The 57,671-nt window shown below is 53.7% G+C and carries 48 protein-coding genes; 42 read left to right on the top strand and 6 right to left on the bottom strand.

The genetic code is table 11. The features are described from left to right. The first annotated feature begins 826 nt into the window (after window positions 1–826). The 26 genes from OB87_RS20615 (at window position 827) to OB87_RS10035 (ending at window position 30,815) form a co-directional block, all read left to right on the top strand. Window positions 827–1,144: a hypothetical protein gene (locus OB87_RS20615; RefSeq protein WP_148042907.1), complete on the top strand. Its 318-nt coding sequence runs from the start codon at window positions 827–829 to the stop codon at window positions 1,142–1,144. A gap of 180 nt (window positions 1,145–1,324) precedes the next feature. Continuing rightward, window positions 1,325–2,461: a polysaccharide export protein gene (locus tag OB87_RS10155; RefSeq protein WP_033569334.1), complete on the top strand. Its 1,137-nt coding sequence runs from the start codon at window positions 1,325–1,327 to the stop codon at window positions 2,459–2,461. A gap of 18 nt (window positions 2,462–2,479) precedes the next feature. Then, window positions 2,480–2,914 carry an arsenate reductase/protein-tyrosine-phosphatase family protein gene (locus tag OB87_RS10150; protein WP_033569333.1) on the top strand — a complete coding sequence of 145 codons (435 nt, stop codon included), beginning with the start codon at window positions 2,480–2,482 and terminating at the stop codon, window positions 2,912–2,914. Window positions 2,915–2,930: 16 nt separating this feature from the next. After that, window positions 2,931–5,102 (top strand): tyrosine-protein kinase Wzc, encoded by a 2,172-nt coding sequence (gene wzc / locus OB87_RS10145; RefSeq protein ID WP_033569332.1) that lies wholly within the window; start codon window positions 2,931–2,933, stop codon window positions 5,100–5,102. A gap of 271 nt (window positions 5,103–5,373) precedes the next feature. Beyond that, window positions 5,374–6,525: a glycosyltransferase family 4 protein gene (locus tag OB87_RS10140; protein ID WP_033569331.1), complete on the top strand. Its 1,152-nt coding sequence runs from the start codon at window positions 5,374–5,376 to the stop codon at window positions 6,523–6,525. A 281-nt stretch (window positions 6,526–6,806) separates the two neighbouring features. Next, the gene (locus tag OB87_RS10135) at window positions 6,807–8,021 is read left to right on the top strand and encodes a glycosyltransferase family 4 protein (RefSeq protein ID WP_033569330.1); all 1,215 of its coding nucleotides are present in this window, start codon (window positions 6,807–6,809) and stop codon (window positions 8,019–8,021) included. A gap of 110 nt (window positions 8,022–8,131) precedes the next feature. Continuing rightward, a complete protein-coding gene (locus OB87_RS10130) occupies window positions 8,132–9,175 on the top strand; it encodes a glycosyltransferase family 4 protein (RefSeq protein WP_033569329.1) in 1,044 nt (347 codons plus the stop codon). 51 nt (window positions 9,176–9,226) lie between these two features. After that, window positions 9,227–10,144 carry a glycosyltransferase family 2 protein gene (locus OB87_RS10125; protein ID WP_033569328.1) on the top strand — a complete coding sequence of 306 codons (918 nt, stop codon included), beginning with the start codon at window positions 9,227–9,229 and terminating at the stop codon, window positions 10,142–10,144. A 25-nt stretch (window positions 10,145–10,169) separates the two neighbouring features. After that, window positions 10,170–11,576, top strand: a complete 1,407-nt coding sequence (gene wcaJ, locus OB87_RS10120) for an undecaprenyl-phosphate glucose phosphotransferase (RefSeq protein WP_033569327.1) — start codon at window positions 10,170–10,172, stop codon at window positions 11,574–11,576. A gap of 24 nt (window positions 11,577–11,600) precedes the next feature. Continuing rightward, window positions 11,601–12,665, top strand: coding sequence for a dTDP-glucose 4,6-dehydratase (gene rffG, locus OB87_RS10115; protein ID WP_033569326.1), 1,065 nt, complete (start codon window positions 11,601–11,603; stop codon window positions 12,663–12,665). Window positions 12,666–12,690: 25 nt separating this feature from the next. Further along, a complete protein-coding gene (rfbA, locus tag OB87_RS10110) occupies window positions 12,691–13,560 on the top strand; it encodes a glucose-1-phosphate thymidylyltransferase RfbA (protein WP_033569325.1) in 870 nt (289 codons plus the stop codon). 1 nt (window position 13,561) lies between these two features. Beyond that, the gene (rfbC, locus tag OB87_RS10105; protein WP_033569324.1) at window positions 13,562–14,098 is read left to right on the top strand and encodes a dTDP-4-dehydrorhamnose 3,5-epimerase; all 537 of its coding nucleotides are present in this window, start codon (window positions 13,562–13,564) and stop codon (window positions 14,096–14,098) included. Continuing rightward, complete coding sequence (gene rfbD, locus OB87_RS10100) at window positions 14,095–14,952, top strand: dTDP-4-dehydrorhamnose reductase (RefSeq protein ID WP_033569323.1); 858 nt, start codon at window positions 14,095–14,097, stop codon at window positions 14,950–14,952. Before rfbC ends, rfbD begins: the two co-directional genes overlap by 4 nt. 168 nt (window positions 14,953–15,120) lie before the next feature. Further along, entirely contained in the window at window positions 15,121–16,041 is a 921-nt protein-coding gene (locus OB87_RS10095) for a glycosyltransferase family 2 protein (RefSeq protein WP_033569322.1), read from the top strand. After that, window positions 16,038–17,309: an oligosaccharide flippase family protein gene (locus OB87_RS10090; protein WP_033569321.1), complete on the top strand. Its 1,272-nt coding sequence runs from the start codon at window positions 16,038–16,040 to the stop codon at window positions 17,307–17,309. Before OB87_RS10095 ends, OB87_RS10090 begins: the two co-directional genes overlap by 4 nt. 166 nt (window positions 17,310–17,475) lie before the next feature. Continuing rightward, a complete protein-coding gene (locus OB87_RS10085; RefSeq protein ID WP_033569320.1) occupies window positions 17,476–18,312 on the top strand; it encodes a glycosyltransferase family 2 protein in 837 nt (278 codons plus the stop codon). A 166-nt stretch (window positions 18,313–18,478) separates the two neighbouring features. Beyond that, window positions 18,479–19,906, top strand: a complete 1,428-nt coding sequence (locus OB87_RS10080) for a mannose-1-phosphate guanylyltransferase/mannose-6-phosphate isomerase (protein ID WP_033569319.1) — start codon at window positions 18,479–18,481, stop codon at window positions 19,904–19,906. A gap of 13 nt (window positions 19,907–19,919) precedes the next feature. Further along, window positions 19,920–21,293, top strand: a complete 1,374-nt coding sequence (gene cpsG, locus OB87_RS10075; protein ID WP_033569318.1) for a phosphomannomutase CpsG — start codon at window positions 19,920–19,922, stop codon at window positions 21,291–21,293. 105 nt (window positions 21,294–21,398) lie between these two features. Beyond that, window positions 21,399–22,406 carry an NAD-dependent epimerase gene (locus OB87_RS10070; protein ID WP_033569317.1) on the top strand — a complete coding sequence of 336 codons (1,008 nt, stop codon included), beginning with the start codon at window positions 21,399–21,401 and terminating at the stop codon, window positions 22,404–22,406. A 174-nt stretch (window positions 22,407–22,580) separates the two neighbouring features. Beyond that, on the top strand, window positions 22,581–23,747 hold the full coding sequence (locus OB87_RS10065) for a nucleotide sugar dehydrogenase (protein WP_033569366.1): 1,167 nt from the start codon (window positions 22,581–22,583) through the stop codon (window positions 23,745–23,747). 83 nt (window positions 23,748–23,830) lie between these two features. After that, the gene (locus OB87_RS10060) at window positions 23,831–24,730 is read left to right on the top strand and encodes a sugar phosphate nucleotidyltransferase (protein ID WP_033569316.1); all 900 of its coding nucleotides are present in this window, start codon (window positions 23,831–23,833) and stop codon (window positions 24,728–24,730) included. Between the two features lie 294 nt (window positions 24,731–25,024). Continuing rightward, window positions 25,025–26,431, top strand: a complete 1,407-nt coding sequence (gene gndA, locus OB87_RS10055; protein ID WP_033569315.1) for an NADP-dependent phosphogluconate dehydrogenase — start codon at window positions 25,025–25,027, stop codon at window positions 26,429–26,431. A gap of 379 nt (window positions 26,432–26,810) precedes the next feature. Next, a complete protein-coding gene (locus OB87_RS10050; RefSeq protein WP_033569314.1) occupies window positions 26,811–27,101 on the top strand; it encodes a hypothetical protein in 291 nt (96 codons plus the stop codon). 73 nt (window positions 27,102–27,174) lie between these two features. Next, window positions 27,175–27,849 (top strand): YjbF family lipoprotein, encoded by a 675-nt coding sequence (locus tag OB87_RS10045; protein ID WP_033569313.1) that lies wholly within the window; start codon window positions 27,175–27,177, stop codon window positions 27,847–27,849. 9 nt (window positions 27,850–27,858) lie between these two features. Beyond that, window positions 27,859–28,638, top strand: coding sequence for a capsule biosynthesis GfcC D2 domain-containing protein (locus OB87_RS10040; protein ID WP_033569312.1), 780 nt, complete (start codon window positions 27,859–27,861; stop codon window positions 28,636–28,638). Then, window positions 28,638–30,815, top strand: coding sequence for a YjbH domain-containing protein (locus OB87_RS10035; protein WP_033569311.1), 2,178 nt, complete (start codon window positions 28,638–28,640; stop codon window positions 30,813–30,815). The genes OB87_RS10040 and OB87_RS10035 overlap by 1 nt, the downstream gene beginning before the upstream one ends. Window positions 30,816–30,909: 94 nt before the next feature. Here OB87_RS10035 and OB87_RS10030 read toward each other — a convergent pair whose 3' ends face one another. Further along, entirely contained in the window at window positions 30,910–32,106 is a 1,197-nt protein-coding gene (locus tag OB87_RS10030; RefSeq protein ID WP_235425259.1) for a hypothetical protein, read from the bottom strand. 267 nt (window positions 32,107–32,373) lie between these two features. Here OB87_RS10030 and OB87_RS10025 point away from each other — a divergent pair, with 267 nt between their 5' ends. The 3 genes from OB87_RS10025 (at window position 32,374) to OB87_RS10020 (ending at window position 35,482) form a co-directional block, all read left to right on the top strand. Then, window positions 32,374–33,876, top strand: a complete 1,503-nt coding sequence (locus tag OB87_RS10025; RefSeq protein WP_033569309.1) for a hypothetical protein — start codon at window positions 32,374–32,376, stop codon at window positions 33,874–33,876. Between the two features lie 151 nt (window positions 33,877–34,027). Continuing rightward, window positions 34,028–34,195 carry a hypothetical protein gene (locus OB87_RS20890; RefSeq protein WP_167334390.1) on the top strand — a complete coding sequence of 56 codons (168 nt, stop codon included), beginning with the start codon at window positions 34,028–34,030 and terminating at the stop codon, window positions 34,193–34,195. 222 nt (window positions 34,196–34,417) lie between these two features. Continuing rightward, the gene (locus tag OB87_RS10020; protein WP_033569308.1) at window positions 34,418–35,482 is read left to right on the top strand and encodes a diguanylate cyclase; all 1,065 of its coding nucleotides are present in this window, start codon (window positions 34,418–34,420) and stop codon (window positions 35,480–35,482) included. Window positions 35,483–35,497: 15 nt separating this feature from the next. Here OB87_RS10020 and OB87_RS10015 read toward each other — a convergent pair whose 3' ends face one another. Continuing rightward, window positions 35,498–36,394, bottom strand: a complete 897-nt coding sequence (locus OB87_RS10015; protein ID WP_033569307.1) for a GntR family transcriptional regulator — start codon at window positions 36,392–36,394, stop codon at window positions 35,498–35,500. A 229-nt stretch (window positions 36,395–36,623) separates the two neighbouring features. Here OB87_RS10015 and OB87_RS10010 point away from each other — a divergent pair, with 229 nt between their 5' ends. Further along, window positions 36,624–37,088, top strand: coding sequence for a hypothetical protein (locus OB87_RS10010; protein WP_033569306.1), 465 nt, complete (start codon window positions 36,624–36,626; stop codon window positions 37,086–37,088). A gap of 179 nt (window positions 37,089–37,267) precedes the next feature. Beyond that, entirely contained in the window at window positions 37,268–38,026 is a 759-nt protein-coding gene (locus tag OB87_RS10005; protein WP_050515687.1) for an SDR family oxidoreductase, read from the top strand. A 47-nt stretch (window positions 38,027–38,073) separates the two neighbouring features. On the opposite strand, the gene OB87_RS10000 is transcribed toward OB87_RS10005, so the two are convergent. Beyond that, window positions 38,074–39,024: a VirK/YbjX family protein gene (locus tag OB87_RS10000; protein WP_033569305.1), complete on the bottom strand. Its 951-nt coding sequence runs from the start codon at window positions 39,022–39,024 to the stop codon at window positions 38,074–38,076. 531 nt (window positions 39,025–39,555) lie between these two features. Continuing rightward, the gene (locus OB87_RS09995; RefSeq protein WP_033569304.1) at window positions 39,556–39,816 is read right to left on the bottom strand and encodes a YdgH/BhsA/McbA-like domain containing protein; all 261 of its coding nucleotides are present in this window, start codon (window positions 39,814–39,816) and stop codon (window positions 39,556–39,558) included. A gap of 925 nt (window positions 39,817–40,741) precedes the next feature. Here OB87_RS09995 and OB87_RS09990 point away from each other — a divergent pair. Further along, window positions 40,742–41,884: a lactonase family protein gene (locus OB87_RS09990; protein ID WP_050515686.1), complete on the top strand. Its 1,143-nt coding sequence runs from the start codon at window positions 40,742–40,744 to the stop codon at window positions 41,882–41,884. 97 nt (window positions 41,885–41,981) lie between these two features. Here the strand turns inward: OB87_RS09990 and OB87_RS09985 are convergent, their stop codons facing one another. Then, on the bottom strand, window positions 41,982–42,467 hold the full coding sequence (locus tag OB87_RS09985) for a Dps family protein (RefSeq protein ID WP_033569302.1): 486 nt from the start codon (window positions 42,465–42,467) through the stop codon (window positions 41,982–41,984). A gap of 526 nt (window positions 42,468–42,993) precedes the next feature. Here OB87_RS09985 and OB87_RS09980 point away from each other — a divergent pair. Next, a complete protein-coding gene (locus OB87_RS09980) occupies window positions 42,994–43,329 on the top strand; it encodes a hypothetical protein (RefSeq protein ID WP_033569301.1) in 336 nt (111 codons plus the stop codon). Window positions 43,330–43,429: 100 nt separating this feature from the next. On the opposite strand, the gene OB87_RS09975 is transcribed toward OB87_RS09980, so the two are convergent. After that, complete coding sequence (locus OB87_RS09975; protein ID WP_033569300.1) at window positions 43,430–44,887, bottom strand: AMP nucleosidase; 1,458 nt, start codon at window positions 44,885–44,887, stop codon at window positions 43,430–43,432. 447 nt (window positions 44,888–45,334) lie between these two features. Here OB87_RS09975 and OB87_RS09970 point away from each other — a divergent pair, with 447 nt between their 5' ends. The 9 genes from OB87_RS09970 to OB87_RS09925 all read left to right on the top strand — a co-directional run. Then, entirely contained in the window at window positions 45,335–45,853 is a 519-nt protein-coding gene (locus OB87_RS09970; RefSeq protein ID WP_012768188.1) for an Hcp family type VI secretion system effector, read from the top strand. A gap of 643 nt (window positions 45,854–46,496) precedes the next feature. After that, window positions 46,497–48,533 (top strand): type VI secretion system Vgr family protein, encoded by a 2,037-nt coding sequence (gene tssI / locus OB87_RS09960; RefSeq protein WP_033569298.1) that lies wholly within the window; start codon window positions 46,497–46,499, stop codon window positions 48,531–48,533. A gap of 9 nt (window positions 48,534–48,542) precedes the next feature. Further along, window positions 48,543–49,913 carry a PAAR domain-containing protein gene (locus OB87_RS09955; RefSeq protein WP_033569297.1) on the top strand — a complete coding sequence of 457 codons (1,371 nt, stop codon included), beginning with the start codon at window positions 48,543–48,545 and terminating at the stop codon, window positions 49,911–49,913. Continuing rightward, on the top strand, window positions 49,913–50,692 hold the full coding sequence (locus OB87_RS09950; protein ID WP_033569296.1) for an ankyrin repeat domain-containing protein: 780 nt from the start codon (window positions 49,913–49,915) through the stop codon (window positions 50,690–50,692). The genes OB87_RS09955 and OB87_RS09950 overlap by 1 nt, the downstream gene beginning before the upstream one ends. Continuing rightward, window positions 50,689–51,447 (top strand): ankyrin repeat domain-containing protein, encoded by a 759-nt coding sequence (locus OB87_RS09945; RefSeq protein WP_072025454.1) that lies wholly within the window; start codon window positions 50,689–50,691, stop codon window positions 51,445–51,447. Before OB87_RS09950 ends, OB87_RS09945 begins: the two co-directional genes overlap by 4 nt. A gap of 84 nt (window positions 51,448–51,531) precedes the next feature. After that, window positions 51,532–52,044: a GrpB family protein gene (locus tag OB87_RS09940; protein WP_033569294.1), complete on the top strand. Its 513-nt coding sequence runs from the start codon at window positions 51,532–51,534 to the stop codon at window positions 52,042–52,044. 223 nt (window positions 52,045–52,267) lie between these two features. Next, entirely contained in the window at window positions 52,268–53,236 is a 969-nt protein-coding gene (locus OB87_RS09935) for a DUF4123 domain-containing protein (protein WP_033569293.1), read from the top strand. Further along, the gene (locus OB87_RS09930; RefSeq protein WP_033569292.1) at window positions 53,233–54,150 is read left to right on the top strand and encodes a DUF4123 domain-containing protein; all 918 of its coding nucleotides are present in this window, start codon (window positions 53,233–53,235) and stop codon (window positions 54,148–54,150) included. The genes OB87_RS09935 and OB87_RS09930 overlap by 4 nt, the downstream gene beginning before the upstream one ends. Window positions 54,151–54,167: 17 nt before the next feature. Beyond that, window positions 54,168–57,671 (top strand): DUF6531 domain-containing protein (locus OB87_RS09925; RefSeq protein WP_033569291.1); only part of this gene is annotated, 3,504 nt, incomplete at its 3' end.

The raw sequence follows: 57,671 nt of genomic DNA, 5'->3' as shown, positions 1-57,671 counted from the left end.
GTTGCGTCGCGCAACCATAACGCCACCGACCGTGCTTGATTGATATCAAATTGCTGAGCGTCGGTAGACGTTTTTTTATGTGAGTAAGATCACAAGGTTTTCAGCAAGATGGAAAGTATTGCAGTACGTTTTGAGAAATCAAAGAATCACCGGGAAGGTTAAAAAATAACCCGTTTCATTAAGGTGATGCATTATATGCTTGGGCGGAGAAATGAACGAAAAAATAGCCTTCACCCTGACGGTTTCATGTCCTCATTTATGTGTTAACAAAATTATTATATGAAAATGAAGTATTTATTAAGATGTCTCTGATATACATAACTTTTTGTTTATTAATGATAAAAAAAACTTTGCTCATAAGAAAAACTGCATGGAATGTTAGTATTTTTCCGAAAACAAACACCAGGAAGATATTTGTCTTGTTATAAGCAAATATTTTTTACTACTCTCCGGTGTGGCGATATTGACACATCTTTAAAAATATTTAATTCGAAACTTTAGTGTCATTAATGTTTTTGCAAGCCATTTTTACGAGTCAGTTATGACGAGTCACAGCAATAGCTGGGTAGTCTGAAACGAAAACGGAACAGCGAGTTGGTAGCTATGAGCCAAGGGCGGTAGCGTACCTGATGCGATTGACCGGACAGCCATGAGCTGCGTTTCAGATGATGCCCTCCAGGACGTTGAAACCGTTCAGCCGTCTGCATTCAGGCTTTACTGCCTGTGTGTTGATGAGCAATGCGGTAACGATGCCAACGGATCCACCGTGAATGCTTAACGTGTGGGCTGTCTGTTACTCACTTGACTGAAAGGCGATGGCAAAAAGATGTTAAACCTGACACTGATGCGTAGACCGCAGGTACAACCCGCGGCACTCCTCCTGACCAGCGCTTCGCCTGCGGCTGAGTCGCCTTTTTTTGCCCACAGCAACGATTTTTCCCACAGCAACGATGATGTAACCGTGCAGCCTGACCAAACGGGTCGCCACTGTGCGGCTCACGCTGACGTTATTCCCCTTTCTCAAACCAAAACTCATAGCTATAGCTCGTGGCAGTCTGCCGCTGTTTCCCTTTCCAGATCGACGTTCCAGCCGGAGGCTTATCACCTGAAACAACGCTTTACTTATTTCCGTTTGAATATTTAAACGATGATGAGAGTAATTTTGGTTATAAGTCTTTAGATTCTTGGGCGGGGTGAAAAACATCTTTCAACAAATCATTAAGGATCAACGCGTTGTGGAACACACCGGCGCGTCCAATGCGTTATTGATTCGGGCAGTACCGCTCTTTGTTTCTCACTTGACTGAAAAGCGATGGCATAAAGGATGTTAAAACCAACACTGAAAGTTATACCGCTGATGTTGTCGGCGACATTCCTGGCTGGCTGTACGCTGGTCCCAGGCACACACCTTTCTACCAGTGGAAAAGAGGTCGTAGAACAACCGGATGATGATTTCAACATCAATAAAATGGTCAATATTTACCCTGTTACGCCGTTGCTGATAGAGAAAATGCGCCTGCGACCGGCGATTGCCCAGACAAATCCGTCGTTGGATGCGGAGTTGAAGCGCTACGAATACCGAATTGGTATCGGCGATGTGTTGATGGTTACCGTCTGGGATCACCCGGAATTGACCACGCCAGCGGGGACCTACCGCACCGCTGCGGATACCGGCAACTGGGTTCACTCGGATGGCACCATTTTTTACCCCTACATCGGCAAATTGCGCGTGGTAGATAAAACCCTGACCGAGGTGCGTGAGGAAATCATGCGTCGGTTGGCGCAATACATCGAATCGCCGCAGGTGGAAGTCAGCATTGCCGCGTTCCGCTCGCAGAAAGCCTATGTAACCGGGGAAGTGGTGCGCTCGGGCCAGCAGCCTATCACCAACGTACCGTTGACGATTATGGATGCTATCAATAATGCGGGCGGGCTAAGCGAATTTGCCGACTGGCGTAATCTGGTGCTGACGCATAACGGCAAAGATGAGCACATTTCTTTGCAGGCGCTGATGCAGAACGGCGATTTGTCCCAAAACCGCCTGCTGTACCCCGGCGATATCCTGTTTGTACCGCGCAATGATGACCTGAAAGTGTTCGTGATGGGGGAAGTGAACAAGCAATCGACCCTCAAGATGGACCGCAGTGGCATGACGCTGACCGAAGCGTTGGGCAGCGCGGAAGGGATGAACCAGATGGTGGCCGACGCCACGGGGGTGTTTGTTATCCGACCGCTGCGTGGTACGCAAGGGCCGAAGCTGGCCAACATTTATCAGCTCAACACCAAAGACGCGACCGCGCTGGTGATGGGCTCCGAATTTCCGCTGCAACCGTATGACGTGGTGTATGTCACCTCGGCACCGGTAGCGCGCTGGAACCGCCTGATTTCGCAACTGGTGCCGACCATCAGCGGGTTTAACGACCTGAGCGAAGGCAGCTTGCGCGTGCGTACCTGGCCGTAGCCGTAGGGGGGCGTCTCAATGTTCAACAGTATTCTTGTTATTTGCGAGGGCAATATCTGTCGCTCACCGACGGGTGAGCGCCTGCTACAGCAGGCATTGCCGGGCAAAAAGGTATCGTCTGCTGGCTGGCGGGCGATGGACGGAAAACCTGCCGATGAAACGGCCAGCCTGGTGGCTGCTGAACACGGTCTGTCGCTGGATGGGCATGTGGCTCGCCAGTTGACTGGTTCGTTGTGTCGGCATTACGACCTGATTCTGGTGATGGAAAAGGTGCACATTGATGCCGTGTGTCATTTCTCTCCGGAAGTACGTGGGAAAACGTTGCTGTTCGGGCACTGGTTTAACCAGCAGGAGATTACCGACCCGTACCGCAAAAGCCGGGAAGCCTTTGAGTTTGTGTATACCCAACTTGAACAATCTGCCCGCAAGTGGGCGCAGGCGCTGAGCCGTTAACCAGTCAGGGATTACGATGTCAGAGAGAATTGGCGTGAAAACATCTGAAGCGGACAAGGCGGATGAAATTGACCTGGGACGCTTGCTGGGAACCGTGCTGGATCACCGCTGGCTGATTATCAGCATCACCACCATCTTTACCATGCTGGGCATCTTGTATGCGCTGCTGGCGACGCCGGTTTATCAGGCGGATGCGATGGTGCAAGTGGAACAGAACGTCAGCGATTCGCTAATGAACGATATTTCCAAGGTCTTGCCGGATAGCAAACCGCAATCGGCACCTGAAGTCGAACTGCTTCGCTCCCGCATGGTAGTGGGGAAGACCGTACAGGATCTGGGGTTGGATACCGAGGTTGAACAGAAGTATTTCCCGCTGGTGGGTAAAGGTATCGCCCGGCTAAAAGATGAGGAGCCAGCGCGAATCTCTGTCTCCCGGTTGTCGGTGCCGGACAGTTGGCTGGATGAAAAGATGACCGTGACGATTGAGGATGAGGGGAAATACCGCTTTGCCGCTGGTAAGGACGCCTCGTTCATCGGCAGTATCGGGCAACTGGAGTCTCACGGCGGTTTTAATCTGCTGATCAGCGACACCAACGCCGCGCCGGGTACGGTATTTACCGTCAGGAAAAAGAACATGCTGACCGCGATCAACGACATTCTGAGCGAGCTGTCGGTGGCGGATAAAGGGAAAGACACCGGCGTATTGCAACTGACGTTGGAAGGCAGCGATCCGGCACTGGTGAGAAAAACGCTGGCAAGTATCAGCGATAACTACCTGCAACAGAATGTGGATCGCAAATCGGAAGAGGCGGCCAGAAGTCTGGTGTTCCTCAAAGAACAACTGCCGCTGGTGCGTGCTTCACTGGAGACAGCGGAAGACAAACTGAATAAGTACCGTCAACAGAAAGATTCGGTGGATCTGTCACTGGAAGCTAAATCGGTGCTGGACACGATAGTGGATGTCGAATCTCAGCTTAACCAGTTGACCTTTCGTGAAGCGGAGATCTCCAAGCTGTATACCCGTGAGCATCCTGCCTACCGGTCGTTGCTGGAGAAACGCGCCACGCTGGAAAAAGAGCGCGATAACCTGAATAAGCGTGTCAGTAGTATGCCGAAAACCCAACAGGAAATTGTGCGGCTGACGCGGGATGTCAATGTCGGGCAGGAAGTGTATGTCCAGTTGATGAATAAGCAGCAGGAACTGAGCATCAACAAAGCCAGTACCGTCGGTAATGTGCGCATTATCGACCCGGCGGTGGTTCAGCTTAAACCGGTGAAACCGAAGAAAACGCTGGTGATTCTGCTGGCTGCGATGTTAGGCGGGGTGGCTTCTGTCGGGTTCGTATTACTGAAAACGCTGCTGCATCGCGGTATCGAAAGCCCGGAACAGCTGGAAGAGCTGGGTATTAATGTGTACGCCAGCGTGCCTTTGTCGGAATGGCAACAGAAGAAGGATAGAGAGTTCGCTAACAAGAACCGCAAACGCAATACCCGTTCTGATTCCCTGTTGGCGGTGGGCAACCCGGCTGACCTGGCGATCGAAGCGATCCGCAGCCTGCGCACCAGCCTGCATTTCGCGATGATGGAAGCGAAAAATAATGTCCTGATGATCTCCGGTGCCAGTCCGGGTATCGGTAAGTCTTTCGTCAGCGCCAACCTGGGCGCGGTGATCGCCCAGGCTGGGCAGCGGGTGCTGATCGTCGACTGCGATATGCGTAAGGGGTATGCCCACCATCTGATGGGGGCGACGCCTGAGAAAGGGTTGTCGGATATCCTCTCAGGGCAGATCGACGCGCAGCAGGCGCTGCGCCCTACCGCGGTGGAGAATCTGTTTTTTATCCCGCGCGGTCAGATCCCACCCAATCCGTCGGAGCTGTTGATGCACAGCAACTTTACCGCGTTTGTCGATTGGGCCGTCCGTCAGTTCGATATCGTACTGCTGGATACGCCGCCGATTCTGGCGGTGACCGACGCGGCGATCATCAGCCGACAAGCTGGGACATCGCTGCTGGTAGCGCGGTTTGAGATGAACACACCGAAAGAGGTGGAGATCAGTATCCGACGCTTTGAACAGAATGGCGCGTCGATCAAAGGGGTGATCCTGAATGCGGTGATTCGCCGGGCGCTGAGTTACTACAGCTATGGATATGACTCCTATCAGTACTCTTACGGCGCGGATAAAAACTAGCTTCTGTTAATCCATAAAGGAAGCGGGATGTTTACAAGGCCGGATTTACAAGGATGAGTATGAAAAATAGAAGGTTAATGATGGTGATCGACCCGCGATAGCGACTAAGAGAAGCGCGGTAAAGGCAGTGGAAATAGCTGTAGAGAGGGCTGGTGTTATGCCGGAGTGCACGCCAGCCGCTTCTCTGCCCTCGGGGAGGGCGTGCCGGTCCATTTCGCACAAGCGGAAATGGGTCCCTGAACATAAAGAATTAAAAGCAAGGATAGATAATATGAAGATCATGATTATCAATACCTTATATCACCCTTATAAAGTGGGTGGGGCCGAAGTCTCGGTCCAGCTTTTGGCTGAAACGCTGGTACAGCGCGGGCATCAGGTACAGGTGCTGTGTCTGACGCCTGATCCGTATCGCAGCGAACAAGTTATTAACGGTGTGTCGGTGTGTTATTTGCCGCTGGCGAACAGCTACTGGCCGTTTGATGGTCAGAAGCGTTCTTCCGGGCAAAAGATACGCTGGCACCTGAAGGACTACTACAACCGTGACATGCGCAGTGCGGTGATGCAGGAAATTAGGGCGTTTTCGCCCGATATCGTTCACACCAATAACATTGCCGGGTTCTCGGTGTCGGTCTGGTCGGCGGCGAAAGCCTGTGGGGTGAAAATTCTGCATACCAGCCGGGATTACTACCTGTTTCACCACAACGCGACCCTGTTCTCCGATGGTCAGAATCAGAATCCCGATGCAACAGGCATTCGTCTGATGTCGGCGGTGAAAAAACGGTTTAGTCGTCTGGTGGACGGTTATGTCGGCATCAGTCAGTTTATCTGCGAGATGCACCGGGAGGCCGGGTTTTTCCCTAATGCGCAACATGCCTTTATTTACAACACGGTGCCCGCGGTGGATGACACTGGGGCGAATGAACCGGTCGAAGAAAATGTCAGGCGGATTGGCTTTATCGGCAAGTTTTCGCCAGAGAAGGGGTTTGATGACTTTTGTGCCCTGGCCCGGCACTACCGCAATCGATCCGGTTATGTTTTTTATGCCGCGGGTCGCATCACGCAGGATAACCCGCTGGTGGAGGAAGCGCGCCAGAGTGGTGTGATTCTGCTGGGGTTTGTCAGTCTGGAAGACTTTATGCGGCAGGTGGACGTCGTGGTGCTGCCTGTGAAATGGCATGAGCCGTTCGGCCGGGTAGTTGTCGAAAGCATCTTCCATGGAAAAGTGGTGCTGACTAACCGCATGGGCGGCGTTGGTGAACTGGCCGCGTTATTGCCGAACATCTATTTCATGGAAGAGACGTCGGTGGATGCGGAGGTGGAAAAACACGCCGAGCCGCTTTGCCCCGAAATGCTGGCGCATTTTACCCCAGACCGAGTCGCACAGGAGTATGAGCAGGCCTACAACCATGCGCTCAGCGCCTGATGTCAAATCGGGTTGATGTCAAACAGGGTTGATTGATGCAGACCTGTCGATGAGACGAGATGTCGTCCTTATCGATGGGGGATAACAGGGAAACGCATAAAGTTGCACTGGTCATCGCGGTGCCGCTATCAAGGATGTTGTCCTTAACACATTGCTTTATATGCTCTGGGTTAGTACGACTATAGTTTTGATTTATAGACTATTTTCTTGATGCGGAACAGGGCGGCTACGCCGTCTGGTGCCTGGATAAGGCACTCCGTATTTGCCGGGGACAACTCTCTATGCGAATTCTGATTATCAACACCCTGTACCATCCGTACAAAGTGGGTGGGGCCGAGGTGTCTGTGCAGTTGATGGCGGAAGCACTGGTGCGACGACAGCATCAGGTACAGATACTGTGCCTGACGCCGGAAAAGCAGCGTCGTGAAACAGTTATTAATGGCGTTGCCGTGTGCTATGTGCCGCTGGCTAACCATTACTGGCCGTTTGATGGCAAAAAGAAATCTTTCTTCCAGAAAATACGCTGGCACCTGAAAGATTATTACAACGTGGATATGCGGCGCGTTGCGATGGACGTTATCCAGGACTTCTCACCGGACCTGGTGCACACCAACAACATTGCCGGATTTTCCGTGTCGGTCTGGTCAGCGGCGAAAGCCTGCGGGGTGAAAATCCTGCATACCAGCCGGGATTACTATCTGTTTCATCATAATGTGACCCTGTTTCGTAGGGGAAAGAATCAGGACCCGGCATCGGTGGGTATCTGCCTGATGTCCTGGTTGAAACGGCGGTACAGCCATTTGGTGGACGGCTATGTCGGTATTAGCCGGTTTATTTTCGAGCTGCATCGTAACGCGGGTTTTTTCCCCAGGGTCTATCAGGGGTTTATTTATGACATCGTGCTGGAGGCCAGCCATATACCCGCAGAGCCTGCAACACGAGGTGAGGGCGATAACGCCGTCAAGCGCATCGGTTTTATCGGCAAGCTGGCAGAGGAAAAAGGATTTGATGATTTCTGCGTACTGGCCCGGCATTACCGTGATCGCCCTGGGTATGCTTTTTATGCCGCAGGGCGTATCACGCAGGATAATCCACTGGTGGAGGTGGCGCGGGACAGCGGTGTGACGCTGCTGGGTTTTGTCAGCCTGGAAACGTTCATGCAGCAGGTAGATGTCGTGGTCTTGCCGGTGAAATGGCATGAGCCATTTGGCCGAGTAGTAGTGGAAAGCATCTTTTATGGAAAGGTGGTACTGACGAATCGAATGGGGGCGGTCAGCGAATTATCGTCTCTATTACCGAATATCTATTTTATGGAAGAGTGCTCGCTTGAAGAGGTTATCAATAAACCTATTAAGCCACTTGGTCCTGAAACATTATATGCATTTACACCTGATGCTATCGCCGGGGAATTTGAAAAGGTCTATGTGAAAATGCTTATACCTGAAACTCGACGGCGAGATTTATTACCTGCGGAATCTAATGGAATAAGAAAGTAAAGCATACGTTTTACGATTGGCTGCTTTTTGGAAGATGGAATCCGAAAACAATCACTGTCTTTTATTTAAACGGTTACACCGTTCGGTGTAACCGGAAGGGGATGTCATTCATGTATGTGAATACACGTAATCTGCTGGGGCATACTACTGGCGTGCAACGCTATACCAAGAAGATTATTGAATATATTTCTACGGCTGGCGTTAGGGTGGAATTAATACACCCGGATAATATTATTTATGGCATGAAGGGGCATATGTGGGAGCAATTGTCGCTACCACGAAAAGTAACGTCGAAAGATATATTGTGGTCACCCAGTAATACAGGGCCGCTGCTGATTAAAAAACAAATTGTCACTATTCACGACACCGTGCCTTTTGATCATCCGGAATGGCTGAATAAAAAATTTGTTGCCTGGTATCAATTCATGCAACCACGGCTGGCGAAAAAAGTAGAGCACATCATCACCATCTCCGAGTTTTCCAAGGAACGCATTATGCACCATTTGCGCGTGCCGGAGAGCAAAGTCTCGGTGATTTACAACGGGGTGGACGTGCTGCAACCGGGCGCGGGTGGGCGCGCGGCAGAAAAGGGCGCACCAGTGGTGGAGGGCGATTACCTCCTATCGGTGGGGTCGCTGGAACCACGGAAGAATATTCCCAGGCTAATCAAGGCATTTCTTCGCTTTAAACAGGAGAGCGGCTCCGACATTCGGCTGGTCATTGTGGGTAAGAAAGGAGTGTCGCGGGTGTTCGGGGATGACGGTGCCGACGCGTTGACTGACAACGACGCGGTGATTTTTACCGGCCACGTTAGCGATGACGCACTGGTGAGCCTGTACCAACATGCACGCGGCTTCTGCTACCCCTCAATGTACGAAGGATTTGGTCTGCCGCCGCTGGAAGCGATGTGCTATGGACTGCCGGTGCTGACCAGCAACACCACATCACTGAAGGAACTGTGTGAACAGCGGGCGATTCTGGTTGACCCATTGTCCGTGTCGTCGATTGCTGAGGGGATTCACCAATTGGTGACCGGTCAAGGCCCGGCGGATATGCAGAAGAAAGGCGAGGCGTTCGCCCAGTCATTGACATGGAAGCAGTGCGCATCTGAAACGCTACGCGTCCTGGAACACGGAAGCCAACGCGTTGCGTAGCGAAATCGACGACCGTTTTTTCACTTTTCAGATGAGCAAGAGAATCGAGATATGAAAGTCAATTTTGTGGTTCCAGTTTATAACGGTGGTGAAATCTGGGAGCAATGCGCTGCATCACTACATGCCTGCCTGATTGCCGAACAATTGCCGCCGCAGCAGGTCTTGGTGATTGATTCGTCGTCACGCGACAACTCGCGCGAGGTGGCCGCTCGTTACGGTTTCCGGTGTCACACCATTACTTCTGCTGAATTCAACCACGGCGGTACACGTAATCTCGGTGTGACAATGAGTGACGGCGACGTGGTGGTGTTCCTGACCCAGGACGCGATTCCTCAACACCGTTTTATTTGTGAGTTGCTGTCTGCGTTTGAGGATGAGCAGGTGGCGGTGGCTTACGGCCGCCAGTTGCCGCATGACGACGCTAACCCGCTGGCCTGCCATGCCCGCTGTTTCAACTACAGCACCCGCAGTCATGTACTGGGGCTGATGGACAAGTCGCACTATGGCATCAAGACGGTGTTTACCTCCAACTCGTTTGCGGCTTATCGGGCGAAAACCTTTCATGAACTGGGCGGGTTTCCGTCCAACACGATTCTTAGCGAGGATATGTATCTGGCGGCTCAGGCGGTACTGGCTGGATACCGGGTGGCGTATGTGGCGGATGCGGCGGTTAAGCATTCACACAACTATACGCCAGTGGAGGAGTTCAGGCGTTATTTTGATATCGGTGTATTTCACTGTGACGAAAAATGGATTAGGGAGGAATTCGGCGGTGCCGGTGGCGAAGGGAAGCGATTTATTTTTTCCGAGCTCCGTTATCTCATGAAAGAAAATAACTATCTGTGGATCCCTCGTGCGTGTGTGCACAATGCCCTGAAAATTGCAGGATATAAATTGGGGCAGCATTATCAGAAAATACCTCATGGCTTAATCAGGAAACTGAGTATGCATAAAAGATTCTGGCAATAACTTCTACTCGTACAGGTGAACGACTATGGTCAGGAAAAAAGAGAGTGTAATTTATGCTATTCCCTCGCTGGTTTCAGTATTACAGCGTTTCTCTGATATGACTGTAATCTTTATCAGCGTGCTGTTAGCATGTCTGGTGACAAACAAAGAGATATCGACGGCGGCATATTTAATCGCCTTGATCAGCTTTTCCGTCTTTCAGTTATTGGCGGGTTTTACCAATTTTTATCGTTCGTGGCGTGGTGTCGGTATTTATACTGAGATTCGAACCCTGATTATTAACTGGGGAATTAGCGTCACTTTCGGTGCCGGTATTTTATCTTTGGTGCCGAACCAATATATCGGTTATCATTTTCATGCGGTCTGGTTTTTATTTACCGTAGCAGGATTTTTGATATCACGTACCCTGATTCGGGTGGTGGTGCAATATCTGCGAAAAAAAGGTTACAACAAGGTCAACGTGGCGTTTATCGGTGCGCAACCCTCCGGTGCTTATTTGGCTGAGAGTATCAAGCAGGCACCCTGGATGGGGCTGAACATCATTGGTTATTTTTCCGAAAACAGCCAGTTCCAGTACAGCTATGAACGTAATGGTGTGCGCTGTCTGGGGGATGTGGATGAGCTGATTCGGCTGGCCCGCAAAGGGGATCTGGACAAGATTTATGTCTCGTTCTCACTGCAGGAGGCGGAATTGATCAACCACCTGATGTCGGCACTGACGGATACCACTTGTACGGTGATGCTGGTGCCTGACATTCTGGCGTTTAACGTGTTGCAGTCGCGCAGCGATATCATTAACGGTATTCCGGTGGTGTCGCTGTACGATTCGCCGATGAGTGGTGTGAATCGTCTGCTCAAACGCCTGGAAGACATTGTGACCGCGTCGATTATTACTGTGCTGATTTCCCCGCTGTTATTGGGTATTGCGTTGCTGGTCAAATTGACCTCCAAGGGGCCGGTGATTTTCCGGCAGAGACGTTACGGCATGGATGGCAAGGCGATAGAAGTGTGGAAATTCCGCAGTATGACGGTAATGGAAAACGGCGATACCGTGATTCAGGCCAGTAAAGATGATAAGCGTGTGACACCGGTGGGCGCGTTTCTGCGTCGCACATCGCTGGACGAACTGCCGCAGTTCATCAATGTCATTCGCGGTGAAATGTCGATCGTCGGGCCGCGTCCGCACGCGGTGGCGCACAACGAACAGTACCGCAAGCTGATCAAAGGGTACATGCTGCGGCACAAAATGAAGCCAGGGATTACCGGCTGGGCGCAAATTAATGGCTGGCGTGGTGAAACCGATACTCTGGAAAAGATGGAAAAACGGGTGGAATACGATCTTTTCTATATCGAAAACTGGAGTGTCTGGCTGGATATCAAGATTATATTTCTGACAATCTTCAAAGGATTTGTGAGTAAATCCGCGTATTAACACATTTCTGAAAGGTCACTATTCATGAATATTCTTGTAACGGGTGGGGCTGGGTTTATTGGTTCAGCCGTGGTGCGTCATATCATTCAGCACACTCAGGACCGGGTAATGGTGGTGGATTGCCTGACTTATGCCGGTAATCTGGCGTCGTTGAAAGAAGTGGCATCCGATCCCCGTTTTTTGTTTGAGAAAGTCAACATCTGCGACCGGGCTGGGCTGGATCGGGTGTTTGCGACCTTTCAGCCGGATGCGGTCATGCATCTGGCGGCGGAAAGCCATGTTGATCGTTCTATCGACGGTCCTTCCGCTTTTATTGAAACCAATATTACCGGGACTTACACCCTGCTGGAGGCGACGCGGCATTACTGGTCGGCATTGCCGGAGGCGAGCAGGGCGGCTTTCCGTTTCCACCATATTTCCACGGATGAAGTGTACGGCGACCTGCACGGCACTGACGATCTGTTTACGGAAACCACGCCTTACGCGCCGAGTAGCCCGTACTCCGCTTCCAAGGCCGCCAGCGATCATCTGGTACGCGCCTGGCTGCGGACTTACGGCCTGCCCACGTTGGTGACCAACTGCTCCAACAACTACGGCCCGTACCATTTCCCGGAAAAACTGATTCCGCTGATCATTCTCAACGCGCTGGAAGGAAAACCGTTGCCGGTGTACGGCAAGGGCAACCAGATCCGCGACTGGCTATACGTCGAAGATCATGCCCGCGCGCTCTACACCGTCATGACTACCGGCGAGGTGGGAGAAACGTACAACATCGGTGGTCATAACGAACGGAAAAACATTGAGGTGGTGAAAACCATCTGCGCCCTGCTGGATGAACTGCGGCCGGAGAAGCCGGCAGGCATCCGCCACTACGACGAGCTGATCACCCATGTGACCGATCGGCCGGGGCACGATCTGCGCTATGCGATCGATGCGTCGAAAATCTACCGCGAACTGGGCTGGAAACCGCAGGAAACCTTCGAGTCCGGCATCCGTAAAACCGTGGAGTGGTATCTGGCGAACGAGGACTGGTGGCGCAGCGTTAAGGATGGCTCCTATACCGGCGAACGCTTAGGTTTAACCCTTTAATCGTATTCTAGTTAAGGAAAGTCCAATGAAAGGCATTGTATTGGCAGGCGGTTCAGGAACCCGACTCTATCCGATTACCCGTGGGGTATCGAAGCAACTGTTGCCCATTTACGACAAGCCGATGATCTATTACCCGATTTCGGTACTGATGCTGGCTGGCATCCGGGACATTCTGATCATCTCGACCCCGGATGACCTGCCTGCCTATCGGCGATTGCTGGGTAACGGCAGCCGGTTCGGTGTGAATTTCTGTTACGCCGAACAACCTTCACCGGACGGTCTGGCGCAGGCGTTTCTGATCGGCGAAACCTTTATCGACGGTGATCAATGTGCGCTGGTGCTGGGTGATAACATCTTCTTCGGTCAGAGCTTCGGTAAAAAACTGGAGAACGTGGCTGCCCGTACCGACGGTGCCACCGTCTTCGGTTATCAGGTGATGGACCCCGAGCGCTTTGGTGTGGTGGAGTTTGACGACAATAAACAGGCGATTTCGCTGGAAGAAAAACCCAGCAAACCGAAGTCTAACTGGGCGGTGACCGGGCTCTATTTCTATGACCGCCATGTGGTGGAAATGGCCAAGCAGGTCAAACCCTCGGCGCGCGGCGAACTGGAAATCACCACACTCAATGAAATGTATCTGCAGCAGGGTAACCTGAATGTGGAAGTTCTGGGGCGCGGCTTTGCCTGGCTGGACACCGGCACCCATGACAGCTTGCTGGAGGCATCCCAGTTCATCAGCACCATTGAGAAGCGTCAGGGCTTCAAGGTTGCTTGTCTGGAGGAAATTGCGTTCCGTAAAGGCTGGTTGAGCCGTGAACAGGTGGCGGATGAAGCACGTTATCTCGCTAAAACCCATTATGGTCAGTATCTGGCCCAACTACTTACAGGGATGTGATATGCAAGTCCACGATACCGCCATTCAGGGTGTAAAAATCATTCAACCTAAGGTCTTCGGTGATGCCCGAGGCTTCTTTCTGGAAACGTTTGAGAAGCGTCGTTATCAGGAGATGCTGGATATCGACCTGGATTTTGTGCAGGACAACCATTCCCGCTCGGCCAAAGGCGTGCTGCGTGGGTTGCACTTTCAGACGACCAATCCGCAAGGAAAACTGGTGCGAGTGGTGCGCGGCGAGGTGTTCGACGTTGTTGTGGACATTCGCCGGGATTCACCGACCTACGGCCGCTGGGAAGGCGTTGTGTTGTCGGAAGAAAATAAAACGCAGTTCTGGATCCCACCGGGTCTGGCGCACGGTTTCGTGGTGTTGTCCGACATGGCGGATTTCGAATACAAGTGCACCGACTACTATAACCCGGCTCATGAGGGCTGCCTGTTATGGAACGATGCAGACATCGCCATCGACTGGCCAATAACCTCCCCCTTATTGTCAGAAAAGGATAAACAGGGCAAAGCCTTTAAGGAGTTATGGGGATGAAAATTTTATTAACTGGCGCTAACGGTCAGTTGGGGCGCTGCTTTCAGGATCGGCTGCCGGACGGGTGGTCGGTGTTGGCGACGGACATGGACTCGCTGGATATTACCGACGAGGCGCAGGTTCAGGCTACGATGGAATCGTGGCAACCGGACGCCATTGTGAATGCGGCGGCCTATACAGCGGTGGACAAGGCTGAGTCAGAACCCGAGCTGGCGGCGCGCATCAATGTTACCGGGCCGGAATATCTGGCCCGCGCTGCCCGTCAGCACGGGGCGCGTTTCATCCACGTCTCCACCGATTATGTGTTTGATGGCAGCGCGACCCAGCCGTATAGCGAAACCGATGCTACCCACCCGCTGGGCGTGTACGGTCAGACCAAGCTGGATGGCGAACGGGTGGTGCTGAAAGTGAATCCGGCAACGCAGATTGTGCGTACCGCCTGGGTTTTCAGCGAGTACGGCAACAACTTTGTTAAAACCATGCTGCGACTGGGCCGGGAGCGGGATACCCTCGGCGTGGTGGCTGATCAACGTGGTTGCCCGACTTACGCCGGTGATATTGCCAACGCGATCATTAGCTTACTACAGCAACAGGCTGATGCGGGTCTGTACCACTTTTGTGGTGACGAAGAAGTGTCCTGGCATGATTTTGCCAGCGCTATTTTCGCCATTGCTGGTGAGAAGCAGTTGCTGCCCCGTACGCCGGTGGTCAACGCTATTACCACTGATCAATATCCAACACCAGCGGCACGCCCGGCTTACTCCACGCTGGATTGCAGCAAGATTGCCCGATTGGGCATTCCGCCGTCCGCCTGGCGGGAGGCGTTGGGCGTTATCATCCCCAAATTGGTCTGATGATGTTCAGGCGCGGTAACCCCACAGGGGCATGACGCCCCACCATGTCAAGTTGCAGGCGATAACCGAGCGAATCCTCATGAATGCGGATTCGTACGGTCAGTGCGTCTGCAACTTGAGGGGATACCGCACATCGTTCTCGTATTTCCTTATCTTCGGTTAGCAGAGATGACAGGTCACGATCGGATCAGTATTGCGTTGGCTACCTATAATGGTGGCCGCTATGTCAGACAGCAGCTGGACTCCATCCAGCATCAGACGCATCAGGACTTTATCATCCATGTATGCGACGACGGTTCCCGTGATAACACGCTAGAGATAATCCGGAGCCATGAACTCTATCAGCAGGGTAAAATCCGCCTTTATCCCGGCAAAGGTGGGTTAGGCGCGATGAAAAACTTCCGCCGCGCCATTGCCTGTTGTGAAGACCGCTATATCACCTTGTGCGACCAGGATGACTATTGGGTTCCTGAAAAACTGGAGCGGTTGCTCAACGAGGCCAAAATGCACGAGCAGGAAGGCGCGACGCCGGTGCTGGCGTTTTCCGACCTGGAGATTGTGGATGCGGTACTGGGGCCGCTGCATCCGTCCTTCTATCGCGCGTCGATCAAGTCCTCGGCGGCCAGCCAGCCGGAAGACTTTGTGGTCAGTAATCATATTCCCGGCTGCGCCATGCTGTTCAATCGTGCATTGAAACAGCTGATAGAGCCGATGCCAGACGACATTCGAATGCATGACTGGTGGATTGCGATGATCGCCGCCCACAGTGGGAAGATAGCCTATGTGGATACGCCGCTGATCAAGTATCGCCAGCACGGCAACAATACCGTTGGCGTGCCCGGTATCCTGCGAAAACGCCTGCTGCCAGATAGCCTGCTGTGTCTTAGAGGTTACCCCACAGGCCACAGGCATAGCCGCATGATGTTGACCGCTTTGAAAAATTTCTGCCAGCAGCATCCGTCCGACAGCACTGATTTTTTGCGGGTTATCCGCGGAGAAGCCGGGGTACTGCGTAAGCTGTCACTGATGCGACGCGCCCGCAACGGTGAGCGGAAACTGCTGAGTTGTGCAATCTGGTGGATGGTATGAGTGACAAAAAGACAATAAAACGCGAGGTTATCTATCTCTATATTATTCAGATTTCCAATATGCTGCTGCCACTGGCGACCTTTCCCTATCTGGCCAGGGTGCTGGGTGCGGAGTTCTTTGGCAAACTGAGTTACGCCCAGTCCATCAGCTTTATCGCGTTGTTTATTGTCGATTTTGGTTTTAACTTCTCGGCCGCCAGAAAAGTCAGTGCCCATGCTGGCGACATGGCGGCCATCAATACCCTGTACTCGAATGTGCAATGCGCCAAAACACTGCTGTTTCTGGTGGTGATGGTGGCGGGAACGCTAGTCGATCTGTTGACGGCGCAGTCGAAGATAGACGGCATCTTGTTCTTTATCGGGTTGGCGTCTTCGCTAAGCTCGTTACTGTCGGCTGCCTGGCTGTTTCAGGGGTTGGGGAAGAACTCGCATCTGGCGATTCTGAACCTGGTGTTCCGTGCGCTGGCGTTGGGGCTTATCTTCCTGCTGGTAAGCGCACCAACAGATATTTATCTGGCGTCGGTGATTCAGCTGTTCCCACCGGTATTGGTTGGGCTGGTGATTCAGTGTCAGTTGAAACGCCGTGAATCGGTGAGCTGGCAGCTTTCCGGTGTAAACCGGCAGACGATATCCGATGAAATTCGGGAAAGTTTTCATAACTTTTCTGCGTCATTGTTCACGCTGGGTTTCACTTATCTGAATCCGATAGTGATCAAATTCATGTTCGGCGACGCCACGTTGGGGCACTACGCGGTGGCGGATCGGCTGGCATCGGTGCTGCGCCAACTGTATAACCCGATAGTACAAGGCAATTTCAGTCACATTTGCAGCCTTTACAACCGGCTAGAGTACCCGGCGATTCGGGCCAGGCTGATGAAGGTCATGATGATGTTTTCTTTACTCACCGCCAGCGCCTTTTTGGGGAACCTGCTGGTAGGAACGCCGATTATCCACTGGGTTTTCGGTAAGGAATACGACATTGGGCATTTGCTGACTATCATGATCGTTACCCAGTTTGTTATCTCGTTGTCGATCATTCTGGTTAACCTGATCATTATTCCAGCCGGGCTGAGCCGTTACCTGAAGCGGGTCTACTTCATCGGTTTGCTGTGCCATTTTTCCTATCTGTTCTTCTTTACCCAATGGTGGGGGGTTTATGGCGTCGCGATTGCGGTGGGCGCGACCGAGTTCATCATCACGGTGGTGTTCTTTGTGATGGTGATGAAGAAGAATATCCTGGGTAGCCGGATGTTAAGGATGCCCCAATAAAATATACCCGTCATACTTCAAATTGCAGGGCGTTGGCTGCCCTCGTCCCTGCAACTCGAATGATTTAGGGTAAAACCGCCGCGCTAGCATTTAATGATGCAATACAGAATGTTGTGCATCTGAATGGAATCGTCATTGCAATCCTGTATTTCCAGGAGAGAGAGTCATGATTAAAAATGCAATTTTGGTGGTGTTGTACAATAAGGGACTGGAGTCGTCTACAACCTTGCAGACGCTGATTCAGCATCCGTTTAAATCTATTAAGTTGACCATTCATAACAATGGTCCTTTTCGTATTTCCGAAGAAGATGGGTTTTTTCTACGGCTGAAAACGATTTATGAACAGGTGGAGCTGGTGAATTGCCTGGAAAACCAACCGTTGAGCCAGGTATATAATCGGTTTATCGCCAATAACCTGCACGTCGAGCGATGGGTTATTCTGGATGATGATACGACTATTAATGAATCTTTCTGGTTTGCGGTGGAGCATACTCAGGCAGATATTGAATGCCCGCGGATTATTTCCAGCATTAATTACAAAACCTATTACCCGGTATCAAAAGGGGAAGTGGTACTGAGTTATCAGGATCTGGACCCGGCGACGGCCTTTTCCATCGGTTCCGGGTTGATTATCCACCGCCGGTTATGGGATGTTTTCGAACGGCATGGCCTGTCGTTGTTTGATGAAAACTACGCGCTGTACGGCGTGGATGTCAGTGTGTTTCGCCGCATACATCGTATGAGCACGTCCGGTGAACAATTTGTGCTGAGAAGCAGTTGCTATCTGGAGCATGGGCTTTCCCGTTCGGAAAAAAAAGAAAGCGAATTCCGGATTGCAGAAAATCTGATCGACCTGGCTATATCAGCCCGACGCTATCCCCAGTTTCATTTGTATTACCATCTTGGCTGGCGATTATTAAAACAGTTTATTCGGTTACGATTTAAAACCGTTATGGTTGCTACACAGGCTTTTTTTCGCGGCAAACATCCTCGCTGTAATTAACTTTTTTGCACGTTTTCTGATAAGCCTAATTGCTATTGGGTTGGTCCGTGTCCGCCAAATTTACATCCTGAAATGGCGAACTGAATTTATTATCGGCTATTGAATGGTCAGCGCATTAATGACGTTGAACACGTCTATAGCCGTCATAGAGTTATCAAGGTGCGATATGTCTAACGTTATTCCTGTCGTTATGGCTGGCGGTAGCGGCAGCCGCTTATGGCCGTTGTCGCGTGAGCTGTTTCCCAAGCAGTTTCTGCCATTAGGTGATGAGAGCAACCATAGCTTGCTGCAAAACACTCTGGCACGGTTGCAGGGATTGTCGTTTCTGGCGCAACAACGACCGTTGGTTATCTGCAATGAGGATCACCGTTTTCTGGTGGCGGAACAGTTGCGTGAGCAACAGCAACTGGGGGGCAACATCATTCTGGAGCCGGTTGGTCGGAATACCGCTCCAGCGATTGCGCTCGCAGCCCACCTGAGTGTCAAGACCGATCCGGACAGCCTGCTGCTGGTGCTGGCCGCCGATCATCTGATCAGCAAAACCGATAATTTTCATCAGGCGATTCGTCAGGCATTGCCCTATGCCGAGGACGGTAAGCTGGTGACCTTCGGCATCGTACCTGAGTGCCCCGAAACCGGTTATGGCTACATCAAGACGGGCGGCGCGTTGCCTGGTGGTGGCTTCATGGTAGACGAATTCGTGGAAAAACCGGATTTGGCGACGGCCGAGCGTTACCTGAAGTCCGGCGCGTATTGCTGGAACAGCGGAATGTTCCTGTTCCGTGCGGCGAAATATCTGGAGGAACTGCAACAGAACCAGCCCGATATCTACGAGCTGACCCGTGTGGCGATGGCGCGCAGCCAGCGTGATATGGACTTTATTCGGGTGGAGTCGCGCGCGTTTACCGACTGCCCCAGTGACTCCATCGACTATGCCGTGATGGAGAAAACCCGTGATGCGGTGGTCATTGCGTTTGATGCTGGCTGGAGCGATGTCGGCTCCTGGTCGTCGCTGTGGGAAGTGTCGGAAAAAGATGCACAGGGCAACGTGACGGTAGGGGATGTCATGACGCTGGATAGCAACAACAACTACGTTTCCTCAACGTCGTCGCTGGTGGCAACCATCGGTATCGACGACGCCATCATCGTCAACACCGGCGATGCGTTGCTGGTCGCCGCTAAAGAACGAGCGCAAGACGTCAAGAAAGTGGTGGAGCGCCTGAAAGCGCAAAACCGGCACCAGTTCCGCGATCATACCGAGTCGTTTCGGCCCTGGGGCAAGAGCAGCAATATCGATACCGGTGAACACTATCGGGTGAAAAAGCTGGTCGTACACCCCGGTCAGGGGCTGTCGCTGCAACAGCATTTTCACCGTGCTGAGCATTGGGTGGTACTGGCGGGGACCGCCAGGGTTCAGGTGGATGACAAGACCTACTTTTTAGCGGAAAACCAGTCCACCTTTATTCCGCCCGGCGCCGTGCACTCGCTGGAAAATCCTGGCCTTATTGACCTCGTGGTAATCGAGGTTCGCTCAGGCCATTACCTGGAAGAGGACGACATCGTCCGTTTGCATGACCGCTATGGTCGGGTATGAAGGGAGAAGGACAATGCCCGCATTAACCTGTTTTAAAGCCTATGATATTCGCGGTGAACTGGGAACCGAACTGAATGAAGATATCGCCTACCGTATCGGGCGCGCCTACGCTGAGGTGATTCAACCTGCGCGCGTGGTGGTAGGGGGCGATGTTCGGCTGACCAGCGAAACATTGAAGCGAGCGCTAGCCGATGGCCTGCGCGACGCCGGAGTCGACGTGTATGACATCGGCCTGTCCGGCACCGAAGAAGTCTATTTCGCTACGTTTCATTTCGAGATGGACGGCGGTATAGAGGTCACCGCCAGCCACAACCCCATTAATTACAATGGGATGAAGCTGGTGCGCGCCGGTTCTCAGCCCATCAGCGGTGATAGCGGACTGAAGGACATCCAGCGTTTAGCGGAGGAAAACCGCTTTGCGCCCGCTGACCCGCAACGCCGCGGGCGCTATGAGACACTGGCCGTGCTGAAACCGTACATCGCACACCTGATGTCGTATATCAACCCGCGCAACCTGACGCCGATAAAAATCGTCATCAACAGTGGGAACGGTGCTGCTGGTCACGTCGTGGATGCGCTGGAAGCGGAGCTGTGTCGTCATGGCGCGCCGGTGTCCTTTATCAAGGTCCACCATCAGCCGGACGGCACGTTCCCTAACGGTATTCCCAATCCGCTGTTGCCGGAATGCCGGGCGGATACGGCTCGGGCGGTAGTTGAACATCAGGCGGATTTCGGTGTGGCGTTCGACGGTGATTTTGACCGCTGCTTCCTGTTTGATCACCAGGGGCGCTTTATCGAGGGGTACTACATTGTCGGGCTGTTGGCCGAGTCCTTTCTGAACAAGGCTCCGGGGTCGACCATTATTCATGATCCGCGTCTGACCTGGAACACGGTGGATATCGTTACCGGCAAAGGTGGAAATCCGGTGATGTCAAAAACCGGTCATGCGTTTATCAAGGAACGGATGCGCAAGGAGGACGCCATTTACGGCGGTGAAATGAGCGCACATCACTACTTCCGGTCGTTCGCCTATTGTGATTCCGGCATGATCCCGTGGCTGTTGGTGGCGGAATTGATCGGGGTGCGTGGGCGCTCACTGTCGCAACTGGTCAGCGAGCGTATGCTGGCGTATCCCGCGTCTGGTGAGATCAATTCCTTGCTGACTGACCCGGTTGCGGCGATTGCCCGTGTGCGCGCCGCCTGGGAGCCACAGGCGCTGGCGGTGGATGAAACCGACGGTATCAGCCTGACGTTTGCCGACTGGCGTTTTAATCTGCGCAGTTCCAACACCGAACCGGTGGTCCGGCTTAATGTGGAGTCGCGACAGAATCCCCGACTGATGGAGGAAAAAACCCGTACGATTCTGGCGCTGTTGCGTCAGTGTTGAGGCGATCTCTGGCACCCTCTGCATGTTTTCAGTGGTTAGCGGGTGCTGAATCAGGGCGGTGGATGGTATTATCTCCGCCATTCAAGTCACGTTAAGAGTTCCTGAATGAAATTTCTTGTTACCGGCGCGGCCGGCTTTATCGGCTTCTATACCTGTCAGTCACTCTGCGCTGCTGGCCATACGGTGGTGGGGATAGACAACCTCAACAGCTATTATGAAGTATCGCTCAAGGAAGCGCGGCTGGCGAAACTGCGCGCGCTGCCTGGGTTCCATTTTGAGCGGATAGATATTGAAGATAGCCAGGCGATGGCGGCGTTGTTCGCGGCGGAAAAATTCGAGCGCGTTATCCATCTCGCCGCGCAGGCCGGGGTGCGTTATTCGCTGGAAAACCCGATGGTGTATGCACAAAGCAACCTGATAGGCCACCTGAATGTGCTGGAAGGGTGCCGTCATAACGGCGTCGGTCACCTGATTTACGCCTCTTCCAGCTCGGTGTACGGGTTGAACAGCAAAACGCCGTTCGCCACCGCCGACTCGACCGACCACCCGATCTCGCTGTACGCCGCGACCAAGAAATCGAATGAACTGATGGCGCACTCCTATTCGCATCTGTATGACCTGCCGACCACTGGGCTGCGCTTCTTCACAGTGTATGGGCCGTGGGGGCGTCCGGACATGGCGCTGTTCAAGTTTACCCGCCGGATTCTGGCTGGTGAACCGATCGATATCTACAATCAGGGTGACATGTGGCGTGATTTCACCTATGTCACCGACATTGTGGAAGGCATGTTGCGTATGGTGGATCAGATTCCGGAACGCCATGCCGACTGGACAGTGGAAGCCGGTTCAGCGGCCACCAGTTCCGCGCCGTACCAACTCTACAATATCGGTCACGGCAGCCCGGTGCGGCTGATGGATTTTGTGACCGCGCTGGAGTCGGCGTTGGGACGAGAGGCCGTGAAAAACTTCATGCCGATGCAAGCTGGCGACGTTTATCAGACCTATGCCGATACCAGCGACCTGTTCGCTGTGACAGGCTATCGACCACAGGTAGGGGTAGAAAAAGGGGTACAGGCCTTCGTGGACTGGTATCGGGATTTCTATCAAGCCTGAACGAAATAAAGCGAATTGATACCCACAATACTTCGCGCTGCAGGCAAGCTGATGCCCCTGCAACTTGAAGTCTGTTGGGTACAGACGGCATTACGCAGCGGACGTCTCTGCGGCTTTGCTATTGTTCTGTGACGGGTACAGTGTGTTACCCCGTAGGATGAATGTGGACAGATGATGAAAATTGCAATTGCGGGTACAGGTTATGTTGGCTTGTCCAACGCCATGCTGCTGGCGCAGCATAATGAAGTGGTCGCGGTGGATATCGTTGCCGAGAAAGTGGATATGCTCAACAAAGGCATCTCCCCCATCGTGGATAAGGAAATCGAAGCTTATCTGCGCAACCCGGCGCTAAATTTCCGTGCCACGCTGGATGCCGTATCCGCTTATCAGGATGCGGAGTTCGTCATTATTGCTACGCCAACGGATTACGATCCGAAAACCAATTACTTCAATACTCGCTCGGTGGAAGCGGTGATCAGCAAAGTGCTGGAAGTGAATCCGAATGCGGTGATGATTATCAAATCCACCATCCCGGTGGGATATACCGCGCAGGTTCGCGAGCAGTTCGGCACTGAAAATATCATCTTCTCGCCGGAGTTCCTGCGTGAAGGCCGCGCACTGTACGACAACCTGTATCCGTCCCGTATCGTGGTCGGCGAGCGCTCTGAACGAGCTGAACGTTTTGCCCGTCTGCTGGTGGAAGGGGCTATCAAAACCAATATCCCGGTGCTGTTTACTGGTCTAACCGAAGCCGAAGCGATCAAACTGTTCGCCAATACTTATCTGGCGATGCGTGTAGCCTACTTTAACGAGCTGGATACCTACGCCCAGACGCTGGGGCTGGACAGTAAACAGATCATCGAAGGTGTTGGGCTGGACCCACGTATCGGTCAGCACTACAACAACCCGTCATTTGGCTATGGCGGCTATTGCCTGCCGAAAGATACCAAACAGCTGTTGGCTAACTATGAATCGGTGCCGAACAACCTGATTCGGGCGATTGTCGACGCCAACACCACTCGCAAGGACTTCATCGCTGACTCTGTGATCAGGCGGAGTCCGAAAGTGGTGGGTATCTACCGCTTGGTGATGAAAACCGGGTCCGATAACTTCCGTGCTTCCGCGATTCAGGGGGTAATGAAGCGCATCAAGGCGAAAGGAATCGACGTGGTGGTGTATGAACCTGCGCTGAAAGAGTCTGAGTTCTTCCGTTCCCGCGTGATTCACAGCCTGGACGAGTTCAAACAGATGTCTGATGTGATTCTGTCGAACCGAATGGCACCGGAATTGTCTGATGTAATGGAAAAAGTGTATACCCGCGATCTCTTCGGCGCTGATTAGGTGTATTCTGGCGTCAGAAAAATTAATGTGGCGCGGTCTTTGTCGTCGCGGCAAACAGCAGCATGTTTTTGAGAGAACACGAAATGACAGCATTAAAAGCGATTATCCCTGTTGCCGGTTTAGGGATGAACTTGTTACCGGTTACCAAAGCGATTCCCAAAGAGATGCTTCCATTGGTTGACCGGCCGGTAATCGAAAAGATTGTCAACGAGTGCGTCAATGCGGGAATTAAAGAGATCGTGCTGGTGACGCACGCCTCTAAAAACGCCATTGAAAACCATTTTGATACCTCTTTCGAGCTGGAGTCGATGCTGGAAGAGCGCGCCAAACGTCAGTTGCTGGCGGAAGTACAGTCCATTTGCCCGCCGGGCGTGACCATCATGAACGTGCGTCAGGGGCAGACGCTGGGCCTGGGGCACGCGGTGTCCTGTGCTCACCCAATTGTCGGCAACTCGCCGTTTGTGGTGGTTCTGCCGGATGTGGTGATGGACGACGCTTCTGCGGATCAGTCGAAAGACAATCTGGCGTTGCTGATTTCTCGTTTTGAACAGACCGGTCATAGCCAGGTGCTGGTAAAACACCGTCCGTACGAGGTGCTGCCGGAATATTCCATCGTGGAATGTGAGAGTGCCTTGAATCAGGCGGGCGACGCGTCGGCGATCACCTCCATGATCGAGAAGCCGGAACTGGCACCGGTGGAAGGGTCGGACCTGTCTGCCGTTGGGCGTTATGTCCTGACTGCCGAAGCCTGGCCGATTCTGGAAAACACCCTGGCGGGCGCGTGGGGCCGTATCCAGTTGACCGATGCCATCGCTGAGCTTATCAAAACCCAGCAGGTTGATGCCGTTCAAATGGCGGGCCGTAGCTTCAACTGTGGCCGTAAGATGGGTTATGTGCAGGCATTCGTGTCCTACGGTCTGCGTAATCCGGAACTGGGTGGTGCGTTCAAAACCAAAATCAAAGCGCTGCTGGAAAAATATTAATCAGTGCGTCATGCCCGATAACACCTCGGTGTTATCGGGTTTTTTCTGACCATTGTTCAGATCGTTATTAGTAAAATTACTATCATGGTAATTAATCGCATCATTTTTTGTTTGCTCTCCACCAGACCGGCCTCATTCGTAGAACGCCTGCAACTGCCCTGTCGTACCAGTACTGTCCTGTCGCACCAATAACTACCCACTCAGACGTTAGCTGGGTTACCATGTCAGCCAGCTTTTTGTTGCCTGAGGCGCAGTCAGCCGCAGGCAGGTTACCTTCAGACAGGAGTTGTTTTAATGTCCAAACAGCAAATTGGCGTTGTCGGTATGGCGGTAATGGGGCGCAATCTGGCGCTGAACATTGAAAGCCGTGGCTATACCGTTTCCGTCTTTAACCGTTCCGCAGACAAAACGGATGAGGTGATTGCAGAGAACCCAGGAAAAAAACTGGTGCCGTGCTACACCGTTGAAGAGTTTGTTGAATCTCTGGAAAAACCGCGCCGTATCCTGTTGATGGTTAAAGCAGGCGAAGCGACGGATAAAACGATCGAGTCTCTGAAACCGTATCTGGAAAAAGGCGACATCCTGATCGATGGCGGCAACACGTTCTATAAAGACACCATCCGCCGTAACCGTGAATTGTCTGCTGAAGGCTTCAACTTCATCGGCACCGGCGTGTCCGGCGGTGAAGAAGGCGCGCTGAAAGGCCCGTCCATCATGCCTGGCGGTCAGAAAGAGGCGTATGAGCTGGTTGCGCCGATTCTGGAGCAGATTGCAGCCCGTGCTGAAGGCGAGCCTTGCGTCACCTACATTGGCGCTGACGGTGCCGGTCACTATGTGAAAATGGTGCACAATGGTATCGAGTACGGCGACATGCAGTTGATCGCTGAAGCTTACGCGCTGCTCAAGCAGGCGCTTGGGCTTTCCAACGAAGAACTGGCGAGCACCTTCTCCGAGTGGAACAAGGGCGAGCTGAGCAGCTACCTGATTGAAATCACGGCTGATATCTTCACCAAGAAAGACGAAGAGGGTAAATACCTGGTCGACGTGATTCTGGACGAAGCTGCCAACAAAGGCACCGGTAAGTGGACCAGCCAAAGCTCGCTGGATCTGGGCGAACCGCTGTCGCTGATTACCGAATCGGTGTTTGCCCGTTACCTGTCCTCGCTGAAGAACCAGCGTGTGGCGGCATCGAAAGTGCTGAGTGGCCCGGTTGCTCAGGCGTTCAGCGGCGACAAAGCCGAGTTCGTTGAAAAAGTGCGTCGCGCGCTGTATCTGGGCAAAATCGTTTCCTACGCGCAGGGTTTCTCTCAGTTGAAAGCGGCGTCAGACGAAAACAACTGGAGCCTGAACTACGGCGAAATCGCCAAGATTTTCCGTGCTGGTTGCATCATCCGTGCTCAGTTCCTGCAAAAGATCACCGATGCTTACTCCGAGAACGCCGATATCGCCAACCTGCTGCTGGCACCTTACTTCCGTCAGATAGCCGACGAATACCAGCAGGCGCTGCGTGACGTGGTGTCCTATGCGGTACAGCAGGGGATCCCGACCCCGACCTTCTCAGCGGCGATTGCCTATTATGACAGTTACCGTTCCGCGGTATTACCGGCTAACCTGATTCAGGCCCAGCGCGATTATTTCGGCGCACATACCTATAAGCGTATTGATAAAGAAGGCGTATTCCACACCGAATGGCTGGAATAATATTCTGAAACGTTTTTCATATTCTGAAACCGGGTAGAAATATCCGGTTTTTCTTTCTCAATATCTCCCCCCTAATAACTAAGACTTTTCCGATAATATTTCATCCCATTGTAACTAATGGGGAAAATATAACGCTCTTGCGACTTGTCTTATTTCCTTAATCGCTCAATTTTGTTTTTCTTATTTCATATCTGAGTATTGGTTCGGATCCTTCCCATGCGCTGGTGATTATTTCATGAAGGATGGATTGAAATAATTGCTTCATAGGCCATGGGGAAGATCCAACCTGGCTGATTTATTCAGCCAGTCATGGGTCGGAGCGAACTTTCGGGTTGTCTCCTGCCTGATGTCCTTAAACAGGAAATAAAAGGAAATGGTAATGATGAAGAAAACGTTAGCGACCCTGGCGCTGGCTTTGGCCGTGCTGCCTGTGGCTGCGTTTGCCGCTGATTCACCGGCGGCAAACGGGCGTCCGTCCTTCGGGGTGGCGCCTATCGCTCACGGTGCCACTGCTGGTGCCCGAGCTGCCAGCATGGCGCATGGCCCAAGCGCTGGTTATGGCTATGGCGCTGGTCGTGCATTTGTGGCGGGGGTGGTTGCTGCCTCAACCAGCACGACTTCCAGCACCGTAGGAACCAGCACCTCAACCGTGACGTCAACTCGCGGCTAATGATGGGCTAATAACCAAGGCCACTCCGGTGGCCTTTTTTCTGCATCAGGATGTTCAGGCGAGAACCCGAACAATGAAAAAAATTCTTGATTTAGCCTTGTTACGGATGTTGGCGATCGTTTTCTTTATACCAGGACTCACGGGATGTTCTCAGCAAATCAGTCAACTTAGCCGGGATTTTCGGCTGGCGTTGTGGGGCAGGGAAGATGTCAGCATGACGCCGCAACAGGTAGAACAGCTTCCGTATGCCTCAGCGTACCTGAAAGTGGGTAAGGCACCGCGCGCCTTTGTGGTGCTGGCGTTTGCTGATAATCAGCAACTGAAATGGGTGACATCGGATGAGAACATGGTCGTGACCCATTTTGGCAGACTGGTGAAAACGCAGGGGTTGGGTGAAGACATCCGGCAGGTTACCCAGTTGGACTCCGACCCGCTCAGCCTCGGCTTGCTCAAGCCCAGCACCCCGAAACAATGGCACACCATCGTCAGTTGGTCACAAGTGCTGCGTGGTGGCTACGACCAGCAATCGGAATTTGAGAATAAAGGCCCGGAAACCCTGACGATACTGAACATCCCGCGGCAGACGGTACGTTTTGACGAGCAGGTGACCGTACCGGCTCTGGGTAAACACTACACCAATCAATACTGGCTAGACCCGACATCCGGCCAGGTCATTCAAAGCTATCAGTATATGGGGCCCAACATGGCTCTGGTGCAGTTCACGGTTCTTAAGCCATACAATCAATAAGGTCATATTATGTTGTCATTCAATCGATTGGCTGCCTTGTTATTGCTGGTGGCCGGAACATCAGGGGCGGCACAATTAACGGTAAAGTACGCGGGTGAAACGTTGCCAGGCGTGGAACTGAAAGACGGCACCCGTCTGGATCAGTTTTACGGGCAGATGGCATTCCCGGATAAGGTCAACTGGCAGACGGCGTTACTCACCAACGAGCTTATGACGGAAAAGGTCAGAGAAAAGGGAGAAAAGTTACAGGCTCGGCTGTATCAATTGCAACTGGCCTGGCAGATCGACGGTGATGGCGACTGGGCGATCGCTGCCTGGTACATGGCGCAGGCGCTGAAACAGGTGGATATCGTTGGCCGCATTCGCGCCCGCGTTGACCCGGATATCGTGCGCCTTTCTCAACGGGATAATCGTCCGCTGGTCGGCAACTACACCCTCTACCTGTCTCCCTATCGCGATCAGTTTTTTTTGTTCGGGTTGATCAGCACCGGCATTGATATCGGCACCCCGAACGTGTTCAAGGATATTGATCTCCAGTCAGGCTGGTCAATCGAACAATACATCGGCAGACGGCGTTTTCTGCCAGGTGGTGATAACCGCGACGGTTATCTGATTTCGGGCAACGGTCACTGGCGCAAAGTCCCGCTGGCTGTCTGGAACCGCCAGCACCATGAACCGGCGGCGGGAGAAACGCTATTCATCGGTTTTGACCCTTCCATTCTGCCAGAGGGCTTCACGTCTCTGAATGAGCAGATCGCCGACTATCTTGCCAACCGGATTCCACACTAATGGCTAACAACCGAACTTTTAAACTGAGTTGCCTGTCGCTGGCGATTGGCAGTTCACTAGGGACGCCGGTCTGGGCGGATGACGCAGATAACCTGAATGCGACGAATCGCAGCGGTTATTACCAGCCTGCTGGCGTATCGCAGATGGACTTTGGTGGCGTCGGATTATGGCAAATGCCCACGGCGCGTATGGCGGATACCGGCGAGTTTAGTGCCAGCTACCGCGACAACCAGGAATACCGTCGCTACGCTATTTCGCTCCAGCCGCTCGACTGGCTGGAGACAACGCTGCGGTATACCGACATCCGTACCCGGCCTTACAGCACCACCCCCAGCTTCAGTGGTCATCAGACCTACAAAGATAAGAGTTTCGACGTCAAGGCGCGGCTCTGGCAGGAAAGCCGCTGGTTGCCACAAGTGTCGCTGGGGCTGCGTGATATTGCGGGCACCGGCTTATTCGACAGCGAATATCTGGTGGCCAGCAAGCGTTGGGGGCCGTTTGATTTCACGCTGGGCATGGGCTGGGGCAACATGGCACAGAGCGGAAACATTCCTAACCCGGCCTGTCGATTAATGTCGGGATTCTGTACCCGTTCCGCTTCAATGCAGACCGGGCAGTTTGCGGCGAAAAACTTTTTCCACGGACCGGCGGCACTGTTTGCCGGTCTGGAATACCAGACGCCGTGGGATCCGCTACGTATCAAGCTGGAGTACGACAGCAACGACTACAGCGTGGAAGCGGCGGATCAGACTCGCCCGGCGTCGCAGCATATCAAGCAGGACTCGCCGATTAACGTTGGCCTGGTGTACCGCGCCACCGACTGGCTGGATACGTCGCTGTCGTGGGAGCGCGGCAATACGTTGATGTGGGGCTTTACGCTGCGCACCAACTTCAACCGGTTACGGCCGCAGCATCCAGATGACGAGCCGCCGGTTTATTTACCGGGAAAAAACACAGAGTCACCGGGAAAAAACACAACGGCGAAAAATGCGCAGGGTAGCACCGACTGGCAACGCGTATCGCAGGAGCTGGATGACAAAGCGGGCTTTAGCCAACCGGATATTTATAGCGACGGCCAGCAGGTGACGGTGGTGGCGGAGCAGTATAAATACAACAGCGATGCCGAGGCCAGCCGACGAGCGGCGACGGTGCTGGCGAACAATCTGCCGGATGACGTCGGGCAATATCATATCGTCACCCGCAGCGGCCCGCTGACCGCCACCAGTACCCGTGTGGATGCGTCAGCGTTCCGTCAACTGGAGTCCGGCAGTACGCCGCTGGGGCTGGACGAGCCGGATCCCTATCATGTCGAGCCGCTGTCGGAGCCGCGTGGTCATCAGGTGCTGCATACTGAACCGCCGCGTTTCTCCTACAGCATTGACCCTTCGCTACAGCAGTCGTTCGGTGGCCCGGAATCGTTCTACATGTATCAGTTGTCGGCCAACGCCAGCGCCGATTACCGCATTACCAACAACTGGCGACTGGGTGGCACGCTGAGCGTCAACCTGATCAATAACTATGACCAGTTTAATTTCAAATCCCCGCCACAGGATGGTGCGGCGCTGCCGCGGGTCCGTACCCACATTCGTGAATATGTGACGTCTTCGGACGTATTGCTAACCAACCTGCAGCTATCGCGTTACGACCATCTGTCGCGTGACTGGTATACCCAGGTCTACGGCGGTTATTTGGAAACCATGTACGCTGGGGTTGGGGGTGAAGTGCTGTATCGGCCGTTTGGCAGTAACTGGGCGGTGGGAATGGACGTTAACTACGTCAAGCAGCGAGACTGGGACGACCCGCAACGGCTGAGGGATTACAGTGTCACCACCGGTCACCTGACCACGTATTGGTCGCTGCCGTTCGTTAAAGGCGGGCTGGCGAAAATCAGTGTTGGGCGTTACCTGGCCGGTGACAAAGGTATTACGTTGGATCTGTCGCGCCGTTTCGACAGCGGGATCGTGGCCGGTGCATTTGCTACCGTGACTAATGTGAGCGCTAGCGAGTACGGTGAAGGCAGTTTCACCAAAGGGATCTACTTCACCATCCCGTTCGATTTGCTCTTCAGTTCACCAACCACCCGTCACGGCTCCGTCGGCTGGGTGCCGCTGACCCGCGATGGTGGACAAATGCTGGATCGGCGCGATGTGCTGTACAACATGGTGGACCGGGAATAAGGGTGGTCAGGGGATAATCAAGCGTCGTGAGGGGATACTCGAATCACCTGGTCAATGTGCAGCGCCTTTCGAAAAACGCAAGGCGCTGCCAGTATCAAGACTGAGGTTGCAGTGACGAAGAGGCGGGCAGCGGGCGTATCGATCTGGCTCGCTGGCGATGTAACTTACTGCTGACCATCATCATGGTGACAAACAGGAACAGACCGGGCGAAAAGTAGCCATAGCCACGCAGGAAAAACTCGACCGCGTAGGCGATGACTACCGCCATGGCGATTTTCAGCAGTGTAGATTCCATATCGGTGTTATCGCGGATGCGGTTAATGGTGTTGACGGCTTTTTTCAGGACCAGCATGTAGCTGATGCTGAGCAGCAGACCAACGGCACCGAATTCGCTGACGATTTTTGAAGCCAGGAAGCCACCGTCGTTACGGTTGAAGTCACTGCCAGCGAGCGACTGGATAACGTAGCCGTATTGGCCGACGCCATTGGTGCCAGCCATTTGCAGCCCCAGACCAAGGCCGTGGCTTTCCAGCAGCGCGTTTTTGGCGTCATCCAACCCTTGCAGAAATACCAGTGTCGTGAGGTTGTCGGTATCGTCACTGATGGTCAGGCGTGAGCCAAAGTAGGCGATGGCTGGCAGGTCGGAAAAGTAGGTCAGCATAACGTACACCGCCGCAACCAGCACCACGATGATCGTCAGCATCAGGGTGATGCGCCGCGCCATCCAGAAGATGAAGATTGCCATCATGCAGAACACCAGCAACGTCAGGCTGGGGAAAATCAACGCCTGCAACAGCATATTTGCCAGCAGCACCACGCGTTCGCGGTTTTTCATCAGAATACCGCTGGCGCAGACAAAGATACCGACGGTCAGCGCATAATGGCTCTCTTCAGAGAAGGGAAACACCGCCTTGGGTTTTGCCGCATAACTACCGATATCGATACGATGGATGACCGAGATCCAGCCGAGTAGCAGCAGGGTATACGTCACGGCCCGAAATACGGAGGCGAGGGTAGCAGGCGGGACGGTCAGCAGACGGTTGGCAAACAGCGTAGCACCAAGAAAAATAATGATCAGTGCCGGTAATGTGAAGAGCGGTTTGTAATTGTTATAGAAAGCTGCAATATAACCGGATTGCGCCAGTAATATAAATACCGCTATGGCGAAAAGTAAGATTTTTCCACTGGAAAAAGCCAATTGCTTCATACAGCGTAGGCCATAAATATAGATGGCGGTAATCGCGACCATCATTCCTGGTGCCAGCGAAGATTGCTGGAGAAATACAAACACAAATTGTGGTATCAGGAAAATGCAAAGCATTGCCCAATAAAGAGAATCATGTTTTATGGTTGCCTTCAATTTTCAACTCCCATACTCATCTGAAGTGTGTTTTTAGTGATGATAAATCAGATTGAATTAAATCTTTAATTATTTTTGCAGAAAATTTATGACATTCATTGACGCTATTGCTTACCCTACCTGTTATCAAAACACTGCCTTCCATTTTGTAGGATTTTATTTTAATACATTGAAATTATTGATATCGGAGAGATTGCTATGAATAGAAGAGATTTCCTGGCCGGTAGCCTGGCATCACTGGCGGTGACTTCTACAGCGTCAGCGTCGCAGGAAAGTAATACGATTGCCTTTACCAATGATCTCACCCGCTACAATATTGATTTTTCCGGAAAGACCGATTCTACCGGGCCTTTTCAGACACTTCTTAATGATATGCTGGAACAGTCAAAATCATTATCCAATGCGCAGCAAAAGGTCAGGTTAATGTTACAAGGGGTGGTGCAGGTTTCTTCTACAATAAAAATAGATGCATCGAAAGTTTCTATTCATGGTCCGCTGACAATTATTTTTACCAAAAAGGGTAATTTTGATAAATATGCGATTGTAGTGACCGGGAATCCAGATGTGGATGCCGCCTACAGTAATATCGTAGACAGCTTTTTCTCCGGTGTGCATTTTATTTCAGAAAAGAGAACGTTAGATCTGTTTTTTGCGTATAACCCGGAGAACAATTCCAACCGTAATGCATCCTGCTTGCTGAGTATTTATTCCTGCCGTTTTACCGGGTTCAGAAAGGTCTTTTCCAACGGCGCGGGCGGCTGGGGGTGGAACTGGTTCTCTTGTGGGTTCAATAACTGTGACCGCCTGTTGTATTTGACCCGCCAGCCAGATTCCTACGAACGCTTCACCTTCATTGGGTGTATCTGGCAAAACGGCGGGTACGCGTTTGAAATCGATAATCCGGACGGCGTGGTGTACTGGCAGGCGGGCAGCTTTGATTACTGCGAGGGGATAGCGTTGATTAACGAAGGGCATGTGGAGATCAACGGCCACGTCGAGTACGTGAGGCGAAAGCAGCCCGCGGTGGTGCTGAAGAAAAAGAACGCCAGCTTTGTGTTCAATGGTGGCGCGATTTTTGTGCGCCAGAACCCAGAGCAACCCTACCTTATTTTCGATCAGGCGTTTGATTACCAGACTACGCTGACCAATGTGCGCTTTGCCACCGACGGCATTAATGTCACGTCCTGCGTGATCTCCAACCGACCCTGCTGGAAGAATAACCTGATCTTTACCAATCAGATGGCGGAGCTGATCGCCCTGAACGATAGCGGTAGCGCGCTGGTTTATCCCGGTGCCGCTGGTGGCGCTTGCCGTTACGACCCGGCACACATCAAAGAAGATAACGGGCGGTTTGTGAAAATCGCCGAGAGCGATAACGTGCAGGTGCAATTTCTGATACCGGTCAATGGGCACGATCAGGTTGGGCTGACCTGGCAGGCGCAAACCTCCGCCACCGGCAAGGTGGCGATCACCAAGAAACTTCATGGCTACGGTGAGAACGGCCCCGGCCCGGTGATGATGGACCTGACCCGCGACGGCAAGGATTACATTCAGAGCAGTGATCGGTTGCAGAAGGGCAACTCGGGCACCATCTGGAAAATTCCGCGCAGCGCCTGGCTACTGTCGCTGTCGTTCAACCTCTCCTCCGCCAGTGTTGGTGACTACCTGGATATGCATGAACTGAAGCTGGTCAGTTGCTGATTGTTGGACGGAGTGTAAGGAATGTGTTTGTTTTACGAAAGTGGTTCGTAATCAATATAACTTACTGTAAATAAGGAATTTTTTAGGAATAGGCGACTTGTTGCCTGCTGGCCGGTTTCTTATGATGCACCCGTTGAAACCGAGGTGAATCATGAAAAATGTAGTCAAAATGGTCAGTTTACTGGCGTTGATCGCCACCCTGAATGGTTGTCTTTTCCCTCCTCCGTGGGGCGGTCCTGGCGGTGGTCATGGCGGCCCCGGTGGCGGTGGGCCGGGCGGGTTCCATTACCTGCCGGGTAACGGACCCTCGCATCCCTGATATGCCATGCGGTCGGCCTTCCCCCTGTGGGTCGGCCGCACTCCCTCTGCTGAATGGCTCGTTTCTCTGTAACATTCCGCTTTACTCGCTGCATGAGTCAAACCCGCCGGGATAGATTCTCAATAAAAACCATATCTTACTGAAGTGATTTGCGCTGGAATTTGGAATAATGACGGTGCGTATTCTGTTAGAAGTATGACGGACAGCAATAAGGAGAGGAGAATGTATTCAACACTCGTTGCGGCACCGGCTGGTGGCGACCATCGCCGCCCCGGTCTGGCATTTGCCAGACGCATCTATCTCCCCCGAGTGATTGGTTTGGGGCTGGGCTTTTTTTATGTCGCCGCCGTGCTGTATGACCAGACTGCTTCTGTGTGGGTATGGGGAGCACTGTTTTTCAACGGCTTCCTTTGGCCGCACCTTGCGCTGTTGCTGGCGCGACGCGCCCGTGATCCGATGCGGTTCGAGTACGGCAATTTGCGGTTTGACGCCTGGCTGGGTGGCGTCTGGATTGGCATGATGGGGTTAAATTCACTGCCATCGGTGCTGATCATGTCGATGATGGGCATGAACAATATCGCGGCTGGCGGTTTGCGGTTGTTTTTACAGGGGCTGGCTGTACAACTGGCTGGTGCATTGGCCGTGATCTGGCTGGCCGATCGCCCGATCGCATTTGCTACTACGCCAGTGCAGATTTATTTCTGCCTACCGATGCTCTTTATCTACCCTATATCGGTCGGGCTGGTCACCTATCGCATGGCGATCAAACTGGCGGAGCACAAACGTCAACTGCGGGAAATCAGTATCCACGATGGTATGACCCGGTTGTACAACCGGCATTACTGGGAACAACTGTTGAAAAATGAGTTTGAGCTGTGCTTGCACCACCAGCAGGTGGCGACGCTGGCGCTGCTGGATATCGATCATTTCAAACGTATTAACGACAGTTTCGGGCACCACGTGGGAGATGATGTGATTCTCTTGCTCAGTGGCGGCATCCAATCGACATTACGACAGTCCGACATCACTGGCCGTTTTGGCGGCGACGAGTTCGGTGTCGTACTGCCGAAGACGTCGGTTGTCGAGGCGGAACGTATAGTTCAACGGTTACGTGAGTATCTGGACGGCGTGCAACTGCATCAGGCTCCGACGCTGCGGGTGGGGATCAGCGTTGGGCTGGTGCAGTTTCACTCCGGTCTGGATGACTATCAGGTCTGGCTGAAAGCGGCGGATACCGCGTTGTATCAGGCCAAAGACAATGGTCGCGGTTGCACGGTCTGCGCCTGAGCACCGTTGGTGCGGTTAGCGCGCCGTGAATAACGCCGGGGTGATTGCCTTACGTCGCGCGGTTTCCAGGTGCGTGCGCATAAAATCAGCCGCGCTCAGCCGGTCGCCCTGTTCCAGATAGCGAATGATTTGCAAATGCTCTTCCGCCTGATGTTTGCGCTGTGGGCGGAATCTCTCCTTACGGTATTCCACCAGTCTCCGTAGTCGCGCCAGGTGACGAACGGTTTGCAGCAGAAAGCGATTGCCGGAACAGGCGGCCAGTGTGTCATGGAATCCGGAACTGGTATCAAACATCTCCATTGCCGTCATGGTTAGATAGCCGTCTTCGGCCAGGTGTTCCTGCTGTTTCCGGCAGTGCGCTAACACCTGTGGGTCAATATGAAACGTTGCCGACAGCAACCCCGCGGGTTCGATAATCGCACGCAGCGCGTAGCTTTCCTCATAAGCCTCTACCGAATCGATCAGCGGCAGCGTGCGCCAGCCCTGACCAGCCATATGTTCCAGCCAGCCTTCCTGCTGACAACGCAGTAATACTTTACGCAGCACCGGGCGAGTAACGCTGAATTCAAGCATCAACTCCATTTCTGAAAATTGCTCCGGCAACTGGCGGGTAATACGGCGCTCAGCCAACAATCGGTAGAGCGGGTCTTCCGCCTGCTCCAGTACTTCGGCGACCAGATCGCCCAATTGCGAGGCGTGTTGCGCCAGAAAAAAACCGCGATTGCGATCATAGGTCACCATGCCCTTGTCCATCAGGTACTGCATCGCCTGTTTTACCGGCGTGCGCGATGTATTGAGCGCCTGTGCCAGCGCCGATTCGACCAGATGATGGCCCACCGCGAGTTGTTCGCGTCTGACATAACTGATGACGTCGCGCACGATGCGCGCCTGCAAAGGGGTGAGGGTTGTCATGATGCCTTACCAGCCAGAATGAATAGCTGCTGATTATACCTGTTACCTGCCGGGCTGGCAGTGCTGCCGACCCATTGTTCTTTATTTTATTAAAAGTCATTTTATGTTGCTAATCAGCGCTATCCCCTCAATGAGATTAGGTTCCCTAATTTTATAAATTGTATTTTTTGACAATAAAATGCAATATGGTTGTATTCTGAACATCCAGTGAAATACGAAGAGGCCGTCCGTGGCGCTATCAGCACATCCCTTACTGATTACCGGTCATCCTTTTGAATGGCTGACGATCCCCGGTCTGGACCGGCTTGCCTGCACCTTCATCCGCCATCAGCCCCCGCTAATACTGGTATCGGTAAGTGCGTTGTCACTATCAGGATTACTGGCAGAGGTGGTAAACCAGCCTGTGTGGGATACGGTTCGTATTTTTGGCGCTGCGGCACTGTCGCGGTACATCGGGGAAAATGCACGGCATAGTCAACTGGTGGTGTTCGATAGCCTGTCAGATGAAACGTCCTGCGCGCTGGAGTTTGCCATACTTGATGAGGCGGGGTGGCAGCGCCATGTCGCTGCATCGACCAAACAGGTTATCAGGCAGGCGGTGTTGCAGCCTGATACGATTGCTTGTGATTATCTCCCCGCCCGTGTAAGCACGGCGTTTTCGTTGGTTCACCGCGTCCCGGCATCCCTCGGCTGATCAACCCGACCGCCTGCGTCGGAAGAACTGTTGGTAAAAATGGAATAATTATATCCATTTTTCCATCTTTATCTCATGCCGGTATCCGGGCAGGATCTGGCACGGCAGGCGATGGCCGCCTTGCTGTACCAGGGTCGTGGCAAACCCGATCGTTTTCATCCAGAACAACAGGAGAGCGTATGCAGCACACCAAACATGACAGCATACCGGGTGCCCGTGTGGCGATAGTCACCGGCGCGTCGCGGGGCATCGGCAGAGCGATTGCGCTGAAGCTGGCGCAGCAGGGATGGCAGGTGGTGGTGAATTATGCCCGTCAGCAGCAACAGGCGAACGACGTAGTGAGCCGGATTCGCGAGGATGGCGGCGTCGCGTTGGCGATTCAGGCACAGGTGGACGCGCCTGAGCAGGTGGCGGCACTATTTCAGCAGACAAAAACGCAATTTGGGCGTATCGACGCCGTGATTAACAGCGCCGGGGTGATGGCGAATACGCCGATTGCTGATGGCGACCTGGCACAGTTCGACAACATGATCGCGACCAATCTGCGCGGTGCGTTCATTGTGCTGGGTGAAGCGGCCCGGCAGGTGGAAACCGGCGGACGAATTATTGCGCTGTCCACCAGCGTGATTGTCCGGTCGCTGCCCGGTTATGGCCCCTATATCGCTTCCAAGGCGGGTGTCGAAGGGCTGGTGCGGGTGCTGGCGAACGAACTGCGTGGCCGCGAGGTCACGGTAAACGCCGTCGCGCCGGGGCCGGTGGCGACTGAACTGTTTTTTAACGGTAAGACCGATGCACAGGTGGCGGCCATTACTGCCATGACACCGTTGGAAAGACTGGGGGAACCGGACGATATCGCCAACGTAGTGGCTTTTCTGGTCGGGCCGGAAGGGGGCTGGATCAATGGTCAGGTGGTTCGCAGCAACGGCGGGTTTGCATAATCGGGGGGCGCACCGGGGAAGGCGGCTTTCCCCGATAGCGGCACAGACTAACTGGCGATGCGATGCAGCGTGTCGGATGAGGCGCTGTGACCCAGATTGCGCCTGATCTGGTCCTGGATATCGTCGAGCAACTGATAACGGCGCTGGTACTGGGCGCGTTTCCGGCTAGGCAGCTCATCCAGCGTCTTGCGCGTAATGGTTAGTGGAAGCTGGTACAACCCCGCCGCGTTTCTGCCTGCGCTGAGTGACTGCCAGAATTCGCTGTAACTGGAAAAACGCACCTTATTTTTGCGGTAGCAGTAGCGCAGGCACTGATAAACATGGTTTTCATCGCCCACCGCCAGAATACGCTGGATTCCGGTGAGGCTGGCCAGGGTCAGCAGACACTCCAGCAACAGGCGTTTAGGAAACAGTCCAAAGCAGGCTTTCGATGCGTCTTTGGTCAGCTCACGGGTCTGGTCGCGGCCTTTTCCCTGTAAACCACCAATCATAATGGTGAGTTGATTCTGGTCGTGTATCACCGAGAACGTCAGTGACGCCAGTACGACATCATTAAAACGAATGCGCAGTGTAGCCTCGCCCTCTTTGTCGTAGCGAGAGGTGCTGCAAATCAGCGAGAATCTTTCGCCGTTCTTGCCGGCAAAACGTGCCAGGCAATAATCATCGAGACTGAGAAACGCCTGTTTCAGAAACGGGTTAGCCAACTGTTCCACAAACGTGTAATGGGCACAAATAGCGTCGACGCGCTCGGCGGGATGCAGCGTGGTGGACAGGTAAGGGCGGTGAATCTTGGTCGGCAGCATCGGGCGGATTTTCACCGCTTTCTGCATGGCAGGAATTGCAATAATATTCTTCAGATAGCGTAAGGTAATCGACGGCATCAATAATGAGCGCAATAAAAACTTCGCTTTTATATCCGTATGTCGCCAGATTTTTTCAGAGAAGAAATGACCTTTTAGTAATTGATAAAAAAGTGACAGTGCAGATGTCTTTTCCATGCTCACTCCCCGTAAAATAATGTATTTAAAATAATCACAGGGGAGCGTATGCCCGGTACGGATATACCCGTCATACTTCAAGTTGCAGGTGTGTTGGCTGCGTTCGTTCACCCGAATCACTTACCTGAGTAAGCTCATCGGGATTCACTCACTTGCCGCCTTCCTGCAACTCGAATTATTTTGGGTATATACTCCAGAAAACGCAATCGCGAAAACCCTGCCACGCAGAAAGACAAGGCGGTTTTTATTTTTCCCTCGTGCTATCTGTGGTCGGGGATTATAAAGATGACAGGAAAAAGAAAAATCAGAACCTCTATGCTGTTGAACATTGATTGAGTGAAAATAGAAAATAGCGATTTATCGTCGCTCTGTTTGGGGTTGATTTAAACTTAATGGTTGAGAGCAAGGTATAATAAGCGGCCAGGCTGGTGGGGCTGTGTTTTATCCGTCGTAGCTAAGCGATTAAACAGGTCGGCAGATCTGCCTGCCGACCCTACTGTTGCTTAATCTGATGATTTTTTCAGCCAGTCATTATTTATAGACAATGGCACTGGCGCGAACCAGATCGTCGTTATCCATAGTGATGACCACAAAGTATTTTCCGCCCAGAGCTTCTGCGGCTTGTGATAATTCACGGGTCGCATCCATTGGGGAGTCCGTGCTATTTGAGGTGATTACCCCAATTTGCTGATAGTTATCTGCTTGTTCACGGTTTATTTCCTGCGCAGCCAGTGTACTGAAGGAGGCCAGTGCAATAGCGCCTGCCGCGATGCTTTTAATCATAATGTTCATTATAGCTAACTCCATCTTTATACCTGTCATACTTCAAGTTGCAGGTGCGTTGGCTGCCCTCACTCACCCCAGTCACTTACTTATGTAAGCTCCTGGGGATTCACTCGGTTGTCGCCTTTCTGCAACTCGAATTATTTTGGTATAGTTAAGGTATTTATATTTATCTCAACAGAATAAGTGCCGTGGAAAAAATTGAGTGACTGTTTCTCTGTTGGGTGTGCTTATCATAGACACCGGGAATGGGTAATTTTGTCAATTGATGCCATTTAAATTTCACTGTTGTTAATAATCATCGGAAATAGTATTTCCATGTTATTAAGTGAGTTTTTAATGGGTTGATTTTCATTGGTAAATTAAATGGTAAGTTAAATATCAACGGTATTGTTCCATAATCATGAAAACTGAATTTGAAAACCGCCGCTGATCTTTTGCACGTTATGTTGATTTACCCCATCGTGAGACTGTGTGCACCTTCCCACAGATAGTCACACCTATACCGGTCATACTTCAAGTTGCAGGTGCATTGGCTGTGTGATTCGCCCCTCACGGAGCTTCGCCTGCGGCGTTTGCTATTCCTTCTGGATTAAAATGCTGTTTTAATTTATTGAGTGAAGGGGGTTATATGCCCAAAATAATTCGAGTTGCAGGACAACACGCTCGCGTGTTGAACAACGCAACGCGTTGGCCCTTTAGGGCAAGGCTCAGAATGAGCCTTGTAACGCGGCGACGCAGCGAATCCCCAGGAGCTTACTCAGGTAAGTGACTGGGGTGAGCGACAACTCTGCCGGGAGCAGAGTTGAACGCTGCTGGCAGCGGCCCCGCAGGGGCGAGGCCCAGGGATGGGCCGAGTAATAAAGCCAACGCATCTGCAACTTGAAGTGTGACGGATATAGGTAGAACACCACAACATTATCAGGGATAAAACATGGCAAAACATACAACACTTACTAAATGGGGCGGTATGGCGGCGTTGCTGGCGGCCAGTCTGTCGCCGCTGACGTCATCGGCCGTGACCGCGGTATACGTATCGGCGGCGGGAGACGGGGAAATCCGCGCTTATACCTTGAACACCCAAAACGGCCAGTTGACCGCGACGGGGGCAGTGGCGGCTGGCGCACAGGTCATGCCGATGGCGCTCAGCCCGGACAAGCACCATTTGTACGCGGCGGTGCGCAGCAAACCGTACACACTGGCCGGTTACGCCATCGACCGGAAAACGGGTGCGCTGAGCCCGGCTGGAACGGCTCCGCTGCCGGACAGCATGGCGTATATTTCTACCGATCGCACTGGACGCTGGTTGCTTAGCGCTTCCTACGGCGGCAACAAAGTGGCGGTCAGCCCGATTGCGGCGGATGGTAGCGTGGGTGCGGAGGCGGTGCAGGTCGTGCCCACCGGGAAAAATGCACACAGCATTATTACCGATTACCAGAACCGGTTTGTGCTGGTCAGCAATCTGGGGAGCGACCAGCTGTTGCAGTTCCGTTTTAACGCCAAAACCGGACAACTGACCCCGAATACACCGGCTGAACTGGCGTTACCGGCGGGTAATGGACCACGCCATCTGGTGTGGGCACCGGATCACCGCACGTTGTACGTCAGCAATGAGCTGTCCGGTAAAGTGGCGCGACTGACGCTGAACAAAACCACCGGTCTGCTGACGCTGCGGGATTACACCGATGCCCTTCCGGCCGATGCCGGAATGCAACCCGGCACGGTTGACCCTAAAGCGCCGGGCATCGATAACCGCCCGAAAATCTGGAGTGCGGACCTGCGGCTGACGCCAAATGGTCGCTTTCTGTATGTTTCCGAACGTACCAGCAGCACCATTAGCCTGTTGCGGGTCACGCCTAAGAGTGGTCAATTGCACTATGTGGCGCGTTATCCTACCGAAACCCAACCACGCGGTATTCAGATCGATCCCAGCGGTCGTTATCTGATCGCCAGTGGTGAGAAATCCGATCAGTTGTCGGTGTATCGCATCAATCAAACCAGCGGCGAACTGACGCTGACCGGGCGTTTCCCGACCGGTAAAGGAGCTAACTGGATTGAGATCGTCACGCTGCCTTAAATAGTAGGTGGTCGTGCCGATGTGCGGTTAAACGCCGTTTGTACATAAACCCCGCCCTAAGCGGGCGGGGTGATGATGATGAGGTGTCAGGCCGGGGTTATTTCAGGTAGGCGTTGAACATCCAAATCTGTTTCTCCTGCTCTTTGATGTAATCGGTCATCAGTGACGCGGTGCCTTCATCGCTGGCTTCTGCTGCCAGCGGCAGGATTTCCCGCTGTTGTTGCAGCAGCACGGCATAACCGTCCAGTAACCCTGCCAGTGTTTTTTTGCCGTCAGTCGCGTTGACGTCTTCTTTGATGTCCGCCACCTTCAGATAATCGCTGTAGGCGTGCAGTGGCTGAGCCCCCAGTGCCAGAATACGCTCTGCCAGTTCGTCGATTTTCAACAGCAGTTCGTTGTAAATTTCTTCGAACTTGGCATGAAGCTCAAAGAACGCCGCACCGGAAATGTTCCAGTGATAACCGCGCACATTCATGTAAAGAATCTGGTAGTTGGCCAGCAACGTGTTCAGTTTGGCGGCAATTTTTTCAGACTGCTGTACATCCAGTCCAATCGGGCTTTTTTTCTTTTTACTGCCTGACATATAACGCACTCCTTTCTGTCAATCGCGTGTTGATTTGCCATGAACATCAACCCGGTATGTACTCGCTTGCCGGACGACGTAACGGCCTTTTCATCATAGACCAGAACCCTCTGCCCCTTCTGCAAGGCGCGAGGTGGCAAACCAGTTATAAAGCGATTCTGTGAATAAACGTTTGCGGCATATCAAATTTTTGACGTAGTGCACAGTTGGTCACCGGGTCGGGTCGGAATCGGGGCTGCAAAATGACGTTTTTAAGCAATAAAACGTGCCTTTTTATTAATCCGAAGATGTCCAATAATCGAAAAGACATTGTTTTTCGTCAATGATACTGCTATTTACCCATTGAGGGTTATAGGTTTATATCCATATATTTTTCCGCACTGATTGGTTGTATTATTTATTCGAAGATTATTGTTTTTATACCCGTCATATTTCAATTTTCATGTGCGTTAGCTTTCCTGTGCTTGAATTTTTCGGGTTGCATTAATCAGTCTATTTGTTTGATATGAATAGGATTTAATAAGTTATGCCAAATCCTTTTACGGCATCATGGAGCCGAAACGGTAATCTTTTATGTCATGGGCACTGGATTATTTATTATCAGGAACGCGCGTTTGACTTACCGGAAAAATACCGTGAACAGCATTTAGGAACACTGGGGATTTATTCGATAATCGACCCGGATGACGAGCTTTATCAGGACGGGCTGGATGAAGATGATTGGATCCTGGCAAACGTCGACTGGCTGGCGGACTGTTTCGAACAGCATCAGGTGCCGATTGAAGAGTGTTATTTCCGTTTTTTCTATCAGGCGGTGAATCCGCATGACTGGCGTTGTACCAGCTGCGCCGGGTGTATGTGACGTCAGGTTTTGTACCGCTTCAGCCTGAATACACAATGGATTAAAGGGGGAGGAATGAGAATGTTGGTAACCGCTCCCGTTAGCCGGAAGCGGTTTTCTATTACCGGAATGGCGGCTCGTTGAAGGTCCGCAATTTGCGCGAGTGCAGGTGCTCCGCTTCGGCGCGCAGCAGGTCTACCGCGCGGATGCCGATTTGCAGGTGCTCGGAAATCGCGCCTTCATAGAAGCGATTAGCCTGGCCGGGCAGTTTGATCTCACCGTGCAACGGCTTGTCCGACACGCATAACAAGGTGCCGTAAGGCACGCGGAAACGATACCCCTGCGCGGCGATGGTAGCGCTTTCCATATCTACCGCCACCGCCCGACTGAGATTGAAGCGTAGCGCCGAGGCGGAATAACGCAGTTCCCAGTTGCGGTCGTCGGTAGTGACCACGGTGCCGGTGCGCAGGCGCTGTTTCACTTCTTCGCCCGGCATACCGCTCACTTGTTTGGTGGCGTCGTACAAGGCGCGTTGCACTTCCGCGATGCTGGGGATCGGGATATCCGGCGGCAATACCGAATCCAGCACGTGGTCATCGCGCAGGTAGGCATGTGCTAACACGTAATCGCCGATGGTCTGGCTTTCCCGCAGGCCGCCACAGTGGCCGATCATCAGCCAGGCGTGCGGGCGCAGTACCGCCAGATGGTCGCAGATGGTTTTGGCGTTGGACGGCCCAACGCCGATGTTTACCAGCGTAATGCCGCGCCCCTCGCGTGAGATCAGGTGGTAGGCTGGCATCTGATGGTTTTTCCACGCCAGATCCGATACCGCCTGATGTGGGTTGTCGGTATCGGCGGTGATTACCGCGCCACCTGCACAAGCCAGCGCCTGATATGGGCTTTCTGGGTCGGCAATCTGGTCACAGGACCAACGCACGAACTCATCGACGTAACGGGTGTAGTTGGTGAACAGCACAAACGGCTGGAAGTGTTCGGCACGGGTGCCGGTGTAGTGGCGCAAACGTGCCAGTGAGAAATCGGTACGTAGCGCGTCGAAGTGCGATAGCGGGAAATGGTCGAGCGTCTGCAACAGACCATCGGCGGTTTCATCACCGATCAGCGCCAGCGACGGGGTGGGAAAGTGTTGCGCCAGCGACGCGCTCATCGAGCGCTCCAGCCCCAGATTGGCACCGTCGATCACATACGGATAAGGGATCTCCTTATCTGAAGGCACGACTTCGATGGTGGCTGCATAGTCATTTTCCAGAATCGCCAGTTGCTCCGCTAGATAGTGCCGGAACAACTGAGGGCGGGTAACGGTGGTGCGGTAGCTGCCGCCGTGGGTAAGACGACCATACGCGCGGGTCTTGCTGTGCTTTTGAGACTGACCATCCCAACTGATGCGCAGTTCCGGGTAAACAAACAGTCCGTTAGCGCGAGCGGCAGCATCCGGCGGGGTGCCGTGGGTAATAAACTCGCCGATCGCAGTGCGCAACGCCTTAACCGCGCCATCATATTGCGCTTCCAACTGATCCAGCGCCTCGCTGGCGGACAGGCCAGCGCCAGGTGCATAACTCATCTTTACTCCTTTTTTCCGATGCGATGGCCGACGCCATACAGTGCGCTCATTGTGGCACACCGCACATCACGGCACGATGGGATAAAAGTGAATTTGAAAAGTCAGGCTCATGGAATGCGGCTCGATATCGGCAGCGATGGCAGTAAAACCAAGAAAATCTATTTGTGATTCACGTCACAAATTTCACGGTATCTTTGTTCACTAAATAACCTTTGTGAGAATAAATGCGAAATCTGCGCAACTTCTTGCTCACTTTCCAGCATAAATCCCTGTTTGCGCAATGGATGCCGTTTTTTCGGGAGGTCTGCGCAATTTTTTGCTCAAATTTGACTTAGGGAAAATGACAGTATTATTTTCCCATTTAAAAACAATGAAATAAAAGTTGGCATAGTCATTGCTTTATGAAGCGTGAAGTCAAACACATGTTCAATAACAAGGAGCAAGACTATGCCAACTCCATGCTACATCAGCATCGAAGGTAAAACTCAGGGCAATATCACCGCCGGTGCCTTCACCTCCGACTCCGTCGGTAACATCTACGTGCAGGGCCACGAAGACGAAATGCTGGTGCAGGAATTCAAACACATCGTCACCGTACCGACCGACCCGCAGTCCGGCCAGCCAGCCGGTCAGCGCGTGCACAAGCCGTTCAAATTCACTGTCGCGCTGAACAAAGCCGTCCCGCTGCTGTATAACGCGCTGGCTTCCGGCGAAATGCTGCCGACCGTGACCCTGAAGTGGTATCGCACCTCTGTCGAAGGCAAGCAGGAGCATTTCTTCACCACCACCCTGACCGACGCCACCATCGTCGACATCAACAACCAGATGCCGCACTGTCAGGACCCGTCCAAGCAGGACTACACCCAGCTGATTGAAGTGTCGCTGGCCTACCGCAAGGTGGACTGGGAGCACACCGTGGCCGGGACTTCCGGCTCCGACGACTGGCGCGCGCCGATCGAAGCGTAAGTTGAGGCTGCGACAAACAGCTGTGTTGTTTTGAGAACGGTGAAATTTGTCGGGCAGGAGAATGGTTTCGTGCGGGATAAACGGTGTGAGCCCTTTGTGATGTCATCGCACGCACGACAAGGAGAGGCTAAGCGCCGCCTCTCCTTGACCTCTGGCTAGTGGCTAAATTATGAACCCTGACGGGTTCACCCTTGCGGGCCAGCGCAAGCGCTGTTCCATTTTGCGTTGCAAAATGGTGTGCCGCTAACGCGGTGCCTTCGACGCTCGTCTTCGCTGTTCGGGCCGCCCGTGACGCGGTTACTCGCCCCATCCCTGGGGCTCGCCCTACGGGCCAGCGTAAACGCTGTTCAAAAACGCTCCCGGCGTTTTTGTCCAGAGCGGCACGGGCTTTCGCCGCGTCCATGCGGCTCACCCGGCGAAGTCGTCCGTCTCAGCACAGTTTTGGACGCCGGGAAAACCACTGATGGGAGGCCGGAATACTCTGTTCTGGACTTCATTTTTTTGTCTGCGCTGAGCGATGGTGGCCCCATCGCTGAGTGCAGGGTATTGATCATGATTGTGGCCCACACATCCGGTAAACCGCCGGGTGTGCGGTAGCTATGGCGTTATAGAAAGAATGGTGTCGGGGAAAGGAGGAAGCAGGGTGGCGAACAGTACAGGATTGCAGTTTACCGTGAAGGTCGGCGCGTTGGCGGAAACGACGTTCGCGGTGGTGGATTTTGAACTCAGCGAGGCGCTGAACCAGCCGTTTGCGCTGTCGCTGAGCCTGGCGAGCAGTCAGGCCGACATCGACTTCGGCGCGGTGCTGGACCAGCCATGCGAGCTGCTGGTGTGGTACGAAGGCGAATTGCAGCGCCGGGTCAGCGGTATCGTCAGCCGCTTTGCCCAGGGCGACACCGGTTTTCGCCGCACGCGTTATCAGGCCGAGGTGCGTCCGGCACTGTGGCGGCTCGGTCTGCGCACCAACGCCCGCATCTTCCAGACCCAGAAGCCGGACGCGATTATCAGTACCCTGCTGGAAGAAGCCGGGATCACCGATTACGCCTTCGCCCTGCGCCACGACCACGCGGTGCGCGAATACTGCGTGCAGTACCGCGAAAGCGACCTGGCGTTTATCAACCGGCTGGCGGCGGAAGAAGGGATGTTCTACTTCCACGAGTTTGAAGCCGGTAAGCACCGGGTGGTGTTTGCCGATGACGCCGGTGCGCTAACCAAAGGCCCCGAGCTGTTCTTCAATCTCGCCACGCAGGGGCTGAGCGAAGGGGCGTATGTGCGCCGTTTCCGTTATGCCGAGGCGGTGAGTACCGCCGAGGTGGCGCTGAAGGACTACAGCTTCAAGACCCCGGCCTACGGGCTGCTGCACAACAGGATGAGCAGCGAGCTGGACCATCAGCGTGAATCCTACCAGCACTTTGATTATCCCGGCCGCTTCAAGCAGGACCCGAGCGGCAAGGCGTTTACCGGCTACCGGCTGGACGCGCTGCGTGCCGGGGCGATGACCGGGGCGGGTGAATCCAACGCTGCCGAACTGATGCCGGGCAGCACCTTTACCCTGACCGAGCACCCGAACGCGGCGTTCAACCTGGCCTGGCAGGTGGTGGCGGTGACCCACAGCGGGCAGCAGCCGCAGGCGCTGGAAGAGGAAAGCGGCGGCGAGCCGACCACCCTCAGCAACAGCTTCGAGGTGGTGAAAGGCACCACCACCTGGCGGGCGGCGATGCCGTACAAGCCGATGGTGGACGGCCCGCAGATTGCCACCGTGGTCGGCCCGGCGGGGGAAGAAATTTACTGCGACGAGTTTGGCCGGGTGAAGCTGCAGTTCCCGTGGGACCGCTACGGTGCCAGCGACGACCAGAGCTCCTGCTGGGTGCGGGTCAGCCAGGGCTGGGCTGGTGGCCAGTACGGCCTGATTGCCATTCCGCGCATCGGTCATGAGGTGGTGGTGAGCTTTCTGGAAGGCGACCCGGACCAGCCGATTATCACCGGGCGGACGTTTCACGCCACCAACCCGTCGCCGTATGTCTTGCCGGAGCATAAAACCCGCACCACCTTACGCACCGATACGCACAAAGGCAGCGGCTTCAACGAGCTGCGTTTTGAAGATGAAGCCACCCGGGAACAGATCTACCTGCACGCGCAGAAAGACATGGATGCGGTGATTAACAACATTCATCGCCAGAGCGTTGGGTTGGATCAACATCTGAGCGTGGCGAATGACCAGTTCCAGCGGGTGGACCGCCATAGCCATCGCACCATCGGGCAGGATGATTTCGAACAAATCGGACAGGATCATCACCAGTCGGTCGGGCGTCATTTTGTGCAACGCATCACCCAGTCATTCAAGCGTTTCATTGGCGGTGGCGAGATCACCCGTATTGACGGCAGCCGCCAGACCACGCTGTCCGGTTCGGAAGAAACACTGATTGGCGCCCATCAGCGCGTACTGGTCAATACCGACAGTTACCTCAAAGCCGCGGACATCGTGCTGGAAGCCGGACAATCGCTGACCATCAAAGCGCCCGGCGGGTTTATCAAGATTGACGGCGCGGGTGTCACCATTTCCGGCACGCTGGTGAAAATCAACGACGGCGGTTCCGCCGGGGCGGGCACTGCGCCGGTGTCTATCGAACCCGAATCCCCCACCAGACCGACGCTGCCGGATGCGCCGGATCGACGTTAAGGAGTCATCATGCCAGGAGCTGCACGTTTAGGGGATAGCTGTGCCGGTCACGGCTGCTTTCCCGCCACCCCGGTCATCGCGGGCAGTGGCGATGTGATTATCAATGGTAAACCGGCGGCACGTAAAGGCGATGCCGTGTTACTGCACGCCTGCCCCTGTCCGAATATGCCGCACGGCGTGCACAGCCGGGCGATTTCTGCGGGTTCCAGCACCGTGATTATTAACGGCAAGCTGGCTGCTCGCATCGGCGATGCCATTGGCTGTGGCGGGTCGGTGGCGGCAGGCAGCGGAGATGTGATTATTGGCGATTCGCCCTATCAGTCACCGGTCAAATCCTGTGCTGAAAACTCGGCGAAAAGCCGCGCTCCACTGCTGGCGCTAACGCCGATGCTGCTGCCCGCCATGATGGAATGGGCGGCGACCGCCGAACTGCCGGTGCTGGATGAGGCGCTGACGGTATTACAGCGTAAAGATCGTTATCTGGCGCGCGCGAAGCTGGCGCAGCAGGCGGAAACCATGCCGGGCTTGAAAGATGCCGCCACCCGACTGGCGTTTAATAACGACAGCATACTGCGTGCTGAAGCGGCGCAGTATGTTTATCCGGTGGATGAATTTAGACGTAAAGTAAGGGCTGTTTTACCAAAGCCGCCTGTTGGACTTGAGATCATTGATATAAAGAATTTTCCTAAAATTACTCCTAAGCAATTTACTGACCCAGACTCAGGATTTGGAGCTGCGCTATTTAAGTCATCTATTAATAATGAAACGATGTTGACATTTAGAGGAACCAATAATGGTGTAACAGGTGCTAAAGATTGGCTTACAAATGGGGCACAAGGAATAGGGTTTGAAACAGCTCAATATAATCAAGCAATGGATTTGGCAAAATTAATGAAGAGGCTTGTATCTCCAGAACCTGTTATTGTTGGTCACTCTTTAGGGGGCGGGTTAGCTTCTGCTGCTGTTAGTGCAACCAAATTACCAGGGTATATTTTTAATGCTGCTGGCCTTCATGCAAACACTGTTGCTAGGCAACAAGGTGCTGATTTGGCGACTACCAGTTCCTTAATTAAAACTCAAGCAGTAGATGGCGAAATCCTTACTATGCTCCAATCCTATGGAAAAGTTGCTGTACCGGGTTTACTTTCTGGTGCGGGTGCTTTGATCGGGGGTAAGGTTGGGGCTATTGTTGGTGGAATGGCTGGTATTACGACATTGTTAGCTGGCTCTCTTCCCAGCGCTTTAGGTGAGATGAAAACATTGCCTAGTTCAGGAGGATCTCCATTAGCCCGACACGGCATGGACCAGGTTATAGCCGGTATTGAAAAAGAAAAGAAAGATGATATTGGAAAAATTACCAGTACGCTTAAGGGGGCATAATGCGATGGTTACAGAAAATCAAATGGATCGCTGTATTTCTTGCGGGAATACTCACCGCCTGTCAGGCAGGGGGGCGCAGTATGCAGGCCAGTGAATTGTTCCAGCCACCGATGGCGACACTATTGCAGACTATCCGTAAAGGTGATGAAGCGGAAGCCCGGCGTCAGCTTGCTCAGGGGCTGAACTTGAATATTCAGGGCAAGGAAGGAATTACGCCGCTGCTGTGGTTGATTTATGAAACGCAGGATAAGGATGCGGTGCGTCTGGCATTAAAACTGGGTGCTGATCCAAATTACAAAGACGGCTCAGGTGACAGTGCGGTAAACCGGGTATCCGGTGCGCGGGATCCAGACTGGCTGCGCATTGTTCTGGATGCCGGGGGAAATCCGAATGCCATTGGGCGACTTGAGCAACCGGCGTTATTTAGTGCGATAGGTGAAGAACGTTGGGCTGATATAAAACTGTTGGTAGAGCGAGGAGCTGATATAAATTTAAAAGATAGTTTGGATAGAAACAGTGTATTGTATGCGGGGTATTTGAATAAATATGAGATCGCATATTGGCTAATAGAAAAGGGTGCTGATATTACCATATATGATGCGACAGGTAGTAATATGGCATGGACCGTGGAAGATAGTTTATCTGTTATGTCACATAATGCAGCGTCGTATCCGTGGGGTATTAAGGTAAGAGAATTGCTACAGAAACGCGGCATCAAATTCCCCCCGTTATCGCCAGAGGAAGTACGGGAACGCCGTGCCAAAGGTGAGTCCCTTTGAGGTGGTGGCATTGGCTGCTGGCCTGTTTGCCGCTACTCACCGCCTGTCAGGCCGGAGGGAGCAGTATGCAGGCCAGTGAATTTTTCAAACCACCGATGGTCAATTTATTATCCAGTATCCAAAAAGGTGATGAAGCTGCGGCCCGGCAACAGTTGTCGCAGGGACAAAACCTGAACGAGCTGGGTAAGGAAGGAATTACACCGCTGCTGTGGTTAGTAATGCAGCAGGATCAGGCCGGAGCCAGACTGGCGTTAAAGCTGGGGGCGGATCCTAATTTTCGGACCGGCACAGGTTCATCTGCCGTCAATATGGTGGCTGGTGCAAAATCACCTGAATGGCTGAAAATGATGCTGGATGCCGGTGGCGATCCGAATTCATTAGATCAAAATAAAGTTCCAGCCTTATTTGGGGCAATAGCTGAAGAACGTTGGGCAGATATTAAGCTCTTGGTAGAGCGTGGTGCGGACGTGAATTTGACTGATGGTCAAAAGACTACGAGTGCGCATTATGCAGCCTATATCAATCAATATGAGATTGCGTACTGGTTAATAGAGCACGGTGCAAATATCAATACTTATTCTGCGACAGGAGCAAGTTTGGCTTGGACAGTAGAGGATAGTTTGTCACTGATGGATCATAGCTCACCACATTATCCTTGGGCGCTGAAAGTAAAGCAGTTGCTGCAACAGCGTGGAGTGAAATTCCCTCCGTTATCTCCCGCAGAAGTTCGGGCGCGCCGTGCTAAAGGTGAATGACTTTAAAATATTGTTGAATTCGACTGTTAGAAAGGTATGCGTTGAACCAATGTTTAGTTAGTACGTAAGGAAAAGGTGGTGAATATGCGAAAAGTCACTATTGTTGCTTATGACGAGCGGTGGCCTGATTTATTTGACGCTGAAAGTGCACGGTTACAGATGACACTCGGCAAGGCTATCTCTCGGATTCACCACATTGGCAGTACATCAGTGCCAGGTTTGGCTGCCAAACCCGTCATAGATATATTGTTAGAGGTTGTCGGTCTGAATGAACTGGATCAGTTCAATACAGCAATGGAGCGTATTGGATATACTGTGCGTGGTGAAAATGGTATTCCAAACCGCAGATATTTTACCAAGGGTGGAGAAAAACGTAGTCACCAGGTCCATGCTTTCGTCACCGGCGATAGGCAAATACAAAAACATCTGGCATTCCGTGATTATTTGATAAAAAACAAGAAGGCAGCAGAGCGGTATGTTGAAATAAAATATGCTGCAGCATTAGCAAGTGAAAATGATATACATCGCTACAGTGCCTTTAAAGCGGATTTTATTGAGCATCATCTTCGGCTGGCTCTCATGAGTCGAGAAGGGTAAAAAGCGTTTCTGGTGTGAATGTGATGGTTAATCCTGTTATAACGCAGAATGCTTTTGACTCACACTTTAGCCAGTGCAGATAAATTTATTTCATTTCATTAGCAATACATGATTTTTATTCGCCGTCGTGGTGGAATTTATTTCCTGTGGCGACGTTTGTCGCTGTTCTCATTCCGGTTTCCTCCTTATTTAAATATTGATTCATTATTGCAGTGAAAAAATCATGACGATAACGGGCTATACCCTGTTTGAACTGAGTCAGCGTTGCTCGCTGCCGCTGTATGCCATTGTTGACCCAATGCTTTATCCGGCATTACCGGATTTCTGGCAGGCGTTTCAGCCGCGAGCAGCACAGATATGGCAACCCTTACGCTTTGACGGTGCCGGAGATGACTGGCAGCGCTGGGCACCGATGGTGGTGCACGTTGAAGAAGGCGGGCCGGGAGAAACGCTGTTGCACTGGCTGGCGGAGACGCAGCCTGCGCGCCATCAGGGCGTGATGCTGATGCACAGCGAGCAGTCACTGACAGCCGTGGCTGATTTCTGGCAGCAACGCCTGCGCTGTAGTTACCCGGACGGGACACTGGCGCTGCTGCGCAGCTATGTACCGGCGGTACTGCAACTGTGGTGGCAAACGCTCAACGACGATGAGCGCATGGCATTTATGGGGCTGTTGAGCGGCCTGTATCTGCCGCTGGCGGAAGACGACCCTTCGGTTCCTTGTCGTTATCACGTACTGGCGGACCGACACGACAAGCAGCCCGTATCGCCGCCACCCGGTGACGATTATCTGATCACCCTGAATCGCTACCAGTTTTATCTGCTATCCAACGATAACCGCCTGCACCGGCTGGCAAATGATCTTTTCCTGCATGTTAGTGCCTTGTACTGGGCTGAGTTAGACGTTGATGTGGTGAAAAGCCGTTTTCTCAGCGGCATTGCGCTGGCGCAAGCGCGCTATCCCCGTGCTTCGGAAACCGAGTGTGAGGCCTGGTCGGCTCACCGTTGGGTGCTTGGCAGCGAGTTTTATCATCACCCGATTTTTATTCATTTAACCGAGCGTTATTCACTGGGCGACAGCATTCGGATTTTTAAATCCGAATCCGCCAGGGTGGAGGACGTTCGCCTTCACTATCACCGGCCCGGCTGGATGCGGGGCGAATTACCGGATACGACGGAGGTTATGCCGTGACGCTGTCTCAATCTTTTCTGAGTCTGCAACCGGAAACGGAAGCAGCCTGGCAGGCGCGACTGGCGGCTGGCGGGTGCTTTGTCGTCGCTGAGGCGTCGCTGAACGATGCGGTTCCCTGGCTGGCGGAGCGCTGGGGCGGAAGCCTGGAGCAAACCCGGCTGTACTGGGGGGATGCCGGGCGGGTACATGCGTCTGTCTCGCCTTATTGTATTCCCGTTCACGCCGCCAACTGGCCGCAGGTGCGCGAGCATCTGGTGACGCAGCCCGGTTGGGGTGTCGGAATACAGCTCGACTGGTTCATGCAGGCTTACTCGCCGCTTGACCAACTGCTGGAACTGGTGAAACACCTGCGCCAATGGAGCCTGGTCGCCACCCAGGAAGGTGGCAGCGCCATTCTGCGCATCAGTGACTGGGCGGTGCTGACGCCGTTGCTGGCGGCGAGTTCAGCGCCGGAGGCCACCGCGCTCTGCGGCCCGATCGCCACATTCTGCGACATCGCGCCAGATGGCAGCGGACAGAGCCTGACGCTAACCGAACGAACCGCGCACAACCTGCCAGATACTTTGCCGCGCACACTCAGCGACGTGCAGTGGCAGGCACTGCTGGCCCCCGCACTGCGCCAGACGCTGGACGTGTACATGGCACACTTGCGCGCCCATCACGCGCGCTGGCAAGCCAGTAAGGATGACGATTTACTGGCGTTTACCCGCCAGCAAACCGAGCAGGCCCGAATTCAGGGATTCAACAACGACCGCGACATCGTGCGTTATCTGGCGCTTGCCACTGAACTGACTCCCGCCTTTATTCAGCAGCCGTGGGCGCAGGACATTCTGGCGCAACCGGAATATATCGGTGAGCAAAACCGGATGGATCGCCTGTATCAGGCGGCGATTGCCCAACTGGACGACGCATAATCAAACAGGACGTTTTCATGAGTGAGAATAAAAAAGCGACGCTGGTGTCGAGCGAAGACGCCGCTAATAAAAATTTTGCCACCGACCACCAGATTTCCGGTGGCTGTGTCAAATGTGGCTGCGAAGTCCTGATTCACTACCACTATGACTCGGGAAAACCGGTGCCCAATGCGCCGTTTGTGTTGATTGACAGCAATAAAACCGAAATCCACGGCACAACCGACGCCAACGGGCTGTGCCGAGTCTACGATATGGGGTGCAGCACGTTTGAGCTGATGCTGGATGAAGGCTCCGACGATTTCACCCCCCGTGAAACCGTGGAAAACAACCCGGTATTACAGTCAAACCCGGCGTATGCGACGCTGGCGGGGGAATATTTCACGCTCTTTCTGTTGCTGCGTAAGCAAGGGCTGGTGAGCTACGACGCCGACGACAGCAGCGATCGCCATGTGGATGTCGACGGTGCAGGGATTTTCACGTCCATTCCTCAAGAGTACCGCAAGTCCTATGACCGCTTCTGGGAGCTGGATAAGCGTATCAATCGCGGTAGCCGCCAGCTTAAACAGGCTGTCAACAAAATTCATCACAGCCTGGCGGCGGAAGTGGCGGACAAAGGCGGGGAGGACAACGCCGCGCTGATGCTGTTTTGCGAAATCGCGCTGGGTTTCATCCCGGTGGTCGGTCAGGCGATGGATGTGTATTCGATCGGCGAGTGGAGCTGGCAGTCTTACCAGGAGCCTGCAAAACTGGAAGACCCGTTGCATATTGCCGAAGGCGCGCTCTGCGCCATTGGCGTGATCCCCGGACTGGGGGATGCATTGAAGGTCAGCGGACGGGCGATTATCCGTGCACTCAAAAAATCCTCCCCTAAAGAACTGCAATTCGCCATCAAGACCATTCGCAGCCTATCGGACGGTAACCTGGTGAAGGGGCTGACCAAACTGCGGGCCGAGCTGAGAAACTACGGTGCGCAGGCCAACGCTCTGTTGCTGAAGATCCACGCGGCGCTTAAACAGGTGCTGGCCGAGTCGAAGCTTAAAAATAACTGGATTGTGTCGCTGATGAAAGACAGCTTCAGCGCCATGATCACCGCACTGGAAAAGCTGATTGCCAAGTATGACAGCGCGCTGGTTTACATCGAATCCAAATTCGATGAATTCATTGGCAAGGTGGTGACCCGTGTCAGCGGCAGCCCCCGGAGTAAGGGCAGCATAGCGAAAGCTACCGAGGCTCCCAAAACCCCGGCGCATACGGAACCGCCGTCCACCAAACCGGCGGCACACAGCGAGAGCAAACCGGCTGGGGAGAAAAGCCAGGTCCCGCAAGACAAACCGAAGGACAGCGCCCCGAAAAACGACGTCAGCGAGAAAAAAACGCGCTCGTCACCGGAAGGGGCGGAAGACATCAACGCTGGGAGTAATAAGGGCGAGCAGCCGGATAGCACCCCACAGCAGAAAAAAGCCGGGGAAGACGACAAGGCGTGCAAAGCAGGCAGTGATAAGTGCCAGAGTGAAGGCGAGCCGGTGGATATGGCGACCGGCTATGTGGTGGACTGGCGAACCGATTTTACGCTGGGCAGCCTGCTGCCGCTGACGATGAAGCGCTATTACCGCTCGGGCGGCGAGCGTCAGCCGGGGTTGCTGGGCGCGTTGTGGCGCAGCCACTGGGACATGAGCCTGTCGCTGGCAGGTGGGGTGGCGACGCTGACCGACGGCGAGTTTAATCAGGCGGTGTTTGTGCTGCCGGAGGAAGGCGCGTTCAGCCGGGCGGCGTCGAACCCGACGTGGCGACTGACCCGTCAGCAGGGCCAGCTGGTGTTGCAGCACGTGGACGGGCTGCGTTACCGCTTTGACCATGCGCTGGGGCTGCACCTGTGCCTGAGCGCGATAGAAGACCGGTCAGGCAACCGCCTCACCTTCTTGTGGGACCGCGCCGCGCTGTGCTGGGTAGCGCTGCCGGACGGGCGTCTGGTGCATGTGGAGACGCAGCGGCGGCGGATAGTCAAATTGACGTTGTGTGACGCGCACCGTCAGCCGCTGAAAACGCTGGTCAGCTACCAGTATGATGCCCAGGGCTACCTGCTGAGCGTGCGGGCGGGCGATGGGCGCAATTTCGATTATCAGTACTCGCCAGAGGGCTGGCTGCTGCGCTGGTCGGATTTGGCGCACACCTGGGTGGAGCACGAGTACGATGCGCAGGGGCGCTCGCGGCGTGACCGCTCGGCACAGGGGTTCTGGCCGGGGGAATTTCGCTACGACGACGACGCCTTCACCAGCCACTATCACAGCGGGTTTGGTGGTGTCACGACCTATGTGCGTGATGCGCGCAACAACATTCTGCTGCGCCGGGAGCCGGACGGCGGGGAATACCGCTTCGAGTGGGTGGACAACCAACTGGTGGCGGAGGTCGACCCGCTGGGCGGTCGCACCGTCTATCAGCGCAACGACTGGGGGCAGGTGACGGCGGTGACGCTGCCGGACGGGGCGACACATCGCTATGATTACGATGATGAGGGGCAACTGCTGGCCTACACCGACCCGATGGGCCATGCCTGGCAGTATGCGCGCAACGCGCAGGGGCAGGTGGAGACGGCGAGCGACCCGGAAGGGCGGCGCTGGCATCATGCTTACACGGCGCAGGGGCTGTTGTCGGCGGTGACGGGGCCGGACGGTCAGGCGCAGCGTTATTACTACAACCGTCGTGGGCTGCTGGAGCGGCTGGAGCCGGGCGCGGCACCGGCGGTGACCTTTTTCTACGACGGGCATGACCGGCTGACGGAGCGGCACATTGCGCATGAGCAGGGCGTGCAGGTGCGTCGCTGGGACTATGAGGGCGGGCACGACACGCCGTCGAAAGTGGTGTACGAAGACGGCAGCGAAACCCGCTTTGGCTATGATACGGAAGGGAATCTGAGCTCGGTGACGGATGCGCTGGGCCAGCGTTACCAGTTCCGTTATGGGGCGTTCGACAACCTGCTGGAGACGACCGACCCGCTGGGCGCGACGGTCCGCTATCATTACAATGCGGAAGCGGAGTTCGCCGGGGTGACCAACAGCCAGGGTCAGGCGTGGCAGTACCGGTTTGACAAGGCGGGTCGGCTGAGCGAAGAGCGGCATTACGACGGCCGGGTGTACCGGTATGCCTATGATGTGGCGGGCCAGCTGGCGAGCCGTCAGGCCCCGGACGGCAGCCGTCTTGAGTACGGGTATGATGCGGGCGGTCGGCTGAGCGGGCTTCAGGCTTACCGGTCGGACGGGGCCAGTGAAGGCACGACGACGTTTGAGTACGACCTGTCGGGGCGGCTGCTGAAGGCGGCAAGCCCGGACGCGGTGGTGGAGTATGGCTATAACCGTGCCGGACAGGTGGTGAGTGAAACGGTCAACGGCGAGGCGGTGCGCAGCGGCTACGACGACGGCGGGCAGCGGTCGGTGGTGGAGGGGCTGCTGTCGTCGCTGAATCTGGTGTGGGAGGGCGGTCGGCTGACGACGCTGGGCATTGGCGCGCATCAGCCGCTGAGGTTC

Origin of the sequence: Dickeya undicola, from assembly GCF_000784735.1 — a bacterium.
In the GTDB taxonomy this organism is placed as follows: domain Bacteria; phylum Pseudomonadota; class Gammaproteobacteria; order Enterobacterales; family Enterobacteriaceae; genus Dickeya; species Dickeya undicola.
The sequence above is the reverse complement of the archived record's forward strand: the minus strand, read 5'-3'. Positions and strand labels throughout refer to the sequence as shown.

Coding starts and splice junctions, on each gene's coding strand:
- OB87_RS10140 (WP_033569331.1), top strand. CDS start 5,374: ATGAAGATCATGATTATCAATACCTTATATCACCCTTATAAAGTGGGT.
- OB87_RS10155 (WP_033569334.1), top strand. CDS start 1,325: ATGTTAAAACCAACACTGAAAGTTATACCGCTGATGTTGTCGGCGACA.
- rfbD (WP_033569323.1), top strand. CDS start 14,095: ATGAAAATTTTATTAACTGGCGCTAACGGTCAGTTGGGGCGCTGCTTT.
- OB87_RS10060 (WP_033569316.1), top strand. CDS start 23,831: ATGACAGCATTAAAAGCGATTATCCCTGTTGCCGGTTTAGGGATGAAC.
- gndA (WP_033569315.1), top strand. CDS start 25,025: ATGTCCAAACAGCAAATTGGCGTTGTCGGTATGGCGGTAATGGGGCGC.
- OB87_RS09975 (WP_033569300.1), bottom strand. CDS start 44,887: ATGAGTTATGCACCTGGCGCTGGCCTGTCCGCCAGCGAGGCGCTGGAT.
- OB87_RS10045 (WP_033569313.1), top strand. CDS start 27,175: ATGAAAAAAATTCTTGATTTAGCCTTGTTACGGATGTTGGCGATCGTT.
- OB87_RS09970 (WP_012768188.1), top strand. CDS start 45,335: ATGCCAACTCCATGCTACATCAGCATCGAAGGTAAAACTCAGGGCAAT.
- OB87_RS10135 (WP_033569330.1), top strand. CDS start 6,807: ATGCGAATTCTGATTATCAACACCCTGTACCATCCGTACAAAGTGGGT.
- rfbC (WP_033569324.1), top strand. CDS start 13,562: ATGCAAGTCCACGATACCGCCATTCAGGGTGTAAAAATCATTCAACCT.
- OB87_RS10040 (WP_033569312.1), top strand. CDS start 27,859: ATGTTGTCATTCAATCGATTGGCTGCCTTGTTATTGCTGGTGGCCGGA.
- OB87_RS10085 (WP_033569320.1), top strand. CDS start 17,476: ATGATTAAAAATGCAATTTTGGTGGTGTTGTACAATAAGGGACTGGAG.
- OB87_RS10065 (WP_033569366.1), top strand. CDS start 22,581: ATGAAAATTGCAATTGCGGGTACAGGTTATGTTGGCTTGTCCAACGCC.
- OB87_RS10005 (WP_050515687.1), top strand. CDS start 37,268: ATGCAGCACACCAAACATGACAGCATACCGGGTGCCCGTGTGGCGATA.
- wzc (WP_033569332.1), top strand. CDS start 2,931: ATGTCAGAGAGAATTGGCGTGAAAACATCTGAAGCGGACAAGGCGGAT.
- rfbA (WP_033569325.1), top strand. CDS start 12,691: ATGAAAGGCATTGTATTGGCAGGCGGTTCAGGAACCCGACTCTATCCG.
- OB87_RS09985 (WP_033569302.1), bottom strand. CDS start 42,467: ATGTCAGGCAGTAAAAAGAAAAAAAGCCCGATTGGACTGGATGTACAG.
- OB87_RS09995 (WP_033569304.1), bottom strand. CDS start 39,816: ATGAACATTATGATTAAAAGCATCGCGGCAGGCGCTATTGCACTGGCC.
- OB87_RS10125 (WP_033569328.1), top strand. CDS start 9,227: ATGAAAGTCAATTTTGTGGTTCCAGTTTATAACGGTGGTGAAATCTGG.
- OB87_RS10025 (WP_033569309.1), top strand. CDS start 32,374: ATGAATAGAAGAGATTTCCTGGCCGGTAGCCTGGCATCACTGGCGGTG.
- OB87_RS09980 (WP_033569301.1), top strand. CDS start 42,994: ATGCCAAATCCTTTTACGGCATCATGGAGCCGAAACGGTAATCTTTTA.
- OB87_RS10020 (WP_033569308.1), top strand. CDS start 34,418: ATGTATTCAACACTCGTTGCGGCACCGGCTGGTGGCGACCATCGCCGC.
- OB87_RS10150 (WP_033569333.1), top strand. CDS start 2,480: ATGTTCAACAGTATTCTTGTTATTTGCGAGGGCAATATCTGTCGCTCA.
- OB87_RS10090 (WP_033569321.1), top strand. CDS start 16,038: ATGAGTGACAAAAAGACAATAAAACGCGAGGTTATCTATCTCTATATT.
- OB87_RS10070 (WP_033569317.1), top strand. CDS start 21,399: ATGAAATTTCTTGTTACCGGCGCGGCCGGCTTTATCGGCTTCTATACC.
- OB87_RS20615 (WP_148042907.1), top strand. CDS start 827: ATGTTAAACCTGACACTGATGCGTAGACCGCAGGTACAACCCGCGGCA.
- OB87_RS10035 (WP_033569311.1), top strand. CDS start 28,638: ATGGCTAACAACCGAACTTTTAAACTGAGTTGCCTGTCGCTGGCGATT.
- OB87_RS10000 (WP_033569305.1), bottom strand. CDS start 39,024: ATGGAAAAGACATCTGCACTGTCACTTTTTTATCAATTACTAAAAGGT.
- OB87_RS09955 (WP_033569297.1), top strand. CDS start 48,543: ATGCCAGGAGCTGCACGTTTAGGGGATAGCTGTGCCGGTCACGGCTGC.
- OB87_RS20890 (WP_167334390.1), top strand. CDS start 34,028: ATGAAAAATGTAGTCAAAATGGTCAGTTTACTGGCGTTGATCGCCACC.
- wcaJ (WP_033569327.1), top strand. CDS start 10,170: ATGGTCAGGAAAAAAGAGAGTGTAATTTATGCTATTCCCTCGCTGGTT.
- OB87_RS10015 (WP_033569307.1), bottom strand. CDS start 36,394: ATGACAACCCTCACCCCTTTGCAGGCGCGCATCGTGCGCGACGTCATC.
- OB87_RS10050 (WP_033569314.1), top strand. CDS start 26,811: ATGATGAAGAAAACGTTAGCGACCCTGGCGCTGGCTTTGGCCGTGCTG.
- OB87_RS09940 (WP_033569294.1), top strand. CDS start 51,532: ATGCGAAAAGTCACTATTGTTGCTTATGACGAGCGGTGGCCTGATTTA.
- OB87_RS10095 (WP_033569322.1), top strand. CDS start 15,121: ATGACAGGTCACGATCGGATCAGTATTGCGTTGGCTACCTATAATGGT.
- rffG (WP_033569326.1), top strand. CDS start 11,601: ATGAATATTCTTGTAACGGGTGGGGCTGGGTTTATTGGTTCAGCCGTG.
- OB87_RS10130 (WP_033569329.1), top strand. CDS start 8,132: ATGTATGTGAATACACGTAATCTGCTGGGGCATACTACTGGCGTGCAA.
- OB87_RS09990 (WP_050515686.1), top strand. CDS start 40,742: ATGGCAAAACATACAACACTTACTAAATGGGGCGGTATGGCGGCGTTG.
- OB87_RS10080 (WP_033569319.1), top strand. CDS start 18,479: ATGTCTAACGTTATTCCTGTCGTTATGGCTGGCGGTAGCGGCAGCCGC.
- OB87_RS09935 (WP_033569293.1), top strand. CDS start 52,268: ATGACGATAACGGGCTATACCCTGTTTGAACTGAGTCAGCGTTGCTCG.
- cpsG (WP_033569318.1), top strand. CDS start 19,920: ATGCCCGCATTAACCTGTTTTAAAGCCTATGATATTCGCGGTGAACTG.
- OB87_RS09950 (WP_033569296.1), top strand. CDS start 49,913: ATGCGATGGTTACAGAAAATCAAATGGATCGCTGTATTTCTTGCGGGA.